Source organism: Stenotrophomonas sp. NRRL B-14846 (assembly GCF_050473585.1).
Taxonomy (GTDB): Bacteria; Pseudomonadota; Gammaproteobacteria; order Xanthomonadales; family Xanthomonadaceae; genus Stenotrophomonas.
Genome location: NZ_JBFLUN010000022.1, coordinates 2208010 through 2265192, shown reverse-complemented (window position 1 = coordinate 2265192; position 57183 = coordinate 2208010). Strand labels below are relative to the sequence as shown.

At 67.6% G+C, this 57183-nt stretch carries 50 protein-coding genes and 2 tRNA genes (1 of these 52 only partly in view); 22 read left to right on the top strand and 30 right to left on the bottom strand.

From position 1 onward, the window contains the following. The 5 genes in view from argC to AB1281_RS12675 are tightly spaced (at most 20 nt apart) and all read left to right on the top strand, a layout consistent with a single transcriptional unit that may run on beyond the window. Positions 1-668: the 3' portion of an N-acetyl-gamma-glutamyl-phosphate reductase gene (argC, locus tag AB1281_RS12695; RefSeq protein WP_430346083.1), read on the top strand. Its footprint begins 286 nt before the window's first position; 668 of the gene's 954 nt are visible here — the last part of the coding sequence; the start codon falls outside the window, past its left edge; the stop codon is at positions 666-668. Positions 669-688: 20 nt separating this feature from the next. Beyond that, positions 689-1984, top strand: coding sequence for an argininosuccinate lyase (argH, locus tag AB1281_RS12690; RefSeq protein ID WP_075677235.1), 1296 nt, complete (start codon positions 689-691; stop codon positions 1982-1984). Continuing rightward, positions 1984-2247, top strand: a complete 264-nt coding sequence (locus AB1281_RS12685; protein WP_049442783.1) for a YciI family protein — start codon at positions 1984-1986, stop codon at positions 2245-2247. Before argH ends, AB1281_RS12685 begins: the two co-directional genes overlap by 1 nt. 11 nt (positions 2248-2258) lie before the next feature. Next, entirely contained in the window at positions 2259-3416 is a 1158-nt protein-coding gene (gene proB / locus AB1281_RS12680; protein WP_430346082.1) for a glutamate 5-kinase, read from the top strand. Further along, the gene (locus tag AB1281_RS12675; protein ID WP_075677239.1) at positions 3413-4684 is read left to right on the top strand and encodes a glutamate-5-semialdehyde dehydrogenase; all 1272 of its coding nucleotides are present in this window, start codon (positions 3413-3415) and stop codon (positions 4682-4684) included. The genes proB and AB1281_RS12675 overlap by 4 nt, the downstream gene beginning before the upstream one ends. A gap of 137 nt (positions 4685-4821) precedes the next feature. Here the strand turns inward: AB1281_RS12675 and pgaD are convergent, their stop codons facing one another. The 10 genes from pgaD to AB1281_RS12625 form a co-directional block, all read right to left on the bottom strand. After that, a complete protein-coding gene (gene pgaD / locus AB1281_RS12670; protein WP_430346081.1) occupies positions 4822-5292 on the bottom strand; it encodes a poly-beta-1,6-N-acetyl-D-glucosamine biosynthesis protein PgaD in 471 nt (156 codons plus the stop codon). Then, positions 5289-6545, bottom strand: a complete 1257-nt coding sequence (gene pgaC / locus AB1281_RS12665; protein ID WP_430346080.1) for a poly-beta-1,6-N-acetyl-D-glucosamine synthase — start codon at positions 6543-6545, stop codon at positions 5289-5291. Before pgaC ends, pgaD begins: the two co-directional genes overlap by 4 nt. Before the next feature lies 1 nt (position 6546). Then, a complete protein-coding gene (gene pgaB / locus AB1281_RS12660) occupies positions 6547-8433 on the bottom strand; it encodes a poly-beta-1,6-N-acetyl-D-glucosamine N-deacetylase PgaB (RefSeq protein ID WP_430346079.1) in 1887 nt (628 codons plus the stop codon). 1 nt (position 8434) lies between these two features. After that, the gene (pgaA, locus tag AB1281_RS12655) at positions 8435-10462 is read right to left on the bottom strand and encodes a poly-beta-1,6 N-acetyl-D-glucosamine export porin PgaA (RefSeq protein ID WP_430346078.1); all 2028 of its coding nucleotides are present in this window, start codon (positions 10460-10462) and stop codon (positions 8435-8437) included. Positions 10463-10803: 341 nt separating this feature from the next. Further along, complete coding sequence (locus AB1281_RS12650; protein ID WP_014037847.1) at positions 10804-12009, bottom strand: CynX/NimT family MFS transporter; 1206 nt, start codon at positions 12007-12009, stop codon at positions 10804-10806. A gap of 221 nt (positions 12010-12230) precedes the next feature. Further along, a tRNA-Pro gene (locus AB1281_RS12645) sits at positions 12231-12307 on the bottom strand. 140 nt (positions 12308-12447) lie between these two features. Then, positions 12448-12524, bottom strand: a tRNA-Pro gene (locus AB1281_RS12640). Positions 12525-12579: 55 nt separating this feature from the next. Continuing rightward, entirely contained in the window at positions 12580-12696 is a 117-nt protein-coding gene (gene cydX, locus AB1281_RS12635; RefSeq protein ID WP_005410354.1) for a cytochrome bd-I oxidase subunit CydX, read from the bottom strand. 58 nt (positions 12697-12754) lie between these two features. Further along, positions 12755-13906: a cytochrome d ubiquinol oxidase subunit II gene (gene cydB / locus AB1281_RS12630; RefSeq protein ID WP_430346077.1), complete on the bottom strand. Its 1152-nt coding sequence runs from the start codon at positions 13904-13906 to the stop codon at positions 12755-12757. A 15-nt stretch (positions 13907-13921) separates the two neighbouring features. After that, positions 13922-15511 (bottom strand): cytochrome ubiquinol oxidase subunit I, encoded by a 1590-nt coding sequence (locus tag AB1281_RS12625; protein WP_312718508.1) that lies wholly within the window; start codon positions 15509-15511, stop codon positions 13922-13924. A gap of 227 nt (positions 15512-15738) precedes the next feature. Here AB1281_RS12625 and cydD point away from each other — a divergent pair, with 227 nt between their 5' ends. Further along, positions 15739-17484, top strand: coding sequence for a thiol reductant ABC exporter subunit CydD (gene cydD / locus AB1281_RS12620; protein ID WP_430346076.1), 1746 nt, complete (start codon positions 15739-15741; stop codon positions 17482-17484). Then, a complete protein-coding gene (gene cydC, locus AB1281_RS12615) occupies positions 17481-19154 on the top strand; it encodes a thiol reductant ABC exporter subunit CydC (protein WP_430346075.1) in 1674 nt (557 codons plus the stop codon). Before cydD ends, cydC begins: the two co-directional genes overlap by 4 nt. Positions 19155-19252: 98 nt before the next feature. Here cydC and AB1281_RS12610 read toward each other — a convergent pair whose 3' ends face one another. The 11 genes from AB1281_RS12610 to ccmA form a co-directional block, all read right to left on the bottom strand. Then, on the bottom strand, positions 19253-19597 hold the full coding sequence (locus AB1281_RS12610; protein WP_430346074.1) for a DUF1294 domain-containing protein: 345 nt from the start codon (positions 19595-19597) through the stop codon (positions 19253-19255). Continuing rightward, positions 19598-20710, bottom strand: coding sequence for a homoserine O-acetyltransferase MetX (gene metX, locus AB1281_RS12605; protein WP_119006534.1), 1113 nt, complete (start codon positions 20708-20710; stop codon positions 19598-19600). It abuts the gene before it with no gap. Between the two features lie 152 nt (positions 20711-20862). After that, entirely contained in the window at positions 20863-21852 is a 990-nt protein-coding gene (locus AB1281_RS12600; protein WP_430346073.1) for a tetratricopeptide repeat protein, read from the bottom strand. Further along, positions 21846-22295 carry a cytochrome c-type biogenesis protein gene (locus AB1281_RS12595; protein ID WP_014037839.1) on the bottom strand — a complete coding sequence of 150 codons (450 nt, stop codon included), beginning with the start codon at positions 22293-22295 and terminating at the stop codon, positions 21846-21848. Before AB1281_RS12595 ends, AB1281_RS12600 begins: the two co-directional genes overlap by 7 nt. Positions 22296-22299: 4 nt before the next feature. Then, the gene (locus tag AB1281_RS12590; protein WP_014037838.1) at positions 22300-22917 is read right to left on the bottom strand and encodes a DsbE family thiol:disulfide interchange protein; all 618 of its coding nucleotides are present in this window, start codon (positions 22915-22917) and stop codon (positions 22300-22302) included. Positions 22918-22925: 8 nt separating this feature from the next. Continuing rightward, positions 22926-24845 carry a heme lyase CcmF/NrfE family subunit gene (locus tag AB1281_RS12585; RefSeq protein WP_075677261.1) on the bottom strand — a complete coding sequence of 640 codons (1920 nt, stop codon included), beginning with the start codon at positions 24843-24845 and terminating at the stop codon, positions 22926-22928. Beyond that, a complete protein-coding gene (gene ccmE / locus AB1281_RS12580; RefSeq protein ID WP_014647764.1) occupies positions 24846-25307 on the bottom strand; it encodes a cytochrome c maturation protein CcmE in 462 nt (153 codons plus the stop codon). Then, positions 25304-25492, bottom strand: coding sequence for a heme exporter protein CcmD (ccmD, locus tag AB1281_RS12575; RefSeq protein WP_075677263.1), 189 nt, complete (start codon positions 25490-25492; stop codon positions 25304-25306). Before ccmD ends, ccmE begins: the two co-directional genes overlap by 4 nt. Then, positions 25489-26259, bottom strand: coding sequence for a heme ABC transporter permease CcmC (gene ccmC, locus AB1281_RS12570; RefSeq protein WP_430344893.1), 771 nt, complete (start codon positions 26257-26259; stop codon positions 25489-25491). The genes ccmD and ccmC overlap by 4 nt, the downstream gene beginning before the upstream one ends. A gap of 43 nt (positions 26260-26302) precedes the next feature. After that, positions 26303-26998 (bottom strand): heme exporter protein CcmB, encoded by a 696-nt coding sequence (ccmB, locus tag AB1281_RS12565; protein ID WP_006456616.1) that lies wholly within the window; start codon positions 26996-26998, stop codon positions 26303-26305. Beyond that, positions 26995-27756, bottom strand: a complete 762-nt coding sequence (gene ccmA, locus AB1281_RS12560) for a heme ABC exporter ATP-binding protein CcmA (RefSeq protein WP_430344892.1) — start codon at positions 27754-27756, stop codon at positions 26995-26997. Before ccmA ends, ccmB begins: the two co-directional genes overlap by 4 nt. Positions 27757-27812: 56 nt before the next feature. Here ccmA and AB1281_RS12555 point away from each other — a divergent pair, with 56 nt between their 5' ends. The 3 genes from AB1281_RS12555 (at position 27813) to AB1281_RS12545 (ending at position 30320) form a co-directional block, all read left to right on the top strand. Next, entirely contained in the window at positions 27813-28961 is a 1149-nt protein-coding gene (locus tag AB1281_RS12555) for a pyridoxal phosphate-dependent aminotransferase (RefSeq protein WP_197588090.1), read from the top strand. Positions 28962-28975: 14 nt separating this feature from the next. Beyond that, a complete protein-coding gene (locus AB1281_RS12550) occupies positions 28976-29782 on the top strand; it encodes an amidohydrolase (protein WP_430346072.1) in 807 nt (268 codons plus the stop codon). A 103-nt stretch (positions 29783-29885) separates the two neighbouring features. Further along, entirely contained in the window at positions 29886-30320 is a 435-nt protein-coding gene (locus AB1281_RS12545) for a hypothetical protein (RefSeq protein ID WP_014037831.1), read from the top strand. Here the strand turns inward: AB1281_RS12545 and AB1281_RS12540 are convergent. Further along, positions 30307-30600: a hypothetical protein gene (locus AB1281_RS12540; protein ID WP_014037830.1), complete on the bottom strand. Its 294-nt coding sequence runs from the start codon at positions 30598-30600 to the stop codon at positions 30307-30309. The genes AB1281_RS12545 and AB1281_RS12540 overlap by 14 nt on opposite strands. Before the next feature lie 95 nt (positions 30601-30695). Beyond that, a complete protein-coding gene (locus AB1281_RS12535) occupies positions 30696-31823 on the bottom strand; it encodes an MFS transporter (protein WP_430346071.1) in 1128 nt (375 codons plus the stop codon). 90 nt (positions 31824-31913) lie between these two features. Between AB1281_RS12535 and AB1281_RS12530 the strand changes: the two genes are divergently transcribed. Continuing rightward, positions 31914-32702 (top strand): AraC family transcriptional regulator, encoded by a 789-nt coding sequence (locus AB1281_RS12530; protein WP_430346070.1) that lies wholly within the window; start codon positions 31914-31916, stop codon positions 32700-32702. 116 nt (positions 32703-32818) lie between these two features. On the opposite strand, the gene AB1281_RS12525 is transcribed toward AB1281_RS12530, so the two are convergent. The 3 genes from AB1281_RS12525 to AB1281_RS12515 are packed head-to-tail and all read right to left on the bottom strand — an operon-like array spanning position 32819 to position 36240. Next, positions 32819-34453: a pseudouridine synthase gene (locus AB1281_RS12525; RefSeq protein WP_014037827.1), complete on the bottom strand. Its 1635-nt coding sequence runs from the start codon at positions 34451-34453 to the stop codon at positions 32819-32821. After that, positions 34446-35321: an SMC-Scp complex subunit ScpB gene (scpB, locus tag AB1281_RS12520; protein ID WP_430346069.1), complete on the bottom strand. Its 876-nt coding sequence runs from the start codon at positions 35319-35321 to the stop codon at positions 34446-34448. Before scpB ends, AB1281_RS12525 begins: the two co-directional genes overlap by 8 nt. 13 nt (positions 35322-35334) lie before the next feature. Further along, a complete protein-coding gene (locus AB1281_RS12515) occupies positions 35335-36240 on the bottom strand; it encodes a segregation and condensation protein A (RefSeq protein ID WP_006456456.1) in 906 nt (301 codons plus the stop codon). Positions 36241-36616: 376 nt separating this feature from the next. Here AB1281_RS12515 and AB1281_RS12510 point away from each other — a divergent pair, with 376 nt between their 5' ends. The 10 genes from AB1281_RS12510 to AB1281_RS12465 all read left to right on the top strand — a co-directional run bounded on the left by AB1281_RS12510 (position 36617) and on the right by AB1281_RS12465 (position 50479). Beyond that, positions 36617-36916 (top strand): YciI family protein, encoded by a 300-nt coding sequence (locus AB1281_RS12510; protein ID WP_014037825.1) that lies wholly within the window; start codon positions 36617-36619, stop codon positions 36914-36916. Next, a complete protein-coding gene (locus AB1281_RS12505; RefSeq protein ID WP_014647753.1) occupies positions 36913-37188 on the top strand; it encodes a BolA family protein in 276 nt (91 codons plus the stop codon). Before AB1281_RS12510 ends, AB1281_RS12505 begins: the two co-directional genes overlap by 4 nt. Before the next feature lie 148 nt (positions 37189-37336). Continuing rightward, the gene (locus AB1281_RS12500) at positions 37337-38374 is read left to right on the top strand and encodes a LacI family DNA-binding transcriptional regulator (protein ID WP_042358849.1); all 1038 of its coding nucleotides are present in this window, start codon (positions 37337-37339) and stop codon (positions 38372-38374) included. Between the two features lie 76 nt (positions 38375-38450). Next, positions 38451-41507, top strand: a complete 3057-nt coding sequence (locus AB1281_RS12495; RefSeq protein ID WP_014037822.1) for a TonB-dependent receptor — start codon at positions 38451-38453, stop codon at positions 41505-41507. A gap of 248 nt (positions 41508-41755) precedes the next feature. Next, a complete protein-coding gene (locus tag AB1281_RS12490) occupies positions 41756-43360 on the top strand; it encodes a glucoamylase family protein (RefSeq protein WP_049442664.1) in 1605 nt (534 codons plus the stop codon). A gap of 4 nt (positions 43361-43364) precedes the next feature. Next, positions 43365-44714, top strand: a complete 1350-nt coding sequence (locus AB1281_RS12485; protein ID WP_430346068.1) for a sugar ABC transporter substrate-binding protein — start codon at positions 43365-43367, stop codon at positions 44712-44714. Then, on the top strand, positions 44711-45592 hold the full coding sequence (locus tag AB1281_RS12480) for a carbohydrate ABC transporter permease (protein WP_005410323.1): 882 nt from the start codon (positions 44711-44713) through the stop codon (positions 45590-45592). The genes AB1281_RS12485 and AB1281_RS12480 overlap by 4 nt, the downstream gene beginning before the upstream one ends. Next, a complete protein-coding gene (locus AB1281_RS12475; protein WP_006456347.1) occupies positions 45589-46425 on the top strand; it encodes a carbohydrate ABC transporter permease in 837 nt (278 codons plus the stop codon). Before AB1281_RS12480 ends, AB1281_RS12475 begins: the two co-directional genes overlap by 4 nt. Further along, complete coding sequence (locus tag AB1281_RS12470) at positions 46422-49589, top strand: discoidin domain-containing protein (protein ID WP_430346067.1); 3168 nt, start codon at positions 46422-46424, stop codon at positions 49587-49589. The genes AB1281_RS12475 and AB1281_RS12470 overlap by 4 nt, the downstream gene beginning before the upstream one ends. Before the next feature lie 2 nt (positions 49590-49591). Further along, complete coding sequence (locus AB1281_RS12465; protein WP_430346066.1) at positions 49592-50479, top strand: endonuclease/exonuclease/phosphatase family protein; 888 nt, start codon at positions 49592-49594, stop codon at positions 50477-50479. Between the two features lie 186 nt (positions 50480-50665). On the opposite strand, the gene AB1281_RS12460 is transcribed toward AB1281_RS12465, so the two are convergent. After that, entirely contained in the window at positions 50666-53947 is a 3282-nt protein-coding gene (locus AB1281_RS12460) for an Rne/Rng family ribonuclease (protein ID WP_430346065.1), read from the bottom strand. A gap of 407 nt (positions 53948-54354) precedes the next feature. Between AB1281_RS12460 and AB1281_RS12455 the strand changes: the two genes are divergently transcribed. After that, positions 54355-55329 (top strand): RluA family pseudouridine synthase, encoded by a 975-nt coding sequence (locus AB1281_RS12455; protein WP_049401092.1) that lies wholly within the window; start codon positions 54355-54357, stop codon positions 55327-55329. 127 nt (positions 55330-55456) lie between these two features. On the opposite strand, the gene zupT is transcribed toward AB1281_RS12455, so the two are convergent. The 3 genes from zupT to AB1281_RS12440 form a co-directional block, all read right to left on the bottom strand. Beyond that, positions 55457-56266, bottom strand: a complete 810-nt coding sequence (zupT, locus tag AB1281_RS12450) for a zinc transporter ZupT (protein WP_014037815.1) — start codon at positions 56264-56266, stop codon at positions 55457-55459. A gap of 98 nt (positions 56267-56364) precedes the next feature. Continuing rightward, complete coding sequence (locus AB1281_RS12445; RefSeq protein ID WP_014037814.1) at positions 56365-56781, bottom strand: energy transducer TonB; 417 nt, start codon at positions 56779-56781, stop codon at positions 56365-56367. Next, entirely contained in the window at positions 56778-57128 is a 351-nt protein-coding gene (locus AB1281_RS12440) for a 4a-hydroxytetrahydrobiopterin dehydratase (RefSeq protein ID WP_006456031.1), read from the bottom strand. The genes AB1281_RS12445 and AB1281_RS12440 overlap by 4 nt, the downstream gene beginning before the upstream one ends. Positions 57129-57183 lie beyond the last annotated feature (55 nt).

Genomic DNA, 57183 nt, shown 5'->3' with positions numbered 1-57183 from the left:
CGGACACTGTCATCGTCGACCTGTCGGCCGACTACCGTTTCGACAACAGTTGGTACTACGGCCTGCCGGAGCTGACCCGCGGCCGCTACAGCGGCCAGAAGCACATCAGCAATCCGGGCTGCTATGCCACGGCGATGCAGCTGGCGGTGCATCCGCTGCTGGACCTGCTGGCCGGCCCGCCGCAGTGCTTCGGTGTGTCCGGCTACTCCGGTGCCGGCACCACGCCGTCGGACAAGAACAACATCGAACTGCTGGCCGACAACCTGATGCCGTATGCGCTGACCAACCACGTGCACGAGCGCGAGGTGTCGGTGCAGCTGGGCGTGGCGGTCGAGTTCATGCCGCACGTCGCGCCGCATTTCCGTGGCATCACGCTCACCGCCAACCTGTGGCTGAACCGCGTGCAGACCCGCGAGCAGATCATCGAGCGCTTCCAGCAGGCCTATGCCGGCGAACCGCTGATCGAGGTGGTGGATGAAGCACCGTGGGTCAGCCGCATCGCCGGCCGCCACGGTGCCCAGGTCGGCGGCTTCACCCTGGCCCCAGGCGGCAAGCGGGTGGTGGTGGTGGCGACCCTGGACAACCTGCTCAAGGGCGCGGCCACCCAGGCCATGCAGAACCTCAACCTCGCGCTGGGCATCGACGAACTGACGTCGATCCCGCACTGAACACGCATTCCGGAGCCCCCATGGCAGACCTTCTTTGGCAGAAGCCCGGCGTCGCTGTCGACGCCCAGATCCAGACCTTCCTCGCCGGCGACGACGTGATCCTCGACCGCGAGTTCTTCCTGCATGACATCGCCGCCAGCGCCGCGCATGCGCAGGGCCTGCAGCACATCGGCATCCTCAGCGCCGACGAGCTGGCCGGCCTGCTGCGCGAGCTCGACGTGCTGGCGCAGGACTTCCGCGAAGGCCGCTTCGTGCTGGATACGCAGTACGAAGACGGTCACTCGGCAATCGAAGCACGTTTGACCGAACGCCTCGGTGATGCCGGCCGCAAGATCCACACCGGCCGCAGCCGCAATGACCAGATCCTGGTCGCCACCCGCCTGTGGCTGAAGGAGAAGCTGCTGCGCGTGGCCCAGCTCAGCGCCGACGTGGCCAAGGTCGCGCTGGACCGTGCGCAGGCCGAGAAGGACCTGCCGATTCCCGGCTACACCCACATCCAGCGCGCCGTGGTCTCCTCGGCCGGCATGTGGTGGGCCGGTTGGGCCGAGGCTTTCATCGACAACGCCATCCGTGCCCGCGACACCCATGCACTGGTCGATGCCAATCCGCTCGGCACCGCCGCTGGTTACGGCGTGAACCTGCCGCTGGACCGGGAGCACACCACGGCGGCGCTGGGCTTCGCGCGCATGCAGGTCTCGCCGATCTACGCGCAGCTGTCGCGCGGCAAGTTCGAGCTGGCCGCGCTGGAAGCGCTGGGAGGCGCCACGCTGGACCTGCGCCGCATCGCGTGGGACCTGTCGCTGTTCACCAGCGCCGAATTTGGTTTCGTGGCATTGCCGGCGCAGTACACCACCGGCAGCTCGATCATGCCCAACAAGCGCAACCCAGACGTGATCGAACTGATGCGTGCGACCCACGCCAGCGTCGCCGCCGCACGCACCGAGATCGAGCAGCTGCTGTCGCTGCCGTCCGGCTATCACCGTGACCTGCAGTCGTCCAAGGGTGCCATCTTCCACGGCTTCGGCCGTGGCCTGGCCGCGCTGGAGCTGCTGCCGGCGCTGCTGGCCAACCTGGAATGGCGCGACGACAGGCTGCGTGCGGCGATCGATTCGGGCATGTATGCCACCGACGTGGCCGTGGAAGCGGCCGTGGCCGGCGTGCCGTTCCGCGAGGCCTACAAGGCCGCCGCGGCGGGCGCCGACAGCGCAGGGCAGGGACGCACGCCGGAAGGCAGCCTGGCCGCACGCGTGTCGCCGGGTTCGGCCGCTGATCTGCGCCTGGATGAACTGCGTGCACGCTGGCAGGCGTTGTCCTGATGGCGGCCACGGTGTATCTGGTGCTGGCGATGCGCCGCCCCGACTTCAACGCCGCGGCGGTGCAGCCGCACCGTGATTTCCTCGATGCGTTGCAGGCACAGGGCAAGCTGCAGCTGACCGGTGGTTTCGCCGATGGCAGCGGTGGTGCCTATGTGCTGTGCAACGTCGAGAGCCTGGAACAGGCGCAGGCCATCGTCGCTACCGATCCGCTGGTGACGATGCACGCTTCCGAGCTGACCGTGCACGAATGGAATACCCGCTGAGGCCCTGACCGATGACCCTGCACGCCGCCAACGTCGCCTCGCCGTTCCCGCAACAGGCGCTGCCGCCGTGGCGGCGTGCAGTGCTGAAGGTCGGCAGCAGCCTGCTGGCGGCCGATGGTGGCGGCCTGTCGCCACGCCACGCGCTGGGCCTGGCCCAGTTTGTTTCCGCCAACGTACTGGCCGGGCGCGAGGTGGTGATCGTCTCCTCCGGTGCGGTTGCGGCGGGGCGCGCGATCCTGCCGCGGGCCGATGAACCCGGTGCGGCGATGGCGGCGCGGCAGGCCCTGGCCGCGCTCGGCCAGGCGCAGCTGATCGGGCTCTGGCAGCGCTTCTTCGAGCGCCCGGTGGCGCAAGTGCTGCTGACCCACGACGACCTGCGCAACCGCCGCCGCTACCTCAATGCACGCGCCACGCTGAGCGAACTGCTGCGCCTGGGTGCGCTGCCGGTGGTCAACGAGAACGACACCGTGTCGGTGGACGAACTCAAGCTCGGCGACAACGACAATCTGGCCGCGACCGTGGCCGCGCTGGTCGATGCCGATGCGCTGTTCATCGCCACCGACATCGACGGCCTGTACAGCGCCGACCCGCGCACCGTGGCCGACGCGCGGCCCCTGCACGACGTACCGGAACTGAGTGACGATGTGCTGGCGATGGCCGGTGGCGCTGGCTCGCGCGCCGGTACCGGCGGCATGCGGACCAAGCTGGAGGCGGCGGCCAAGGCGGGCCGTCTTGGCATCGAGACCTACCTGTTCAACGGCCGCAGCAGCGACGTGGTGCGCGCGCTGGCGCAGGACCGCCTGTTCGGCACCCGCATCCATGCCGCACGCAGCCGCGAGGCCGCCCGCAAGCACTGGTTGCGGCACGCGCCGCTGGCCGAGGGCGCGATCATCATCGATGCCGGTGCGGCACAGGCGATGCGCGAGAAGGGCGCCTCGCTGCTGCCCGGTGGCATCACCGCTGCGGAGGGCGCGTTCCGCCGCGGTGACATGGTGCAGGTGTGCTGGATCGCGCCGCAGGGGCGTGTCTGTGTCGCCCGCGGCGTCAGCCAGTACGCCGCCGATGACGTGCGCCGGATCGCCGGCCACCATTCGCGCGACATCCAGGCCGTGCTCGGCTACAACTACGGCGGCAGCGTCGTCCATCGCGACGACCTGGTGCTGCCATGAACGGTTTGAAGGACACCCCGATGAGCGAAATCGAAGCGCAGGTGCGCGCCTGCCGCGATGCGGCGCAGATCGTTGCCGGCCTCGACAGCGCGGCGCGGCGCACGCTGCTGCTGGCGATGGCGCAGGCACTGGAAGTGAATGCAGGGCTGATCCTGGCCGGCAACGCGCGGGACCTCGCCGCCGCTCGCGACAAGGGCGTTGGCAGTGCCATGCTCGATCGCCTGGCGTTGGACCCGGCACGTCTGTTCGCGATGGCCGAAGCGGTGCGCGAAGTGGCGGCACTGCCCGACCCGGTCGGCCAGGTCACCCGCGACGACGTACGTCCGAACGGCATCCGCGTGCAGAAGGTACGCGTTCCGCTGGGGGTGATCGCGATGATCTACGAGGCGCGCCCGAACGTGACCGCCGAAGCGGCCGCGCTGTGCCTGAAGGCGGGCAATGGCGTGATCCTGCGCGGTGGTTCCGAAGCGATCCATTCCAACACGGCCATCGCCCAGGCGCTGGCCGGTGCATTGAAGGCCAACGGCGTACCGCCGGCGGCGGTGACCGTGCTGACCGACCTGCGCCGCGAAGCGATGCTGGAACTGCTGCAGCTGCATGAGCTGATCGACCTGGCGATTCCGCGTGGCGGCGAAGGCCTGATCCGCTTCGTCGCCGAACACGCGCGCGTGCCGGTGATCAAGCATTACAAGGGCGTCTGCCACCTGTTCGTGGATGCCAGTGCCGACCTGGGCAAGGCCATCGACCTGCTGGTGGATGGCAAGTGCAGCCGTCCTGCGGCCTGCAATTCACTGGAGACGCTGCTGGTGCACCGCGACCTGGCCGAAGCGTTCCTGCCGCGCGTGGCGCAGGCGCTGGGTGAGCGCGGGGTGCAGCTGCGCGCCGATGCGCAGGCGCAGCCGTTGCTGCCGGGCAGCACGGCGGCCACCGAAGAGGACTATGCCGCCGAATTCCTCGATCTGGTACTGGCGGTGCGCGTGGTCGATGATCTTGATGCGGCCATCGCGCACATCCGCGCCTATACCTCCGACCACACCGAAGTGATCGCCACCGAGGACGCCGGCCACGCCGAGCGCTTCGTCAGCGCACTGCGCTCGGCGGTGGTGATGGTCAACGCTTCGTCGCGTTTCTCCGATGGTGGCCAGCTCGGCCTGGGCAGTGAGATCGGCATTTCCACCACGCGCCTGCACGCCTACGGCCCGATGGGCCTGGAAGCGCTCACCGTCGAGCGATTTGTCGTGCGCGGGGAAGGGCAGACGCGCAAGTAGATCCACGCCATGCGTGGATGTTCTTCGCGGTAGACCCCGGTGCCGACCAAGGTTGGCAGCCACCGGAGAGAACGCCGACCAAGGTCGGCATCTACCAAAGCACGTGCCGACCAAGGTCGGCACCCAGGGCAATCGAGTTACACCACCTCGCGGCGGATGCCGATCGGCCGCGCATGTTCATCCATGTGCAGCGTGGCGGCCTTGCAGCCCATCAGGCGTTCGGCCAGCCCGGTGCTGGCGCCCAGATCGGCGGCCACCTCGTTGAGGCTGGCCAGGGGCCGCGGCAGGCGGCGCTCGCGGCCACGGAAGCGGGCGCGGTTGTACTCGGCCCAGCCGATCAGCAGCACGCTGGCGCACAGCAGCATCAATGGCAGCGCGACCAGCACGTACGGGTCGAACTGGTTCTGCCGTTCGTAAAGTTGCCGCCAGGCCAGCTGGCCACCGATCAGCCACGAAAGCAGGGTCACCAGGGGTGCCCACAGGTAGAAGTAGAAGCCCCAGAACGCCAGGGTGACGAAACCCCAGGCGGTGCGCTGGAAGCGTGGCTGGCGATGCGGCTTGCGGATCATCCGCGAGTCGAAGCGGTTGGACGGGCGTTGCGCGTTCATCGGATCCCCCGGTCAGGGCTGGTCCAGGTGGCGCGCTTGCTGCGACGGCGCAGCAGCGTCTTCGGCAGCGCCACCAGGGTGGTGGAAAGGCTGATCAGCCAGTACGCCATCGGGTACCAGATGACCCAGAAGTAATTGCGTCCAATCTGTGTTTCGTAACGCCGGTCGATGATCAGGCTGCTGGCGAACTGCAGCAGGCAGACCAGCGCCAGGATCACGCCATGCCACTCCGGCAGCAGGCTGGCGATATGCAGCTGCGGCGGCAGCTCGATGAACTTGCCCAGTGCCCACAGCAGCACGATGAACAGCATGGTGTAGGCCCAGGCCACGCTCAGCACGTATTCCAGCAACACGCCCCACATGCGCCGTTCCTTCCAGTGCAGCAGCGAGCGCGCGTGGCGCAGCATCACTTCCACGCCGCCCTGGGCCCAGCGCAGGCGCTGCCGCCACAGCCCCTTCAGCGTTTCCGGCATCAGGATGAAGCACAGCGCGTTGGGTTCGTAGCGGATATCCCAGTGCGCGCGCTGCAGGCGCCAGCTGATGTCGATGTCCTCGGTCACCATGTCATCCGACCACCAGCCGACCTGATGCAGGGCGGTGCGGCGGAAACCGGCGATCACGCCGGAGATGGTGAAGATGCGGCCATACACGCGCTGCGCCCGCTTGATCATGCCGATGATCGAGGAGAACTCCGCCACCTGCAGGCGTCCGAGCAGGGTGGAGCGGTTGCGGATGCGCGGGTTGCCGGTGACCGCGCCGACCCGGTTGCCACTGACCAGGTGCCAGATCATCCAGTGCAGCGCGTGTTCTTCCAGCATTGCATCGCCGTCGATGCACACAAGATATTCCGAGCGTGCCGCCAGCGCGCCCATGCGCAGGGCGTTGGCCTTGCCCAGGTTGCGATCCAGGTGCAGCACGCGCAGCCGCGGGTACTTCGCGGCCAGCGCATCCAGGCGGGCACCGGTGTCGTCGCTGCTGCCATCGTCGATGGCGATCACTTCGTAGTCGGCGGGGTAGCGCTGGGCCAGCGCCGCAGTGAGCGTGTCGTCCAGGTTATCCGCTTCGTTGTGGCAGGGCACCAGCAAGGTCGCGAACGGAGGATCGATCATCAAGGGCGGATCGTTGCGCGCACGCGAGTGGCGCTCGCGCCGGAAGTAGTAGTACAGGCCACCGGACATCCAGAAGAACGCCATCACCATCGGGTAGTAGAAGGCGAACTGGAACAGGACCTGCAGCAGCGGATGCATGTCCATGTCACTTCTCCGGGTACGGGAAGTTGCCGGCGGACATCGCCGCGCGGGCATCGCGGGTGGAGGGCTGGTCGGCGATGAAGTCATCCGGGTACCAGGCGAAGTGGTGCACGCCCTGCGCCTGCAGCTGGCGGATCTGCGCACGCAGGCGCTCGGCGGGAATCGGCTGCCCGCTGCGCCAATCGACGGTCTGCAGCTCGAACAGCGTGTGCTGAAGCTGCGGGTCGTGTGTGCGTACCGCGGCCAGCAACTGATCGAGCCAGCGCTCGGGGTGCTTGCTGCCTTCCATCCACGGCATCGCCATCAGCGCCGTCTGGTCGTAGGCCTTGTTGAACAGGTCCAGGCGCTGCGCGAACCAGGCTTCGCTCTGCGGGCGGAGTACCGGCTCGGCATACAGGTTGCGCACCGTTGCCAGTTTCGGCCGCCAGCGCTGCGCGCTGTCGCGCAGGGCCAGGGTGAAGTCGATCAGTGCCTGGGTACGTGCGCTGCCATCCTCGCCGGCCGCCAGCGCGGGCAGCTCGGTGTCACGCAGGTAACCGTCGTCATGGAACAGCAGGCCTTCGAAGTAGGAATTGACCGCCAGATCCTCGTAGACGTCGAGCATGATCTGCCTGGCCTTCGGGTTGGTGAAATCCAACCGGTACATGCCGTCGGCATCACCATTTCGGATCGCCAGCGCCTTGCGCTGCACCGGGTCGGGCAGCTCGAAGCCGAGCACCGGCAGCCACGCGTAGACCTTCACGCCGGCGCGGGATTTCAGCTGCCAGGCGACGCGGCTGAACAGGTCCGCCCGCATCGGCATGTGCCGGTTCGGGAAATACAGCGCATCGGCGGTGTTGTTGCCGTCCGGGTCGGCGAAGGCCTGCAGATAGACATGGGTCGGCGCGATGCGCTTGACCCGCTCGATCAATGCATCGAGATTGCGTGCCTGCTGCGCCGGATCCGGGTCATATACATCGTCCAGGTCGATCTGCAGGGCGCGGATGCCATCGAGCGCGATATCACGGCGCAGCTCATAGGCCAGGCCTTCCACCGTCGGGTTGTCGCTCACCAGCAGCCGCGCCAGCCCGTGCAGGTCGCTGGCCACCGGGGTGCTGCGGCCTTCCAGGTCGAACGAGACCGGCATGCCCAGCTGCTCGGCGATGTCGTTGCTCAACTGGTTGTAGGCCGCGTACGGCCAGACGATCGCGCGCGGACGTACGCCGAGATGCTGTTCGATGCGCTGCGCGCTGCGTGTGAGGTCGGTGCGCAGGCGCTGCTCATACTGCGCCTCGCTTTCGTAGCTGTGCGTGGCGGGGGTGTAGATGCGGGTGACCACGGCGGGTGTGGAATTGCCCTGTGGATTGGCGAGCACGCCGTGGTGCAGGTCGTCGGTATGGCTGGCCACTTCGATCAGGCCGCTGTCGTGCATCTGCTTCAGCTGCGCCCAGGTGACGAAATCATCGTGGCCGAACGGGCGGTAGCCGTAGTCGATGGTGCGGCCCGGTGCCATGTCCACGTAGTCGGTGATCACCGCCACCAGGGCCGGGTAGTGGTAGGCCTGCAGCAGCGGGAAGGCCTTGTCGTAGACGCTGCGCAGGCCATCGTCGAAGGTCAGCAGCACCGGTTTCGGCGGCAGCGTGGCACGGCCCTGCGAGGCTTCGATCACCTGCGACAGCGAGACCGGGTGATAGCCATGCGCGCCCAGCCAGTCCAGGTGCGCGGCGAAGTTCTGCGTGCTCACCGCATAGGTATCGGCATCGCCCTTGGCGGCCACCTGGTCGCGGATGTCGTGGTAGCTGAGGATCAGCAGGCCGTTGTCGATCGCATCAAGATGCAGGGGTTGCTGCGCGAACGCCGGCGGCACGCTGGCCAGCAGCAGGAGCACGATCAGTCGCAGGATGCGGGCCATGTCAGTCTCCCCAGCGCAATGCGGCTTCGAAGCCGATATGGCGTTCGCGATGGCCGTCGTAGACCGGCCGTGACCAGCGCACGCCGTACTCGAACACGCGGCCGGGGCCCAGCTGCCACTCATGCATGTAGGACACCGACGGCACCAGTGCGCTGCCGAAGCCGTCCTGCCAGTAGTCGCCCAGCGAGACGGTCAGCCGGTGCCGGAAGTGGCGCTCGTAATGCCGCCACAGCTGCTGGTCGATGCGCAGGCCGATCTCGACCATGCGGTCGCGTTTCGGGTTGAAGTAGGGCGCATCGTCGCGGCTGCCGCGACTGGTGTAGGCGCTGGCCAGGCCATCGATCAGCCAGCGGGGGCGCGTCAGCAGGCGCTGTTCCAGGCGGGTGCTGAACAGCTCGCGATGGTTGCCATCGTCATAGCGGAAGCGGCTGGCGCCGAACATCCAGTGAGTGAGCTCGCTGCGCCGGTAGTCCACCTGTGCGCTCACGCTGTCGGCGGTGATGCCGGCAGCGCGCGCCTGCATCGAGGCGTCCGGATCATTGCGCGCGGCCACCACGCCGGCATGCCAGTAATCGTTGAACTGCCAGCCGACACCGGCGCGCAGGCCGGTATCGCCGATGTGGTCGTTGGCGCGCAGTACGGCTGCTTCTGCGTCCAGCCGCCCGAAGCGGTAACGCACGCCCGCGCCCAGCCACAACGGATCGATGCGCTGGTCCTGGAAGTCGGTCGAACGCCGGTCGGCGAGGGCGAACAACCGCCAGCGGTCATCAAGGATCGGCGTCTCCACTTCCACGCCGTAGTGGCGATCGTTGTTGCCCAGTGGCGAGGTGCCACCGCCCCCGGAGCTGTGGCCGATGTCGGTCCATGCCTTCAGCTGCCAGCCGCGATGCGCACGCCAGGCCTGGTCCATGCGTTCGACCGCCGGCTGGGTGGGATAGCGCGCGACCAGGTCATCGTGCAGCGGTCGCGCCAGGTCGTCGCGCTGCAGGGCGACGTAGGCTTCTTCCATGCCCAGGCGCGGTTCGACGTCACGCGGGTCCAGCGCGTGTGCCATCTGCTGGCGCTGCAGCGCCCTGCGTGGCCAGCCGCGCATCATGTAGACGCTGCCCAGTGCACTCTGCAGCCCGCCGTTGCCGGGTGCGATCTCGACCATCGACTCCAGGTCGTGCTGCGCGGTGTGCAGGTCACCGCTGTAGGCGCGCACCATCGCCAGGTTGAGGTCGGCCTCGTAGCGCGACCAGTTCGCGTAGGGCGACTTGCCGTTGCTCCAGCGCCAGGCCGGCTCCTTGTCACGCCATGCCTGCAGCAGGTCGATGGCCTTTTCCTGCTGCTCGCTTTCCAGGTAGGCGTAAGCCAGTTCCGAATGCGAGGCGTCGCGTGTCGGGTCGCCGGCCACGGCGGCCTGCAGCACCGGAATGGCTTCCTCCGGGTGCAGGGTGCCCATCAACGAATCGCCCACTGCGGGCAGCACGTAGTCGGGCAGGGTGTGGCCTTCGGCCTGCAGTGCCCGGGCTTCCTCGCGGACCTGTGCATGGCGGCCCAGCCGGTTGAGCAGGATCAGGCGGTCCATGCGGATCCGCAGCGGTGCCTGCGCGGGCGGCGTGCCTTCGCCGCCAAGGTAGCGCTGCATGCGGGCCAGGGTCGATTCGGCCTCTTCCAGGCGGCTGTCCTCGCTGCTGCTGTAGGCCAGGCTCCAGACCACCAGCTTGGCCAGGTAGTCGCCTTCCAGGCGCTGCTTCTGCGCATCGTCGAAGAGTTGCGGGCGCTGCTGGTACAGCTCCCACGCGCGCCAGGCGTTGCCGATGTCACCCAGCGTCAATACGCGCAGTTTGAACAGCAGGTCGTCGTTGGGTTGCTGCTGGCTGGCGCGCTCGATCGCGCCCAGGGCGTCCAGCCAACGCGCCTGGTCTCGATAGCGGCCGATCTCGGCCAACGCCGCGTCGCGGTCGGGCGGGGCAGCGCTGCTGGCCCAGGCCAGGGCGGTGCAGGCAAGGCCGACGCAGAGCGCCAGCCGGCGGTGGACAACCATTGGGGACCCCCTTGGCTTCCGAACCAGACAACCTGTGAAAATGTGACGCACATCACATGCCAGATTCTGGGATGGCCGTGGCCTGCGTCACTCCCTTCGTGCATGCCGCCCAGCAAGGGCGGGTACAACCCGGACAGCGACCTGCAATGTCTTGTCTGAAACGAAAGTCCCCCGCACACCGAGTGGTGGCCTGGGCGGCGCCGCCGCCCCCATGCCCGATGCCGGCACGCGGCAAGGAAGGGCATTCGTGGGCACTATCCGCCCGGAATTGTCAGCCCGGCGTCAAAATGCGCAAACGGGCTGACGAGCGGTAGGCGTGGCCGTCTGATGGCCCCGGCCGGTTACCAGAGATCTTCCAGTTTGCGCGGCTTGCAGGCGACCCACGAAGCGCACAGCATCAGGGTGGCGCAGCCGAACAGGAAGCTGAACGGGAGGGTCCAGCCGTCGCTGACTGTGTGCAGCCAGCCGACCAGGAACGGGCCCAGGCAGCTGAAGCTGTAGCCCACGCCCTGCATGAAGCCCGACAGCGCGGCCGAGCCGGTGGGAGTGCGGGTGCGCAGGTTGATCAGGGTCAGCGCCAGCGGGAAGGTGGACGGACCGACGCCGAGCAGGCAGGCCCACAGCAGCGGCGCCTTCATGGGGGCCAGCAGCAGGCCGGTGAAGGCGATCACGAACGAGAAGAAGCCGATCAGCACCAGCGGGAACGGGTTCTGCAGTCGTACCGCCATCGACGGAATGACCAATGACGGCAGCAGGCCCAGCGCCGAGAACACCGCCACCATCACGCCACCGAACGCAGGCGTGCCACCGGCCTCGACCACGATGCGCGGCAGCCAGGTGAACATCGAATAGGTCATCAACGAGGTCATGCCGAACATCAGCGTCATGCTCCAGCCCAGCGACGTGCGCCAGACCTTGCCGTGCGGCTGCGCGGTCGGATCGGACGCGTCGGTCTGCGGCTTCGGCGCGCGCGTGGCCAGCACCAGCCACGGCAGTGCGGCAGCCAGCGCCAGCAGCGCCCACATGCCCAGCGAGACGCGCCAGCCTGCGGCGTTGGCCACCGGTACCGCCAGCAGCGCCGGCAGCATCGTGCCCAGCTGCAGCACGCTGATGTAGAGCGTGCTCATGGTGCCGACCTTGTTGGCGAAATAGCGCTTCACCAGCGGCGGCACCACCACGTTGCCGATGCCCATGCCGGCCAGTGCCACCACCGAACCCAACAGCAGCGTGCCGACGTTGCCGGCGCTGGAGCGCAGCAGCAGGCCGGCCATTGCCATCACCATCGCCAGCAGCGTGGTGCGCTCCAGCCCGAGGCGCCGCGCCAGCGCCGGCGTGGCGACGCCGAACAGCGCGAACGAGGCGGTCGGCAGCATGCCCAGCACGCCGGTCATGGTGGTGCCGAAGCCGAACTGCTGGCCGAGCACGTCCAGCAGCGGGGTGATCGAGGTGACCGCGGTGCGCAGGTTGATCGCTGCCAGCAGGATCGCGGCGAACGCGAGGACGCGCCCGTGCAGCAGCGACGGCGAATCGGAAGTGGAGGAACTCATCGGTGGTCCTTGCAGGTGTCGCACGCCGGGGCAATGGCATGCAGCGCCGGCATCGGTCTACGCCGAAGCGGCAGGTGGGGGAGGGGCTGCTGGCGGGCCGGCAGCGCGGCCATTGTACGTGCGGGCTCCGGCAAGGTCCCGTCATGCGGGCGGCCGGGTGCCTGATACAAAAAAACCCGGAGGACAGTGATGTCTTCCAGGCTTCTTGGTGACCACCGAAGTGGTCGGGGAGACAGGATTCGAACCTGCGACCTCTACGTCCCGAACGTAGCGCTCTACCAGACTGAGCTACACCCCGAAGGGAGCCGCCTATTCTAGCGATTTACCCCGATGGCGGCAAGGGGTAAATGCCGTTTTCTTCACACTACCGAAGCAGTGCCACTTCAGGGAACAAAAAAGCCTGGACGACTTCACCAGGCTTCAATGCGACCACCGAAGTGGTCGGGGAGACAGGATTCGAACCTGCGACCTCTACGTCCCGAACGTAGCGCTCTACCAGACTGAGCTACACCCCGAAGGAGCCGCCTAAGATACCGTGTGAAGGCCAAGGCGGCAAGGTTTTTTTACAGCTCAGCGACGATTTTCTTTCTCGATGCGGTTCTGCTCGCGGGCTTCGAACCACATGCCGTTGAGGATGGCCACCGTCGAGGCGAGGCCGGCGCCGAGAATCCAGGCGAAATACCACATGATCAGTCTCCTTCATTCCGGGTAGGTGCCGACCGTTGGTCGGCACACGTGCAGGCGATCAATACGCGTTCGGGTTGTTGCCCATCTCTTCGGTGGTGGTCTTGCCCTTCAGCACGCGGTACACCCAGGTGGTGTAACCGATGATGATCGGCAGGAACACCGCCGTGGCCAGCAGCATGATCCACAGGGTCAGGTGGCTGGACGAGGCATCCCACACGGTCAGGCTGGAGGTGGGCTGGCTCGAGGACGGCAGCAGGAACGGGAAGATGGCGAAGCCGACGGTCAGGATGATGCCGGCGATGGCCGCGCCGGAGGCGATGAAGGCCAGGCCGCCGCGACGGGCACGCAGCAGCACCGCACTGGCCAGCAGGCCGGCCAGGCCGAGCAGCGGGGCCAGGATCGTGGCCGGCATCGTGCTGTAGTTGCGCATCCAGCCACCGGCGGCGCCGAGTTCGGCGGTCTTCAGCAGCGGATTGGTGGCGCCATCGGTGACCACCTGCGAGGTGATCTGGTAACCCGGCAGGCCGAAGGCCACCCAGGCGCCACCGGCGGCGAACAGCACGAAGGCGATGATCGCGGCGATGCTGCCGAAGCGGGCCGCACGCTCGGCCACCGGGCCATCGGTCTTCAGCACCAGCATGGCGGCACCGTGGGCGACCAGCATCGACACGCTGAGCAGACCGGCCAGCAGCGCGAAGGGCATCAGCAGGCCGAAGAACGAGCCGGTGTAGAAGATGCGCATGCTGTCATCGAAGTGGAACGGCACGCCCAGCACCACGTTGCCCACTGCCACGCCCATGATCAGCGCCGGGATGAAGCCACCGATGAACAGCGCCCAGTCCCAGGTGTTGCGCCAGCGTTCGCTGGGCATCTTGCTGCGGAACTTGAAGCCGACCGGACGCAGGATCAGGGCGAACAGGATCACGAACATCGCCAGGTAGAACCCGGAGAAGCTGACCGCATACAGCGGCGGCCAGGCGGCGAAGATCGCACCGCCACCGAGCACCAGCCATACCTGGTTGCCTTCCCAGACCGGGCCGATGGTGTTGATCACCAGCCGGCGCTCGGCATCGTTGCGGGCGACGAAGGGCAGCAGGGTGCCTACGCCCAGGTCGAAACCATCCATCACGGCGAAACCGATCAGCAGGATGCCGAGCAGCAGCCACCAGATCACGCGCAGCGTGGTGTAGTCCAGAAGAATGAAATCCATCTTGGTTCTCCTGCCTCAGGCCTGGCCGGCGGCCGGCGCCGAGGCATTGTGGGAAGCATGCGGCTGGGGAGACTGCAGCGACGGCAGCACCTCGTCCGGACCCTTGCGGATCGCCTTGAGCATCAGCTTGATCTCGACCACGATCAGCGCGGTGTAGATCGCGGTGAAGCCGGCCAGGGTCAGCACGATTTCATGCAGGGCCAGGCCCGATGCCGCATAGAAGGTCGGCAGCACGCCGTCGACCGCCCACGGCTGGCGACCGTATTCGGCCACGAACCAGCCACATTCGATCGCGATCCACGGTGCCGGCAGCGTCCACAGGGCCAGCTTGAGGAACCAGCGCTTGTCCTGGAAGTTATTGCGGCAGGAGTAGTAGAAGGCCAGCGCGAAGAAGGCGATCAGGTAGAAGCCCAGGCCGGCCATCACGCGGAAGGTCCAGAACAGCGGCATCACGCGCGGCACGGTGTCCATCGCCGCCTGCGAGATTTCCTGCGGGGTGGCGTTGAGGATGTCATCGCGGTAGCGCTTGAGCAGCAGGCCATGGCCCAGGTCCTGCCAATGGCGGTCGAACATCTCGCGCGCCTCAACGTCGTTCTTGTTCGCGCGCAGGCGTTCCAGCGCACCGTAGGCCAGCTGGCCGCCGCGCACGCGGTGTTCGGCGCGCTCGACCAGTTCCAGGATGCCCGGAATCGGCTGGTTCAACGAACGGGTGGCGATCAGGCCCATCAGGTACGGGATCTTCACCGCGTAGTCGTTCTGGTGGGTTTCCTGGTTCGGGATGCCGAAGGCGGTGAAGTCGGCCGGTGCACGCTCGGTCTCCCACATCGCTTCGATCGCGGCCAGCTTCATCTTCTGGTGTTCGCTGGCGGCGTAACCGCTCTCGTCACCCAGCACCACCACCGACAGCGACGACAGCAGGCCGAAGGCTGCGGCTACGGCGAACGAACGGCGGGCCAGGTCCTTGTGCTTGTTGCGCAGCAGGAACAGGGCGCTGATCGCCATCACGAACACCGCACCGGTCACGTAACCGGCGCTGACGGTGTGCACGAACTTGGCCTGCGCCACCGGGTTGAACACCACGGCCATGAAGTCGACGACTTCCATGCGCATGGTTTCCGGGTTGAACACCGCACCGGTCGGGTTCTGCATCCAGCCGTTGGCGATCAGGATCCAGATCGCCGACAGGTTGGTGCCCAGCGCCATCAGCCAGGTCACCATCAGGTGCTTGACCTTGCTCAGGCGGTTCCAGCCGAAGAAGAACAGGCCGACGAAGGTGGCTTCCAGGAAGAACGCCATCAGGCCTTCGATGGCCAGCGGCGCACCGAAGATGTCACCCACGTAGTGGCTGTAATAGGACCAGTTCATGCCGAACTGGAATTCCATGACGATGCCGGTGGCGACGCCCATGGCGAAGTTGATGCCGAACAGGACGCCCCAGAACAGGGTCATCCTGCGCCAGATCTCCTTGCCGGTCATCACGTACACGCTCTCCATGATGGCCACCATGAAGGACAGGCCGAGGGTGAGCGGTACGAATAGGAAGTGGTACATCGCGGTCAGCGCGAATTGCAGCCGCGACAGTTCTACGACTGTCTGATCAATCATGGCCTGGCTACCTCGTGGATAGTGCCGTTGCAGGTGGCGGGAAGGGTGGTCTACGACGTGAATGATGTGACCGACTACTTCAAACAGCCTTGATCCAGATCAATGTATGAACAGGTGCCCCGGTTGATCGTATGCCAACCTGATGAAGACTGCGACCGCCGGCCGCAGGGGCGGGCTATTGCCTGCGCCTACAATGCCGTGTCTCCCCCGTTGCCCGTGAAGACCTCTTGAGCGCTGCCGAAACGACCCCTGACGGCCTGTCCCCGGAAGCTGAAACCGCCCGCCAGCGGCGTGTGCGCACGGCCTGGCTGGCTGATCTGGCACGCTCGGCCCGCGGCCGCCAGCGTCTGGCCGCGCTGTGCATCAGCCTGTCCGGCGCGCTGTTGATCGGCCAGGCCGCCGCCATCGCCTGGCTGGTGCAGCAGGTGCTGGTGGAGCGCGCGCCGCTGTCCTCGGGGCTGCCGGTGCTGGCGGGACTGGCGGTGATCCTGGTGCTGCGGACCTTGCTGGGCAGCGCCACCCAGGCCGCTGCCGGTGACGTGGCCGATGCCGCGCGCCTGGCACTGCGCGAACGCGTGTTCGCGCGCCTGCTGGGCCATGGCCCGCTGTGGCTGCGGCAGCGCCGCACCGGTGAACTGGGCGAACTGATGCTGCATCACGGTGATGCGATCGAGAGTTATTACAGCGGCTTCCTGCCGGTGCGCACCGAAGTGGTGGTGGTGCCGCTGCTGATCCTGGCCGCTGTCGCCTGGGTGGACTGGGTGGTGGCGCTGATCCTGCTGTTCACCGCGCCGCTGGTGCCGTTCTTCATGATGCTGGTGGGCTGGGGCGCCGAAGCCGCCGGGCGCGCGCAGCTGGGTGAACTGGCGCGCATGAGCGGCCATTTCGCCGACCGGATCAAGGGCCTGGGCCTGCTGCGCCTGTATGGACGCGGTGACGCCGAGCTGGAGGGCATCGAGGCCGCCGCCGAAGGCGTGCGCATGCGCACGCTGAAGGTGCTGCGCATCGCGTTCCTGTCGTCCACGGTGCTGGAGTTCTTCGCCTCGGTCAGCGTGGCGATGGTCGCGCTGTACCTGGGCCTGAGCTACCTGGGCATGATGTCGCTGCATGCAGCGGTACCGACGCTGGGTGCGGGCCTGTTCTGCCTGCTGCTGGCGCCGGAGTTCTATGCGCCGCTGCGACGGCTGGCCGCGCACTACCACGATCGTGCCAATGCACTGGCCGCCGCCGCCGAAGTGGAGCGCCTGCTGCAATCGCTGCCGGACGAGCAGGGCCTGATCGAGAACGAGGTTGCACCGCTGGCGGTGGAGCCGGCCGAGGCCGCCCTGCCGCCGCTGCAGGCACAGGGGCTGGTGCTGCGCCCGCTGGGTGCGCCGCAGGACGTGCTGCAGGATCTGGACCTGCTGCTGGAGCCGGGCCAGCGCCTGGCCCTGGTCGGTCCCAGCGGGTCCGGCAAAAGCACGCTGCTGGAGGCGCTGGCCGGCTGGTTGCCGCCGCGTGCCGGCAAGCTGCAGCTGCGGCCCGGCGTGCAGGTGGCCTATGCCAGCCAGCGACCGTACCTGTTCCACGGCAGCATCGCCGACAACCTGCGCCTGGCCGATCCCGGTGCCAGCGATGCGCGGCTGCGCGCGGTGGCCGAGGCCTCGCAGGTCCTGCAGTTTGCCCAGCGCCTGCCGCAGGGGCTGGACACGGTGATCGGCGAGCGCGGCTTCGGCCTGTCCGGTGGCGAAGCCCGCCGCATCGGCCTGGCCCGCCTGTTGCTGCGTGATCCGCAGGTGCTGCTGCTGGACGAGCCCACCGCATTCCTCGATGCCGATACCGAAGCGGCCCTGCTGCGCAGCCTGGCCGCGTATGCACGCGGGCGCAGCGTGGTGGTCGCCACCCACAGCCCGGCGGTGATCGCGTGGGCTGACCGTTGCCTGCTGTTGCCGGAAGGCCGCCTGGTGGAACCGGAACAGGCGGTGCGCGCATGAGCCGTTCGCCTGATTCGCTGCGCGCGGTGTTCCTGCGCCACCGGCCGCGCCTGTTGCTGACCATGCTGCTGCTGTGGACCACGATGCTGGCCGGCACGGCGCTGCTCGGCCTGTCCGGTGGCTTCCTGACCGCTGCCGCGCTGGCCGGTGCGGCCGGCCTGGGACAGGGCTTCAATTTCTTCTCGCCGTCGGCGGGTATCCGCGGCTTGACCATGGCGCGCATCGTGTCGCGTTACTTCGAAAAGCTGGTCGGCCACGATGCCACCCTGCGCATCGCCCGCGACCTGCGCGTGTGGTTCTTCCGCCGCGCGCTGCCATTGGCACCGGCGCGGTTGGGGGCCACGCGTACCGGCGAGCTGCTGGCGCGGCTGCTGGGGGACATCGGCGAAGTGGATGGACTGCTGGTGCGTGCGATCGGGCCGCTGGTGGCGCTGGGTGCGCTGTCACTGGTGGCGGTCGCCTCGGCAGCGCTGATCCTGCCCTCGGCAGCGGTGCTGCTGGCGGTGCTGGCGCTGCTGATCGCCTTCGGCGTGCCGTGGCTGGGCGTGCGTGGCCACGACGATGAAGAGGCGGATCGCGCCGCGCATCGCGCCGCATTGCGTACCGCCGCGTTTGAAGGGCTGGAAGGGGCCGGTGATCTGGCTGCGTTGCATGCCGATGCGGCGTGGCAGCTGAAGGTGCGTGTGGCCGCCAAGCAGCTGGCCTCGCGTGATCGTCGTCGGCGTTGGCGCCTGATCGCGGCCTCGACCCTGCACGGCCTGGTCGCCGGGCTGGGGCTGGTGGCGATGCTGGCGTTGGCGCTGCACGCCGCCGAACAACAGCGCATCGCGCCGGAGATGGCCGCGGGCCTCGTGTTCCTGACCGTGGCGCTGATCGAGCTGTGGGCGGGCATGGGCCTGGCTTGGCAGTCGCTGCAGTCCGGGCGCATTGCGGCCGATCGCCTGCAGGCCATCGTCGAACAACCGCCGACGGTGCAGGATCCGCAGGCGCCGCAGCCGGTGCCGCAGGCGGCGCGCGTGCATTGGGATGACGTGCATTTCCAGTGGCCGGGTGCCGCGCGGCCGGTGCTGTCCGGCCTGCAGCTGACCCTGGCGCCGGGCGAACGCATCGCGATTCGCGGCGACAGCGGCAGTGGCAAGACCACGCTGTCCAGCCTGCTGTTGCGGCTGTGGGATCCGCAGCAGGGGCGAATCACCTATGGTGGCCGCGACCTGCGCGACGTCGCCCAGGCCGAGTGGCACCGCCAGCTGGCCTGGCTGCCGCAGAACGCACCGGTGTTTGCCGGCACGGTGGCCGAGAACCTGCGGCTGGGTGATCCCGACGCCAGCGACGCCGCGTTGTGGGCGGTGCTGCGCCGCGTTCGCCTGGGTGACTGGGCCGAGCACAACGGTGGCCTGCAGGCCTGGGTCGGCGAGAACGGCGCGACGATGTCGGCCGGCCAGGCGCGACGGCTGGCGCTGGCGCGCGCGCTGTTGCGCGATGCGCCGATCCTGCTGCTGGACGAACCGACCGAAGGCCTGGACGTGGATACCGCACGCGCGCTGCTGCAGGACCTTTCCGGATTGCTGGACGGGCGCAGCCTGCTGATGATCACCCACGACGACCTGCCCGACGGCGTGGTCGATGCGCAGTACCGGTTGCGTGATGGGGTGTTGGAGCGCGAAGCGTGAAAACATCCCGGTAGTGCCGGCCGCTGGCCGGCAACCTCATGGCGTTTCACGCGGATACCTGATTGCCGGCAAGCGGCCGGCACTACCGATTGCGAGGGTTACCGCGAAAACTCGCGCAGCATCACCGCGATCGAGGCGACGTTGGCCAGCACGCACAGCCAGAACACCCACTGGAACTCGGCTTTGCGGTGCTTGTGGCGGAACAGCGCCTGGCCCAGCAGCGCGCCGGGCCAACCGCCGGCGAAGGCCAGCAGCTGCAGGGTGCGCTCGGGAATCCGCCATTGCTTTCGCTGTGCCGCGCGCTTGTCGTGGCCATACAGCCCGAACGACACCGCGCTGGCCAGCAGGCACCAGCCACCCAGCCACAGCGGCAGCACACCGCTGATCATCAAGGCGGCCAGCGCGCCGAATGCGGCCACCGCGAGATTACGCCGCCATGCCACTTACAGCGCGTCGAGGAAGCCGCGCACGGCCGGGCCGAAACGCTCGAAATCGACGAGGAAGGCGTCATGGCCCTGCGGCGATTCCAGTCCGACGAAGCGCGCATCGGCACCGCCGGCACGCAGGCCGTCGGCGACCTGTTGCTGCTGCTGCACCGGGAACAGGATGTCGGTGTTGGCGCCGATCGCCAGTGCCTTCTCCACCCGGATCTTCGCCAGCCCGGCCAGCACGTCGCCGTCGGCGTACTCGGCCAGGTCGAACCAGTCCATCGAGCGGCTCAGGTACAGGTAGCAGTTCGGATCGAAGAAGCGCACGAAGCGCCGTGCGTGGCCTTCCAGATAGCTTTCCACCTGGAATTCGAGGCCGAACGGATCGTCGTCGGCCTGGTCCGAATCCAGCCGCACGCGGCCGAAACGGCCATCCCATTCCAGTGCCGAGCGGTAGGTGATCACGCCCAGCTTGCGCGCCATGCGCATGCCGGACTCGGGGTATTCCGCATCGTCGTAGCGACCGCCATTCCAGCGCGGATCGAGGCGGATCGCCTCGCGCTGCAGCGAGCGGATCGCGATCGAGAACGGCAGTGCCTGCGCACTGCCGGAAATGTTGACGTGGCTGCGCGCGATGCCCGGGTGCAGCATCAGTACCGCCAGTGCGGTCATGCCGCCCATTGAATTGCCGACCACGCAGGCCAGCTGTTCGATGCGCAGTGCACGCACGACTTCGATCGCGGCGCGTGCGCCGTCTTCGATCGACAGCTCGGGGAAGTCCAGGCGATAGGGCTCACCGCTCGCCGGGTTGAGCGAAGCGGGGCCGGTCGAGCCCTTGCAGCTGCCCAGCGAGTTCACGCACACCACGAACCAGCGATCGGTATCGATCGGCTTGCCGGGGCCGACCATGCCTTCCCACCAGCCCGGTGCCGGGTTGGCCTCGTTGGCCGCTGCATGCGCGTCCGGCGACAGGCCGGTCACGATCAGGATCGCATTGCTGGCGTCCGCCGCCAGCGTTCCCCAGGTTTCATAGGCCACGCGTGCGCCATGCAGGGCGCCACCGCGCTTGAACGGGAAGGGCGAGGGCAGGGCGTGGAAGCGGGTGCCGGGCGGGATGAATTCGGTCATGCAGTCATTCTAGCGGGGCCGCATGTGGAGCTGGCGACACGCTGGTTTCCATCGGCGATGCACCCGGTAGTGCCGGCCGCTGGCCGGCAACCTCATGAACCGTGATGCGCCCGCGTGGCTGCCGGCCAGCGACCGGCACTACCTGCGGAGCGTCAGGGGAACCGCAGTTCCACCACGCCTTCATGCGGCAGGCTCACCTTCACCGGAACGCTCTGCAGGTCATCTTCGCTGCGGTTGGCGCTTCCGCTGCGCGAGATGCGTGCCAGCACCTCCACTTCGCGATGGGCCGACAGCGGTGCGGTCGGCATCGGGCTGTCACCGTCGCCCAGCCCGACCGTGGCCGGGAAACCGGCCAGGGGCAGCTTGCGTGCGGCCACCGGCATCGGCGGTCCGCCCACGGCGCGGGCCAGTACGAACACCTGGGTGCTGGCGGGCCACTCGGCGTTCTTCAGCGCAGGCAGCTGCACACGCACCTGCAGCAGCGCTGGTGGCGCTGCAGCGGTAGCATCGGGCGCCTGGCCGGCGGCCTCGCGGGCGATGGCGATCTGTGCCTGCAGCGCCTGCGCGGCACCCGGTTCCAGTCGTGGCAACAGGCCGCTCCACACATCCGCGGCCTCGGCATTCTTTCCGCGCTGGCGCAGCGCGATGCCCAGCAGCCAGCTGGCGCGCTCGGCATCGGGTGCCTGCGCACGGGCCTGCTGCAACCAGGCCATCGCGGTGTCATCGAACTGCTTGCCGGCATCGGCCTGCGCGCGCGCCTGCGCGGCTTCCACCAGCACGCCCGGATCGTCCGGTGCCAATGCGGCGGCCCTCGCGAAGGCGTCTGCCGCGGCCGAGACATTGCCCAGTTCGGCCTGCGACCGGCCCAGCAGCGCCCAGCCATCAGCCCGCTGCGGGTCGCGCTTCAGTGCATCCTGCAGGGCCTGCACGCCATCGCGCAGGGTGGCTACCGATGGCGTCGGTTGTACCTGTGCTGCACGCGGATCACCGACCAGCAGATACAGGCAGGCACCGGCCACGCCCAGCGCGAGCACGCCCACCACGAAACTGCGGCGCCCATGCTGGCGCAGTGGCCACAGCACCAGCGCCGCCATCAGCGCGGCCACCAGCCCAGCCAGCATCGGCAGCCAATGGCTCACCATCCGTCTCCCTCATCGGCCTTGCTGGCCGGCACGGCGGCGACCGCGCGGCCACGGCGGCGGACAATGCCCAGTACCACCAGTGCGCCCGCGCCGAGCACCAGCAGCGGGCCGCCCCACAGCAGCCAGGTACCCGGCTGCAACGGCGGCTGGTAGAGCACGAACTCACCGTAGCGGGCGACCAGGAACTGCTTGATCTGCGCGTCGTCGTGGCCCTGCTGCATCAGCTGCAGCACCTCGCGACGCAGGTCCTGGGCGATCTGCGCGTTGGAATCGGCCAGTGACTGGTTCTGGCACTGCACGCAGCGCAGCTGCGCGGCCAGGTCATGGAAGCGACGCTCTTCGGCGCCATCGCGGAACTGCAGGGGCTGCGGATCGTGCAGCGGCTGCTGGGCCAGCACGGCCAGCGGCAGCATCAGGAGCAGCAGCGCCAGCAGCCAGCGCATGGGCTCAGGGCGCCGTATGCAGGGTGTTGCCGGCACTGGCCTGGGCCTTCTCGATCTTCTGCAGCGCCGGGATCAGCTTCTCGTCCACCACGCGCTGGGTCATCGCACCGCTGTACTTCCAGCGCACGATGCCGCTGCCATCGACCAGGAAGGTCTCCGGTGCGGCGGTCACACCCCAGTCGATCGCGGTGCGGCCCTCGACGTCGCTGAGCACCACCATGAACGGGTTGCCCAGCTGTTCCAGCCAGTGCAGCGCGTCGGTCGGGTCGTCCTTCCAGTTGTAGCCGATCACGCGCACGCGCTTGCTCTCGGCGAACCGGGTCAGCACCGGGTGTTCTTCGCGGCAGGCCGCGCACCAGCTGCCCCACACGTTCAGCAGGTAGGGCGCGCCGCGCAGGTCGTCGCTGTGCACGATCATTTCCGGGTCGTGCAGCACCGGCAGCGCGAACGCCGGCGCCGGCTTGTCGATCAGCGCCGACGGCAGCACGTCGCGCTGCGGATCACCCGATTTCATCACCCCGTAGATCATCAGCCCGAGCAGGCCGAAGAAGAACAGCACGCCGATCACGATGGCTACCGGCGGCAGCGGGCGGGAGGGGCGCGGGGCGGGGGACTCGGACATGGGAACTCCTACGGACGACGGAAACGGCGGTCGGCGGCGGTGATGAATCCGCCCAGGGCCATCAGCAGCGCGCCCAGCCAGATCCAGCGCACGAACGGCTTGATGTGCACCCGGACCGCCCATGCATTGTTGCCCAGCGGCTCGCCCAATGCCACGTAGACATCACCATCGAAGCGTGCATCGATGCCGGCCTCGGTCATCACCTGGCCACCGCTGGCGTACTGGCGCTTCTCCGGATGCAGCAGCGCCAGCTCGCGGCCGTTGCGGAACACGCGCAGGTGCCCACGGTCGGCGATGAAATTCGGCCCTTCGCGATGGTCCACGCCCTCGAAGCGCACTTCATGGCGGCCGATCACCAGCTGCTGGCCCGGTGCCAGTGCCACCTCGCGCTGCACGTTCAACGCTTCAACCAGCAGCGCCCCAGCCAGGAACACGGCGATGCCGGCATGGGCGACGATCATGCCGAGCATCTCGGCGGTGAAGCGGCCATTGCCGCGCAGGCGCTGCCAGACGAAGCGCGCGGTACCCAGCCCGACCCAGGCCGCAGCGGCTACGCCGATGCCGGCCTTCCAGCCGTTCTGCGGCGCCTGCCACCACGCCAGCGCGCCCAGCAGCAGCGCCAGCCCCAGCCACGGTGCCAGCAGCGCGAACGCGCGCGAAGGCTGGTCGCGCTGCCACTTCACCAGCGGGCCGAACGGCAGCAGCAGGATCATCGGCGCCATCAGCAGCAGGAACAGGCTGCCGAAGTAGGGCGGTCCGACCGAGATCTTGCCCAGCGACAGCGCATCGGCCAGCAGCGGGTACAGCGTGCCGAGCAGCACCATCGCGCAGGCGGTGGCCAGCAGCAGGTTGTTGGCCAGCAGCAGGGTCTCGCGCGAGGTGGCGGTGAAGCCACGGCGCGGATCGTCGGCGTCCACGCTCAGCTGGCTGGCACGCAACGCGTAAAGCAGCAGGCTGCCGCCCACCAGCACCGACAGGAACACCAGGATGAACAGGCCGCGCGAGGGATCGGCGGCGAACGAATGCACGCTGGTCAGCACGCCGGAGCGCACCAGGAACGTGCCCAGCAGCGACAGCGCGAAGGCGGCGATCGCCAGCAGCAGGGTCCAGCTGCCGAAGGTGCCACGCTTTTCGGTGACGGCCTGCGAATGGATCAGCGCGGCGCCGACCAGCCAGGGCATGAAGCTGGCGTTCTCCACCGGGTCCCAGAACCACCAGCCGCCCCAGCCCAGCTCGTAATAGGCCCACCAGCTGCCCAGCGCGATGCCCAGGGTCAGGAACCCCCAGGCGACGTTGGTCCACGGCCGCGTCCAGCGCAGCCAGCGTGCGTCGACGCGGCCTTCCAGCAGTGCGGCAACCGCGAATGCGAACGGCACCGCGAAGCCGACATAGCCCAGGTACAGCATCGGCGGATGGATGATCAGCCCCGGGTCCTGCAGCAGCGGATTGAGGTCGCGGCCTTCCAGCGGTGCCGGGTTCAGGCGCAGGAACGGGTTGGAGGTGAAGATCAGGAAGGCGAGGAAGCCGACGCTGACCACGCCCATCACCGCCAGTACGCGCGCCTGCACCGGCGCCGGCAGGTGCCGCGAGAACAGCGCCACCGCGCCGGTCCACAGCGCCAGCACCAGCGCCCACATCAGCAGCGAGCCCTCGTGCGCGCCCCAGACCGCCGAGTAGCGGTAGACCATCGGCAGCAGCGAATTGGAGTTCTCGGCCACGTAGCGCACCGAGAAGTCCTGCTGCACGAACGCGGCGGTCAACACCGCGAACGCGCCGGCGACCAGCAGCAGCTGCGCGAACGCGGCTGGTCGTGCCACCGCCATCCACGCGGTGTTGTTGCGCTGCGCGCCGACCAGCGGCAGGCCGGCCTGCAGCAGCGAGGCCAGCAACGCGCACAGCAGCAGGATCTGACCCAGTTCGGGCAACACTCAGCGTACCTCGGGTGCCGTCACCGGCACGTCGTGCTTGCGATGGGCGTCGCCCATCTTGTCGGCCACTTCCTTCGGCACGTACTTCTCATCGTGCTTCGCAAGCACCTCGTCGGCGACGAAGGTGCCGTCCTGCAGTCGGCCACTGGCGACCACCGCCGTGCCCTCGGCGAACATGTCCGGCAGGATCCGCGACGTGGTCACCGCCAGTTGCGCGTCGCCGTCGGTCACTTCAAAGCGTGCCTCCAGCGAGCCGACCGGTCGGTTGAAGGAGCCTTTCACCACCATGCCGCCGAGGCGGAAGCGCGATTGCGCATCGACATCGCCGCGCAGCACTTCCGAAGGCGTGTACAGGTAGGCGATGTTGCGCTCCAGTGCCATCGCCACCAGCGCGGTGGCCAGGCCGGAGGCGAGCAGGGCCAGCAGCACCCACACCAGGCGGCGACGCTGTACCGGGGTCATCGTTCCAGCTCCGTCGACAACGGCGCCGTTGCGTCCTGCCTGCCGGCGCGGGTCTGCTGCCGTTGCTGCCGGGCCAGTGCCAGCCGACGCGCCACGCGCAGGCGCAGCCACGAACCGATGGCATCGGCGCTGAGCACCAGCACGAACACGGCGTAGGCGCCGATCACATAGGGCAGGTGGGTCATGGCTGGGCCTCCCGGGCCGGGCGTTCGGCATCGACGCGACCACCGACCCAGGCCTTGCCGGCCTCGCGGTCGAGATTGTCGGCGCGGGCCTTGGCCAGCACCGAACCGGCGAACCAGAACTTGGTGCCGATCACCATCCACCACAGCGGCGCGATCATCGTGCTGCTGATCGCCGATTCACCGAACACGCTGATCGACTGGCGCTGGTGCAGGCCGCCCCACCAGTCCACCGAGTAGCGGATCACCGGCAGCAGGCTGACGCCGACGATGGCCAGCAGGCCCGCCGCGCGCGCGGCGCTGCGGCGGTCCTCGATGGCGTGGTACAGGCCGATCACGCCCAGGTACAGGAACAGCAGCACCAGCTCGCTGGTCATGCGCGGGTCCCAGTCCCACCAGGTGCCCCAGGTGCCCTTGCCCCAGATGCTGCCGGTCAACAGGGTGATCAGGGTGAAGCCGGCGCCCATCGGCGCACAGGCCATGGCCAGGATCTCGCAGACCTTGATCCGCCAGATCAGCGCGATGGCCGCATACAGCGCCATCAGCGCGAACACGAACAGGCTCATCCAGGCACTGGGCACGTGGATGTAGAGGATGCGGAAGCTGTCCAGCTGCTTGGCTTCCGGCGGCACCACCAGCAGCGCCTGCCACATGCCGACCAGCAGCACCGGCACCGCCGCGAGGTAGAACACCCGCGACCAGCGGGCAGCGAAACGGTCGAACGTGGGGGGCGAACCGAGTTGGTGGAACCAGCGGACAATCGGATTCATGCGTGGCGGCTATCCAGCAGGGGTGGATTGGCTCTCAGCTCGGTCAACTCAGAGAAATACGTATTGCAGCGGCAGTGGCCAGCGGCGCCAGCACCAGCGCGACCAGCAGGCCGGCGCCCAGCATCAGCAGCGCACCGACCGGATCCTGCCCGCGTCCGGCTGCCGCCAGGCTGCCTGCACCGAACACCAGCACCGGCACGTACAGCGGCAACGACAGCAGCGCCACGAGAATACCAGAGCGTCGGATGCCTACGGTCAGCGCGGCGACCACGCCACCGATCAGGCTCAGCAATGGTGTTCCCAGCAGCAACGATGCCAGCAACATCGGCAGCTGGTCATGCGGCAGATGCAGCATTTCGGCCAGCAGCGGGCTGACCACGATCAGCGGCAGCGCAGTGGTGGCCCAATGCAGCAGCACGCGCACCAGCACCAGCCAGGCCAGTGGCACCGGCGCCAGCAGCCATTGTTCCAGCGAGCCGTCCTCGGCGTCGGAACGGAACAGCGAATCCAGCGACAGCTGCCCCGCCAGCAGCACGGCCAGCCACAGCACCGCGCCGGCGGTGGCGGCCAGCAGCTGTGGTTCGCGGCCCTGGGCCAACGCGAACAGCACCACCACCAGCACCGCGAACAGCAGCGGCTGCAGCGCATCGCCGCGGCGGCGCCAGAGCAGGCGCAGGTCGCGCTTGAGCAGGGCGCCCGCGGTCTGCCACAGGCCCGGTTCCGTACCCGGCGCGATCATGCGGCACCGCCGAGGTCGAGCTGGCGGGTGCGCACCGGCGGTGCGGCATAGGCGCCATGGGTGGTGACCAACGCAGCGCCTCCGGCGCGCAGGTGCGCCGAAATCATCCGGTTGACCAGGGTGATGCCATCCAGGTCGAGGTTGGCGTAGGGCTCGTCCAGCAGCCACAGCGGTGCCGGCGACAGCCAGATGCGCGCCAGTGCCAGCCGCCGCTTCTGTCCAGCCGACAGATGCCGTACCAGGGTGTCCTCATAACCGGCCAGGCCGACGATGGCCAGCGCGTTGCCGGGCATCTGCCGCGCACGCCGTCCGTGCAGGCCACACAGGAAATGCAGGTTTTCCAGCGTGCCGAGGTCCGGTTTCAGCGCCGGCAGGTGGCTGAGGTAGGCGACATACCGCGCGCGCTCGGCATTGCTGGCCGGCTTGCCGTCGATCCGCACCTGGCCAGCACCGGGCCGGGCCAGGCCGGCCAGCACGCGCAGCAGGGTGGTCTTGCCGGCGCCATTGCCGCCCTGCACCAGCAGGGCTTCGCCGGCATCCACATGGAAGTCCAGCGGGCCGAACACCGGCTCGTCATTGCGGGAGAAGCTCAGGCCGCTGGCGGCCAGCAATGCAGGGGTGTTCAAGGGGCAAAGGTCTTCATGCCGGAGTGCGGCGGCAATTGTAGCGGTGAATGCCTGCGGTAGTGCCGGCCGCTGGCCGGCAATTCCCCAGGGTGCCAGTCGCGTGGGCCGAGGTAGCCGGCCAGCGGCCGGCACTACCGTCGCGCGGATTGCGTAAACTCGGATCCCTTGTTCCCCCACAGCCCAGGCCGATGCAACCCACCACCAAGCTGCCCAAGGTCGGTACCACGATCTTCACCGTGATGTCCCAGCTCGCCGCCGAACACGGCGCGGTCAACCTGGGCCAGGGTTTCCCGGACTTTTCGGCGCCGCAGCGCCTGATCGACGAGACCGCCAGGGCGATGGCCGCCGGGCTGAACCAGTACCCGCCGATGACCGGTGTGGCGCCGCTGCGCCAGGCCATCGCACAGAAGGCGCTGGACTGCTACGGCGCGCAGGTCGATGCGGACAGCGAGATCACCGTCACCAGCGGCGGCACGGAGGCCATCTTCAACGCCATCCACGCCGTGGTGCGTGCCGGCGAGGAAGTGATCGTGCTCGACCCGGCGTATGACTGCTACGAACCGGCGATCGACCTGGCCGGCGCCAGGGCCGTGCATGTGTCGCTCGATCCGCAGACGTTCGCGGTCGACTGGGACCGCGTGCGCGCAGCGATCACCCCGCGCACCCGCATGCTGATCGTCAATACCCCGCACAACCCGTCCGGCGCGATGCTGTCGGCGCAGGACATGCAGGCGCTGGCTGAGCTGCTGCGCGGTACGCAGATCTACCTGATCTCCGATGAGGTGTACGAGCACATCATCTACGACGGCCGTCGCCACGAATCGGCGCTGCGCTACCCGGAACTGCGCGAGCGCGCGTTCGTCATCTCCAGCTTCGGCAAGACCTACCACTGCACCGGCTGGAAGATCGGTTATGCGATCGCCCCGCCGGCGCTGACTGCCGAGTTCCGCAAGGTGCACCAGTACAACACCTTCACCAGCTTCGGCCCCGCACAGTACGGCTTCGCCGCGATGATCCGTGACGAGCCCGAGCATCACCTGGAGCTGGGCGCGTTCTACCAGGCCAAGCGCGACCGCTTCCGCGAGCAGCTGGCCGGCACCCGGCTGAAAGCGCTGCCGGTGCCAGGCGGCTACTTCCAGCTGGTCGACTACTCGGCCATCAGTGACCTGCCGGATCACGAGTTCGTGAAGTGGCTGACCATCGAGAAGGGCGTCACCGCCATCCCGCTGTCGCCGTTCTACGAGAACCCGCCGGCTGGCCAGCGCCTGGTGCGGCTGTGCTTTGCCAAGAACGAAGCGACCATGGACGCGGCGATCGAACGCCTGCGCCTGCTGTGAGCGGAGGCACGGACATGCAGGACCTGCGCATTTCCCTCGTCCAGGGTGACACCCGCTGGCATGACCCGGCGGGCAACCGCGCCTACTACGGTGCGTTGCTGGCGCCGCTGGCCGGCACCACCGACCTGGTGATCCTGCCGGAGACCTTCACCAGTGGCTTCTCCAACGACGCCATCGCCCAGGCCGAAGGCATGGACGGTCCGACCGTGGCCTGGGTGCGTGAACAGGCCAGGGCCTTGAACGCAGCGGTGATCGGCAGCGTGCAGCTGCGCGAGGGCGAGGGCGTCTACAACCGCCTGCTGTTCGCCACGCCCGATGGCGACCTGCAGTACTACGACAAGCGCCACCTGTTCCGCTACGGCGGTGAACACGAACGCTATGCCGCCGGCCGTGAGCGCCTGAGCGTGGAATGGAAAGGCTGGCGGATCAATCCGCAGGTCTGCTACGACCTGCGTTTCCCGGTGTTCTGCCGCAACCGCTTCAATGTGGAGCGTCCGCAGCAGCTGGATTTCGACCTGCAGATCTTCGTCGCCAACTGGCCGTCGGCGCGCGCCTATGCGTGGAAGACCCTGCTGCGTGCGCGGGCGATCGAGAACCTGTGCTTCGTGGCGGCGGTGAACCGCGTCGGCGTGGACGGCAACCAGCTGCATTACGCCGGCGACAGCGCGGTGATCGACTTCCTCGGCCAGCCGCAGGTGGAGATCCGCGAACGCGAACAGGTGGTCACCACCACCATCTCGGCCGAGGCGCTGGCCGCGCACCGCGCGCGCTTCCCGGCGATGCTCGATGCCGATGCCTTCCACCTGGACGAACAGGCCTGAGCAACGGCCTGAACGCCGTTGCACCAGCGCGCGCGCGTGCATCCAACGTGCACGCGCGCGCTGCTAGATTCGCCGGCAGTCCGACCGAACTGGAAGTCCTGCCATGAACAAGCCCTTCGCCCTGCTGCTGGCCCTGTCCGCTGCAACGCTGGCCCCGGCCGCGCACGCTGCCGGCAACCTCGATTGCCAGCTGCGCTACAACCTGTCCGGTTGGTCACTGATCTACAAGACCGCCTCCGGCAATGGCACGGTCAGCTGCAGCAACGGCACCAGCCTGCCGGTGCGCATCGAAGTGAAGGGCGGCGGCCTGACCGTGGGCAAGTCGAAGATCACCAATGGCCGTGGCAGCTTCACTGGTGCCGTGAGCGTCAACGAGCTGCTGGGCACGTACGCCTCGGTGGGCGCGCATGCGGGCGCCGTGAAGTCCAGCAATGCGCAGGTGATGACCAAGGGCGACATCTCGCTGGCCCTGTCCGGCACCGGCAAGGGCTGGGACCTGGGCGTGGACGGCGCCGCCTTCACCATCAGCCGGCGTTGAGTGGGGCCGGCTGGGTCCCTTCCCAGCTGATGCGGATGTAATGCTGCTCGGCGTCGCTGGGCAGTTGTTTGACCTCGAAGCCATTGTTCAGCAACTGCGCGACGACGCCCTCGACGAGCCGCTCGCTGGCCAGTGCCTGGCTGAAGCCGAACACGATGTAGCGGCGACCATTCTCCGAGCCGGCCCGGATCGACGTGTCGAGATCGCGGTAGTACTGGTCGATGGGACGCGTAGCGGCATCGGCGTTGGCGCGCGCCTGTTCGGCGGTAATGGTGACCATGGGCATCTGCCTCGTTGGGGAGAACGCGCACGATAGCCAGCGCAGTGGCGTTGATTCCGGAAGCAGCGCACAGTGCGCGGTCTTTGCAGCAATTCCTAGACCGTAACCGGGCGCGGCCGCTGCAACCACAATGCAAGCAGGCTGCACACGATGAGTGTCGGTGCCAGCAGTTGCAGTGCACCGACCACCGCCATCGCCACGCCTATCAAGAGGTAGTAGAGCAGTCCGAACAGGGCGCCCGCGCTGCCCAGGCAGTGCGGATATCCGCGCAGGGCCTGGCCCAGCACATTGGGGATGGCTAGGCCAAACCCGGCCACCACCGGTACCATCGCCGCGACCAGTGCCGGTTGATTGCGCAGCAAAGCAGCCAACAGCCCGCCGGCCAGCACCAGTCCTGCGGCGAGCCGGATGCGCGTGGCGGAGGCAATGCCTGCGCGCAGCAGGCGACCATTGCCCCATGCGCCCAGCGCCGAACCCAACGCCAGCACCGCGCCGCTTGCGCCGAACCAGGCCAGCGGCCAGTGCAGGCGTTCGAACACGAACGGGCCCAGCGCGTACCAGCTGTACATGGCCACGTTGAACGCCATCACCAACAGCGCTTGTGACCAGATCCAGCGATCACGCAGCAGTTGTCGCAGCAGTGGCAGCAGGGGCGTGTGCGCGACTTCGGCAGGGCGGCTCTCCTGCAGGCCGGATGCGCATCCGAGCATCAGCAGGATGACAATCAGCAGCAGGCCGGCCTGCACGCCGGCATAGCCGTGGTTGGCAACCAGCAATGCCCCCAGTGCCAGCCCGATCGCCGGGCTCAGGGCCAACGCCATGCCGATCCACGAGAACGCCTGCGCCAACGCGGGTCCCTTCAGGTGGTCGCGCAGTACGGTCTGGGTGACCACCGAGGCCGTCGCCGCACCCAGCGCGGCCAGTGCCTGGGCCAGCAGGACCTGGCCGAACGTGCTGGCCAGCAGTCCGCCGCAGGCCGCCAGTGCGAACACGGCCAGACCGCAGAGCAGGGCAGGGCGACGGCCGATATGGTCGGCCATCCGCCCCCATAGCAGGACACCGGCGGCGAAACCGAACAGGTACAGGCTCATGGCCTGGCTGGCGGCGCCGGGGGGCAATGCGAAGCGCCCGGCCAGATCGGCCAGGGCAGGGCTGTAAAGGGTCTGCGCAAGCTGGGGGAACATCAGCAGCGCGATGGTGAGCAACAACAGGCGGCGCGACATGCGGGCGCTCCAGGAACAGGGCTGCGCATTGTGGTCGTGTCCGCGATGGCGCACCCTATCTATCCTGTCATTGAATGGATGAAATCAGACATGGCCTGGTTGCAGCCGGATGCGCACTTCGATGCCGATGCCTGGAGCGCGCCGGTGCTGGGCATCGCGGCCTCACTGGCGGATCACGACTCGGGTTGGCACCAGCATGCACGCGCGCAGTTGCTGTATACCCGGCAAGGCTGTACGCGCCTGACCTACGGCGACCGCATCAGCCTGCTGCCGCCCGCGCGCGCGGCGTGGATTCCGGGTGGGCTGCGCCATCGCGCGCAGATGCGCCTAGCGGTCGACTACCGTTCGTTGTACTTCGAGGCCACCCTGTCGGCCCAGTTGCCACAGCAGCCAGCGATCATCGGCGTGGGTCCGCTGCTGCAGGCATTGCTGGAGCCGATCGCGCAGGCGCCGTTCGACCATGACTGGCGGGCGCCGCGTGCGCACCACCAACTGGCGTTGTGCATGCTGGAGATCGCCGCCGCCCCGGTGGCCCCGATGGACCTGCCGCTACCACGCGACCCACGGATCGCGCGCTGCCTGCCAGTGGCCGAGCAGTTGCCGCCCGAACTGGGCGAGCTGGCCGCGCGTGCGGGCTTGAGCGTGCGCACCGTTGGCCGGTTGATGCAGCGTGATACCGGCATGGGCTACCAGGCTTGGCGCCAGCAATGGCGACTGATGCGGGCCATGGAGTTGCTGCTGCTGGGCCATCGCGTCGCGCATGTGGCGCAGGACACCGGCTTTTCCGCCGAGAGCCCGTTCATCGCATTCTTCCGCAGCATGACCGGTACCACGCCCGCCGCCTTCCAGCGCCACGCAAAAGGGGACGGAGGGGATTAAGTCGCTTTCTCCCCTTCGACACACAGCGCGGCAAAAGCGACTTAATCCCCTCCGTCCCCTTTTCAAAGAAAAACCCCGGCCGGAGCCGGGGTTTTTCATTTCAGTGGGGCCGGTGATCAGCCGCCGCGCGGGCCGCTGCGGCGCGGGCCGCCCGGACCGCGGTTGCCGCCGGGGCCGCCCGGGCCACGGTTGCCACCCGGACCGCCGGGGCCGCGATTGCCGCCCGGGCCACGGTTGCCGCCGCCCGGACCGCGACCGCCCGGACGGGCGCCCTGTGCCGGCTTCGGGCTGCCATACGGGTTGAAGCCCGGCGTGGCGTGGTCGGACGGGAAGCTCGGGGCGTTGCCCGGATGACCGTACGGGTGCTTGTTGCCCTGGCCCTGCGAGCGGTTGCCGGCACCGGCCGGACGACCCTGGCCGCCTGCGCCGCCACGGCCTTCACCACCGAAACCGCCACGGCCCTGGCCGCCACCGGCGCCAGCGCCCGGACCCTTCGGCTTGCCGTACGGACGGCCCTGGCCGCCTGCACCCGGACCACGGGCACCGGGGCCGCGTGCGCCCGGACCGGCGTTGCGATGGCCGCTCGGGCCGGTGCTCACGCCATCCGGCACGTACCAGGTGCGGAACGCCGCAGGATTGCCTTCCGGCAGCGAACGATCGTTCTTCTGGGCGCGCTGCTTGAACGGCTTCTGCGACTGCTTGGCTGCCGCTTCACCGCTGACCGTCAGGCCGCCCTTGAAGCCGCCACCCTTGCCGCCGCGACCACGGCCGCGGTCTTCGCGGACGTTGTCGAAACGACGCAGCTCGCGGCCTTCGTCAGCGGTGTTGTGGCCGTTGACGTAGGCGTTGCCACGGCCACCTTCGCGCACGCGCACGGTGGTCTTGGCGGCGCGGCGCTGGCCGATCACCGGCTGCAGCGTCAGTGCCGACGGTGCGCCTTCTTCCAGCTTCAGCTGCGCGCGCAGGGCTTCAACCTGCGCGGTGCCCAGTTCCACCGAATGGCCGCGGGCCAGTTCGCGCGGCAGGCTCACCTTGCCATAGCGGGTGCGCTTCAGGCGGCTGACCTGGCAGCCCTGCGATTCCCACAGGCGGCGCACTTCGCGGTTGCGGCCTTCCTTCACCACGACGCGGAACCAGTCGTGCGAATCGGTGCCGCCGATGCGTTCGATCTCATCGAACTTGGCCGGGCCGTCTTCCAGCGCGACGCCACGGGTGAGGCGGTCGACGATGGCGTCGGAGACCTTTTCCTCGCCTTCCGGCGCACGCACGCGCACCACGTACTCGCGCTCGACCTCGAACGACGGGTGCATCATGGCGTTGGCCAGCTCACCGTCGGTGGTGGCCAGCAGCAGGCCGGTGGTGTTGATGTCCAGGCGGCCGATGGCGATCCAGCGCGCGCCCTTCAGCGGCGGCAGCGACTCGAACACGGTCGGGCGGCCTTCCGGATCATCGCGGGTGGTCACTTCGCCTTCCGGCTTGTTGTAGACCAGCACGCGCGACGGCTCGGCCAGGGCGGTGGCGACGAAGCCGCGGCCATCCAGTTCGATCTTGTCGCCGCTCTTGACCGACATGCCGGTCTGCGCGACTTCACCGTTGACCTTGACCAGGCCTTCGGCGATGCGCTGTTCCAGCGCGCGGCGCGAGCCGAGGCCGGCCTGGGCCAGCACCTTGTGCAGGCGCTCTTCCAGCTTGAACTGTTCGGAGGTGGCTTCGCGCTTCAGCGAGAGCTTGTTACGGGGGGTGTCACTCATCAGTTTTGCTCCGGCCGACGGTTTCGAGGTCGGCCTCTGGTTCGGAATCGGCTTGGTCAACAGCCACGGTCGTCATCGCGACGGCGTTGTCTTCGCGTTCGTTCACTGGCACCGCGCGCTCGCCCGGCGCGGAATCGGGGTGCCCATCATCGAGGGGCGAAGGTGCTTGCTCATCGGTGGCCGACGCAGGGGCTGCATCGGCGGAATCAGGGGTGTCACTGCCGGCCAGGCCGGTGTCATCGTTCGCGGCAGCGCCATCGGCGCCGGCCGAGATGTCCGGGCCCTCGGCACCGGCGACGGCAGGTGCATCGCGGTCCAGGGACAGCTGCGGTTCCAGCTCGCCCAGGTCCTTCAGTTCCGACAGTGGCGGCAGTTCGTCCAGCCGCTTCAGGCCGAAATAATCCAGGAAGCCCTTGGTGGTGCCGAACAGGGCAGGCTTGCCCGGCACGTCGCGGTGGCCGACCACGCGGATCCATTCGCGTTCTTCCAGCGCCTGGATGATGTTGCTGCTGACCGCCACGCCGCGCACCTGTTCGATCTCGCCGCGGGTGATCGGTTGCCGGTAGGCGATCAGCGCCAGGGTTTCCAGGGTGGCACGGGTGTAGCGGGTCTTGCGCTCGGTCCACAGCCGGCTGATCCAGCCATGCACTTCGCCGGTGACCTGGTAGCGGAAGCCGGAGGCGACCTCGACCAGTTCCACGCCGCGGCCTTCGCAGGCTTCGCGCAGGCGTTCCAGCGCGCGTTCGATGCTGCCCGGCGGTGCCGGTTCCTCTTCCGGGAACAGGTCCTTCAGCTGGGCCAGGGTGAGCGGCTGGCTGGAAGCCAGCAGGGCACCCTCGACAATGCGGTTGATCAGCGATTGATCCATCGGCAGTCAGCGCTCACTCGTCTGCATTGGCGGCGTCGTTGTCATCGAACTCGCTGCTGAACTGCAGCGGGGCGTTGGTGTTGCCGGCCGCCAGCGACTTCACGTAGATCGGCGCCAGCGGTTCTTCCTGGACGATGTCCAGCAGTTGTTCCTTGGCCAGTTCCAGCACAGCCAGGAACGTGACCAGCACGCCCAGCTTGCCTTCTTCAGCGGTGAACAGCCCTTCAAAACGATAGAACTTGCCGTCTTCCAGGCGTCCCAGCACTTCGCCCATGCGTTGCCGCACACTCAGTGCCTCACGCTTGATGGCGTGGCCGCTGAACAGCTCGGCGCGCTTGAGCACGTCGTGCAGGGCCAGCAGCATTTCCTTCAGGTCCACCGGCGGCGGCAGCTTCACCGTGGCGCGTTCGGGCATGAAGGCGTGTGCCAGGCTGGTGTCGCGGTCCTGGCGGGGCAGGGCGTCGATGTCCTCGGCGGCCTGCTTGAAACGTTCGTACTCCTGCAGCCGGCGCACCAGCTCGGCGCGCGGGTCGGCCTCGTCGCCTTCCTCGCTGACCGGGCGCGGCAGCAGCATCCGCGACTTCACCTCGGCCAGGATCGCGGCCATCACCAGGTACTCGGCCGCCAGCTCGAAGCGCAGCTCACGCATCACGGTGATGTATTCCACGTACTGCCGGGTGATCTCGGCGACGGGAATGTCCAGTACATCCAGGTTCTGGCGGCGGATCAGGTACAGCAGCAGGTCCAGCGGGCCTTCGAAGGCATCCAGGATGACTTCCAGCGCGTCCGGCGGAATGTACAGGTCCTGCGGAATCTGCAGGACCGGTTGCCCATGCACCACGGCCAGCGGCATTTCCTGCTGCTGGGGGGCGGGCGGCCGGGTTGGCGGGTTCGCGTCGAGCGCGAGTTCGGAAGTCATCTAATGGAGATCAGGATTGCAACGGACCAGTCGCGGCACCGGGTTCGCCGGGCCAACGCCACGGAGCCCCAGGGCACCAGACACGCCGGGATCGGCGCGATTCCACACATATCAAACAGCAGGACGCGCCGCAGTAAACGGCAGCGACAGAACTACGGGGAGGTCGTCTACGTGGCCCGGCCGGGTGGTCCGGTTTGAAGCAGCGGGACGGTCGTCGGGGGCTGCGTTGGCCGCAAAAACCGACGGGCTGCTGCATCCAGCCACGTGCAATGGAGTCTAGGGTAAGCCTTTGCCGCGCCAGTGTCCAGCCGGGGCCGGGACAGGGCCGGCATTGGCTAGAATCTGCGGACCCGACAACGCAAGCGAGGAAATGCCGGTGTGGTATGTGATCGAAGGGTATGACGGCCAGGATGTGCTGGCGCAGCGGCTGCAGGCGCGGCCGGAACACCTGGCGCGGCTGCACGCGCTGCGCGACGAGGGACGCCTGCTGCTGGCCGGGCCGTGCCCGGCGGTGGACAGTGAAGACCCGGGCCCGGCCGGTTTCAGCGGCTCGGTGGTGATCGCGCAGTTCGAGTCGCTGCCGCAGGCCCAGGCCTGGGCGGATGCCGACCCGTACGTGGCTGCCGGCGTCTACACCCGCGTGCAGGTACGCCCGTTCCGCAAGGTCCTGCCGTGAACGCGGAACGGATCGAACGGATCCGTGATGCGCTGCAGCAGGCGCTGGCGCCCAGCGTGCTCGAGATCGAGGATGACAGCCATCGCCATGCCGGCCATGCCGGTGCCCGCGACGGGCGCGGCCATTTCAACGTGCATGTGGTGAGTGAACGCTTCGCCGGATTGGCTCCGCTGGCCCGGCATCGCGCGGTCTATGCCGCGCTGGGGTCGATGATGGACACCGATATCCACGCGCTGTCCATCCGCGCACATACCCCGTCAGAACAGGGCTGAGCCCTTGTCCCGCACTGTCCTGGCCGGTCCCTGCGGGCCTCGCCACGGACAGATTTTCATGTCCATTTCGGGACATTCGCCTAACGGACTGTTTACAAGCCCAGATGGAAACGCTTACATTCCGCGCCAATGCTGGTAGGTCCAAGCCGTGGAGGGCGGCTTCGTGAACAAGGCAGCTATCACAATCAAAGACGTCGCACGCGAAGCCCGGGTCTCCGTGGCCACGGTTTCCCGCGCGCTCAACGGGCATGAAAATGTCGCCGAACCGGTCCGCCAGCTCGTGCTGGAGGTGGCCGCACGGCTGCGTTACACCCCGCACGCCGCCGCCCGCAGCCTGAGCAGCCGCCGCACCAATACGGTGGGCGTGGTGCTGCCTGACCTGTACGGCGAATTCTTCTCCGAACTGATGCGCGGCATTGACGGCGTGGCCCGCAACCGCCGCCAGCACCTGCTGGTGTCCAGCTACCACGGTGACCAGGAACAGCAGGGCGCGGCCCTGCGTGCCATGCGCGGCCGCGTCGACGGCCTGCTGGTGCTTTCGCCCTATGCCGAGAGCCCGGGCTTCCTGACCGACAACCTGCCGCAGTCGTTGCCGACGGTGTTGATCAACACCTATCTGCCCGGGCAGGACCATCCGGTGCTGAGCATCGACGACCACGCCGGCGCGATGGCGATGACCCGCCACCTGCTGGACGCCGGCCACCGCCGCATTGCCTTCATTTCTGGCCCGGACCTCAACTTCGACGCGCGCGAGCGCCTGCGCGGCTTCCGTGACGCGCTGGTGGCTTTTGGCAGTGGCGCCGAGGGCATCGAGCTGCCCGGTGATTTCGACGAAGCTTCCGGCCATCGTGCCGGTCAGGAGTTGCTGGCAGCCGGAGCGCTGCCCGATGCCGTGTTCGCCGCCAACGACATGATGGCCCTGGGCTGCCTGTATGCGTTCACGCAGGCAGGGGTCCGTGTCCCGGCCGATGTGGCCCTGGCGGGTTTCGATGACATTCCACTGGCGCGTTTCGTCCACCCGTCGCTGACCACCATGCAGGTCAGCATCGCCGAGCTCGGCGACCGGGCCATGACGCGCCTGCTGCAGTTGATGGACGGCACCTCCACGGATGGGACAGGGGACAAGCAGACCCTGGTTCCCCGCTTGATAGTTCGCGATTCCACCACTCCGCCATCGGGCCGTTGAAGCCAGAGGCGTTCCTTCTTTTTTGATTGATCGCAGGGACCGCGCAAGCGGTTACCGCCACCCGGAGATTGAGTTGATGATGCATACCACCTTCCGCACGCCGGCACGCCGGCTGCTGAGCACCGCGCTGGTCAGCTGCCTGATGCTGGCTGCTGCTCCGAACGTCATGGCGCAGTCGGCCAATGCCAGCCTTCGCGGCCAGGTTGCCGGCGCGCAGGCAGGCACCGAAGTCACCGCCACCAACGTGGCCACCGGCACCGTCCGTCGCGGCACCATCCGCGCCGACGGCAGCTATTCGCTGATGGGCCTGGACCCGGGCACCTACGACGTGGTCGCCAATGGCCAGACCCAGAAGGTCACCGTCACCGTGGCATCGACCGCCACCCTGAACTTCGCCGGCGCGGCCAGCAGCACCCCGGGTTCGACCGCGGCCACCAACCTCGACACCGTCAACGTCGTCGCGCCGACCCTGCTGCAGGAAGTGCGTACCTCCGAAGTCGGCAAGACCGTCAGCCTGCAGCAGATCCAGACCACCCCGCAGGTCTCGCGCAACTTCCTGGAGTTCGCCGACGCGGTGCCGGGCCTGATCTTCACCCGCGATGCCAAGGGCAACACCTCGCTGCGCGGCGGTGCCACCAACTCCGATGGCACCAATGTGTACATCGACGGCGTGGGCCAGAAGAGCTACGTCAAGGGCGGCGGCGTCGCCGGCCAGTCCGGCAGCGCCGGCAACCCTTTCCCGCAGCTGGCCATCGGCGAGTACAAGGTCATCAGCGGCAACTACAAGGCCGAGTACGGCCAGGTGTCCAGTGCTGCCGTCACCGCCGCGACCAAGTCCGGTACCAACGAGTTCAAGGGTGAAGCGTTCTACCGCTACACCAATGACAGCATGCGCGCGATGACCCCGGCCGAGCGCCAGCCGAACAAAGGCAAGGAGGATTCGGCCGAGAAGGAATACGGCTTCGCGCTGGGTGGCCCGATCATCCAGGACAAGGCCCACTTCTTCGTGACCTATGAAGCCAAGCGCTTCGACCTGCCGGTCACCATCGCGCCGGACGGTGCGGTCACCGGTGCTGCCGGTCTGCTGCCGCCTGCCGGCGCCGCCGGCCTCGGCCCGGCCAGCCAGCCGTTCCAGCAGGACCTGATCTTCGGCAAGATCGACTTCGAGCCGACCGACAATGATCGCATCGAGCTGACCTTCCAGGACCGCGACGAAACCCAGTCGCAGTTCAGTGGCCAGACCTCGCCGGAAGCCGGCCGTGAAGTGGTCAACACCGACCGTCGTTACGCCCTGCGCTGGAACCACAGCGGTGAGCGCTACTACAACGAGTTGATGCTCACCCACGAAGATTCGTTCAACAACCCGACCCCGCTGACGCTGGCCAACGGCATCACCTACACCGCGCCGGACGGTCCGGAAGACCGCACCGTGGTGAAGATCGGTGGCGCCTCGGCTCTGGACTCGCAGGTGAAGGGCCAGAAGGGCTGGTCGATCGAAGACAACCTGACCCTGGATGGCATCCAGTGGGCCGGCGATCACACCATCAAGATGGGCGTGAAGTACAAGGCGATTGATCTGTACGCGTCCGATGCGGCGCAGATCAATCCGACCTTTACCTATTCGCTGGGCGATCCGGACTTCCCGGATTCGATTCCGTACAAGGCGCAGTTCGTCAAGCCGGTGACCGGCGTGTCGGGCGTGTCCGGTGAAGTGCGTTCGAAGTCCAAGCAGTACGGCGTGTTCATCCAGGACGACTGGCAGGTCAACGACCACCTGCAGCTCAACATCGGCCTGCGCTGGGACTACGAAAAGACCCCGTCCTACCTGGACTTCGTGACCCCGCAGCAGGTGGTCGACGCCATCTATTCGCAGGACCCGCGCGCGCCCGCCGGCCAGACCTACGCCGATTCGCTGGCGCTGGGCGGCCTGGACATCGGCGACTACATCAGCAACGGTCACAACCGCAAGGCGTTCAAGGATGCCTGGCAGCCGCGCCTGGGCTTCTCGTATGACATCAACGCCGACGAGCAGCACGTGATCCACGGTGGTGCCGGCCGTTCCTACGACCGTGACCTGTTCGACAACCTGCAGCTGGAAACCACCAAGCTGGCCCTGCCGCAGCCGACCATCTACTTCCGCAACCCGGCCACCGGCGCCTGCATCAACGGCCAGGCCGCCTGCTACGACTGGAACCCGAACCTGCTCAACGGCATCGGCAACCTGCAGTCGCTGGTCGGTGCGACCAGCAATGCCGGCCTGGAAGTGGACCTGCTGAACAACAAGCTGAAGGCTCCGTATTCGGACCAGTTCAGCCTGGGCATGAGCAACCAGATCGGCGACTGGCTGACCGACGCCACCATCGCCCGCACCCTGAGCTACGACGGTTTCGCCTTCACCCTGGGCAACCGTTACCCGACCGGCCAGTTCTTCGATGATCCGCGCCTGTGCGGCGGCACCGACCCGGGCCTGAGCCAGGCCTGGAGCTGCAACGTGCCGGGCTTCGGCAGCCTGATCATTGGCCAGCAGGGCATCAAGACCCGGGCCACCCAGGTCCTGCTGTCGGCGCAGAAGCCGTTCACCAAGGAAAGCGGCTGGGGCACCTCGATCGCCTACACCTGGACGACCGCGCGCCACAACCGTGACATCAACGAGAAGTACGCCTTTGACCGCGGCCTGATCGGCGACTACCCGACCATCCGTTCCAACGGCGCGCCGCGTCACCGCCTGGTGGTGACCGGTTCGTACGCGGGCTTCTGGGGCATCACCTTCGGCGGCAAGATCACCCTGGCAACGCCGACGGCCGTCAACGACTGGTACCCGGTGATGCAGGCCAGCGGCTACACCCTGCCGACCCCGCAGGCCGCCGTGCCCAATGCCACCGGCAAGTTCCTGGTGGGTGGCAAGATCTTCGGCTACCGTTCGGTCGACCTGCAGGCGACGAAGACGTTCAAGATGCCGGGCGATACCGAGCTGTACGCGCGTATCGACATCATCAACGTGTTCAACTTCGACAACTTCTCCACCTACAACTACGTCAAGACCAACGGCAAGCTGCAGGCCAGCTACAACGAGACCGGCGAAATCATCGGTACGCCGCGTCAGGTCAAGGCCGAAGTGGGTTTCCGCTTCTAAGCCCGGATGTAGATGTACGACCCGATGCCGCCGCTCCGCCGGCGGCATCGGGCGCGTGAAAACGGCAATGGCCGGCCCCGCGCCGGTCCATTGCCCACGCCGCTGCCGGGCAGGGGGCAGCGGCGTGGGTAATGATCGCGGTGTCAAACCACGTTTTTCGTGGTTTTTTCAGGACGCACCTTGTAAACGATTTCAGATCATTGGACGTTATGCTTTCCCATCGATCAGACCACCGGAGGAATCGCGCCATGCAGGCACGCCATCTGTTGTCCGCCGCGGCGTTGAGCCTGGCCGTTGCTGCCTGCCAGCCGGCCCAGCAGGAGCCTGCCAAGCCGCGGCCGCCGGTGATCCTGATCGAGGCCGACGCACCGCCGCGGCCGATGAAGCCGGAGCTGCCGCCGCTGTTCGATGACATCGAGCGCCGCACCTTCCAGTTCTTCTGGGATACCACCAACGAGATCAACGGCCTGACCCCGGACCGCTACCCGTCGCGGCCGTTCGCCAGCATCGCCTCGGTCGGCTTCGCGCTGACCGCCTATCCCATCGGCATCGAGAACGGCTGGGTCAGCCGCAACCAGGCGATCGACCGCACGCTGACCACGCTGAAGTTCTTCCGCGACGTGCCGATGGGCCCGCAGCGCACCGGCAAGGCCGGTTACAAGGGCTTCTACTACCACTTCCTGGACATGCAGGAAGGCCGTCGCTACGACAGCTGGGTCGAGCTGTCCTCGGTGGATACCGCGTTGCTGATGATGGGCGTGCTGTTCGCGCAGTCTTACTACGACGGTGACGATCCGCGCGAGAAGGAAATCCGCCAGATCGCCGATACGTTGTACAAGAAGGTCGACTGGCCGTGGCTGCAGCAGCGTGCACCGCTGATCTCGATGGGCTGGTTCCCGGAGAGCGGTTTCATCGACCACGACTGGATGGGCTACAACGAGGCGATGATGGTCTACATCCTCGCCCTGGGCTCGCCGACGCACCCGGTCAGCCCGGACGCGTGGACGGTGTGGACGCGTACCTACGACAACGACTGGGGCGTCTACCAGGGGCAGGAATACCTGTCCTTCGGCCCGCTGTTCGGCCATCAGTACAGCCACGTCTGGATCGACTTCCGCGACATCCAGGACGCGTACATGCGCGAGCGTGGCAGCACCTACTTCCTCAACAGCCGCTCGGCCGCGCTGGCCCAGCGCGAATACGCCATCGCCAACCCGATGCAGTGGAAGGAGTATGGCGAGAACGTGTGGGGCCTGACCGCCAGCGATGGTCCGCAGAACACCACGCAGGACTACCGTGGCGAGCAGCGCCAGTTCCGCCACTACTCTTCGCGCGGCGCCGGCCTGCGCGAGAACTTCGATGACGGCACGATCGCCCCGACCGCCGCGATCGCCTCGGTGGTGTTCGCCCCCGAGCAGGTGATCCCGGCCACGCTGGAGATGCACAAGCGCTTTGGCGATTACATCTATTCCAGCTACGGCTTCCTGGATTCGTTCAACCCCAGCTTCAACTACGACATCCCGATCAAGACCGGCCGCCTGGTTCCGGATCGCGGCTGGGTCGCCAGCGACTACATCGCCATCGACCAGGGCCCGATCCTGACCATGATCGCCAACTACCGCGATGACTTCGTCTGGGAAGTGATGAAGAAGAACCCGTACATCCGCAAGGGCCTGGAGCGGGCCGGGTTCAGCGGTGGCTGGCTGGCGCCGGAAGGCTCGTTCCAGCCGCTGGAACTGCAGAAGGACGAAAAGGCCGCGGCGGCACGCGCGGTGGGTATCGCCGAATCACGCGCGGCTGCCGCGCAGGAACAGAAGAACAATGCCAACCGCACCACAGGCCAGGGCAAGTAACCCGATGCCGAACTGGATCGACCGCCTGCGCCGCTGGGCGCTGCCTGCCCTGGCCGCCCTGGCCGCCCTGGCCGTGGCCGGCTGCGCCCGCACCGAACCGGGCACCACCACTGTGCGCTTCTGGGCGATGGGCCGCGAAGCCGAGGTGGTCAGCGAGCTGATCCACGAATTCGAGGCCGAAAACCCCGGCATCAAGGTGGATGTGCAGAACATCCCGTGGACCGCCGCGCATGAGAAGCTGCTGACCGCGTTCGCCGCCGACGGCCTGCCGGACGTGTGCCAGCTGGGCAACACCTGGGTGCCGGAATTCGCCGAACTCGACGCGCTGACCCCGCTGCAGCCGTTCGTGCAGCGCTCAACCGTGGTCGACCCGAAGGACTACTTCCAGGGCATCTGGGATACCAACGTGATCCACGGCGAGCTGGTCGGTGTGCCGTGGTACGTCGATACGCGCCTGATCTACTACCGCAAGGACCTGCTGGCCAAGGCCGGCTACGACCACCCGCCGCGTACGTGGCAGGAATGGGAGGAGCAGATGGCGGCGATCAAGCGCATGCAGGGCCCTAACCGCTATGCGGTGCTGATGCCGATCAACGAATTCGAGCAGCAGCTGTCGCTGGCCCTGCAGCAGCCCGACCCGCTGCTGCGCGACGACGACACCCGCGGCAATTTCGCCAGCCCGGGGTTCCGCCGCACGCTGGCCTTCTACGCCAACATGTTCGAGCAGGGCTGGGCGCCGAAGATGTCCGAAACGCAGATCTCCAACGTCTGGGACGAATTCTTCCGCGGCTTCAACGTGTTCTACATCTCCGGCCCCTGGAACATCCGCGAGTTCAAGAAACTGCAGCCGAAGGAACTGGAAGGGCAGTGGGGCACCGCCGCGCTGCCGGGGCCGGACGGCCCGGGCGCGGGCATCGCCGGTGGTACCAGCCTGGTGATCTTCCGCAAGTCGCAGCAGAAGGAGGCGTCCTGGAAGCTGATCGAGTTCCTGTCGCGGCCGGAGATCCAGGCGCGCTTCCATTCCATCATCGGCGACCTGCCGCCGCGCCGCAGTGCCTGGAACGCGCCGTCGCTGGCCAATGATCCGCTGGCAGCCGCGTTCCGCGATCAGCTGGAGCGGGTCAAGCCGACGCCGAAGGTGCTCGAATGGGAGCGCATCGTGCAGGAAATGCGCATCGTCACCGAGAAGGTGGTGCGTGGAGGCCTGGCGCAGGACAAGGCCGTGGAAGAGCTGGACCAGCGCGTGGACAAGGTGCTGGCCAAGCGCCGCTGGATGCATGAACAACAACGCCTGCAGGAGCGCGCACCGTCGCCGCAATCAAGCAGCGCCGTGGCCGCCGGGAGCGCGCAATGAAACGTACTTCGCTGGCCGGCTGGATCTTCGCCGGCCCCTCGCTGATCGTGCTGGGCGTGTTCTTCGGCCTGCCGGTCGCTTCGGCGCTCGCGCTGAGCGTGACCGACTTCGACCTCTATGCGCTGGCCGACAGCAGCAACCTGCGCTTCGTCGGCCTGGGCAACTACATCGACCTGCTGCAGACGCCGATGTTCTGGAAGTCGCTGTGGAACACCACCTACTTCGTGCTGATCGGCGTGCCGTTGTCGATCGGCGTGTCGCTGGGCGCGGCGATGCTGCTCAATGCGCCGGCCGCGCGCTTCAAGGCCCTGTTCCGCACGGCGCTGTTCGCGCCGGTGGTGACCACGCTGGTGGCGGTGGCGGTGATCTGGCGCTACCTGTTCCATACCAGCTATGGCCTGGTGAACTACGGCCTGGGCCATCTAGGCATCAGCCCGATCGACTGGCTGGGTGATCCCAACTGGGCGATGCCGACCATCATGCTGTTCGCGGTGTGGAAGAACTTCGGCTACAACATGGTGATCTTCCTGGCCGGCCTGCAGGCGATCCCGCATGACCTGTACGAGGCGGCGCGCATCGACGGCGCCTCGCGCTGGAAGCAGTTCCTGCACATCACCCTGCCGATGCTCGGCCCGGTGCTGCTGGTGGTCGGCGTGATTACCGTGTCCGGCTATTTCCAGCTGTTCGCCGAACCCTACGTGATGACCCGCGGCGACCCGCTGCAGAGCACCGTCAGCGTGCTGTATTTCATGTTCGAGGAAGGCTTCAAGTGGTGGAACCTGGGACGCGCCTCCGCCGTGGCGTTCCTGCTGTTCCTGATCATCCTGGCGGTGACCACCGTGATGCTGCGTTTCGGCCGCAAGAGGCAGTTGGTATGAGTCGTGAAATCGGCCAGTCGCGCTGGTACCCGTGGATGATCAATGGTGCGTTGCTGGTGCTGGCCCTGGTCAGCCTGGCACCGCTGCTGTGGATGGTCTCGGTCTCGTTCATGCCGCAGGGCGAGGCCAGTCATTTCCCGCCGCCATTGCTGCCGTCGAGCATCACTACGCACAACTACCATGAGCTGTTCGCGCGTACCGGCATGGGCGGCAACTTCGCCAACAGCCTGCTGGTGTCGCTGGGAATCACGATCGGGTCGTTGCTGCTCAACACCATGGCTGGTTACGCCTTTGCCAAGCTCAATTTCGTCGGCCGCGAGCGCCTGTTCCAGGTACTGATGGCGGCGCTGGTGATTCCGGCGCAGGTGGCGATGCTGCCGCTGTTCCTGCTGATGAAGCAGCTGGGGCTGGTCAACAGCTTCGGCGGCGTGATCGTGCCGGCGCTGGCCAGCGTGTTCGGCATCTTCCTGGTACGCCAGTACGCGCGTTCGATCCCGGACGAGCTGCTTGAAGCGGCGCGCATCGACGGGGCAGGGGAGCTGCGCATCTTCTTCCAGATCGTGCTGCCGATGCTCAAGCCGGTGCTGGTGACCCTGGCGATCTTCACCTTCATGGGCGCATGGAACGATTTCATGTGGCCGCTGATCGTGTTGACCGACCAGGAGCACTACACTTTGCCGGTGGCGCTGGCCACCCTCTCGCGCGAACACATCATGGACGTGGAAATGATGATGGCCGGCGCGGTGGTCACCGTGGTTCCGGTGCTGGCGCTGTTCCTGGTGCTGCAGCGGTACTACATCCAAGGTCTGTTGCTGGGGAGCGTCAAGGGATGAAGCGAGCGATCGCCGTTGGACTGGGACTGTTGTGGACCTCCCTGGCGATCGCCGCACCACCGGCACTGCCGGCACCGAAGGTGCTGGACGATCTCGACGATATCGGCGCCTGGAAACTGGTGCTGTCCGACCAGGTCAGTGGTTCGCTGCGGCCGGTCAGCGGCGCCGGCGGTGGCCGCGCGCTGTGCCTGGACTACGATTTCCACAAGGTCTCCGGCTACGTCGGCATCCGCCGCGCGCTGAACATCGAGTACCCGGTCAACTACCGTTTCGGCTTCCAGCTGCGCGGTGATTCGCCGGCCAACGACCTGCAGTTCAAGCTGATCGACGCCAGCGGCGACAACGTCTGGTGGGTCAACCGCCCGGGCTACAGCTTCCCCAAGGCGTGGACGCCGGTCGAATACCGGCGCCGCCAGATCGACAAGGCGTGGGGGCCGTCGCCCGAGAAGGAGATGGCACGCAGCGCCGCGGTCGAGTTCACGATCTACAGCAAGGTTGGTGGCCGCGGCACGGTCTGCTTCGACAAGCTGACCCTGCAGGGCCTGCCGCCGCAGGATGATTCGGCGCTGGTGCCATCGGTGATCGCCGACACCGCCACCGCGCTGCAGGACCGCATGATCGACGGCAAGGGCGACACGTTCTGGATCAGTGGCGGGGTCAAGCAGCAGACCATCAGCCTGGATCTGCACAAGAGCCGCGAGATCGGTGGTGCGGTGATCGACTGGCTGCCGAACCTGGAAGCCAACCGTTACACCGTGCGGACCTCCGAGGATGGCCGGGACTGGCGCACTGTGCGCGAGGTGACCGGCGGCGCGGGAGGCCGCGACTGGCTGGCGCTGCCGGACACCGACGCGCGCTACGTGCGCTTCGATCTGCTCGATGGCCCGAACTGGCGCTATGGCATCCGTGACATCACGCTCAAGCCGCTGGCCTTCGCCGCCACGCCGAACGCGTTCCTGTCCTCGGTGGCGGCCGACCTGCCGCGTGGGTCGTTGCCGCGTGCGTACGTGGGCGAACAGCCGTACTGGACCCTGCTCGGCCTCGATGGCGGCCAGGAACAGGCGCTGATCAGCGAGGACGGTGCGCTGGAGCCGGCCAAGGGCAGCTTCAGCATCGAGCCGTTCATCCGTCTCGACGGCAAGCTGCTGGACTGGTCGAAGGTGGCCATCACCCAGTCGCTGCAGGATCACTACCTGCCGATCGCCAACGTCGACTGGGTGCACGAGAAGGCCGGCCTGGCGGTGACCAGCTTCGTGCAGGGCACGCCGGAGCGCGCGCAGTTGATCGGCCGCTACCGGCTGAGCAATCCGGACAAGGTGGCGCACGAATACACCCTGGCGCTGGCGATCCGCCCGTGGCAGGTCAACCCGCCGACCCAGTTCCTCAACACCGTTGGCGGCTTCAGCCGCATCGATGCGCTGGATGTGGGTGAACAGCTGGTGCGCATCAACGGTGAGCCGCGCATCTACCCGCTGCAGGTGCCGGATGCCCGCTTCGCCAGCACGTTCGATGGCAAGCTCGATGCGATGCATCTGGCGTCCGGAAAGTACCCGGCCAGCACGGCGGTGAAGGACAGCACCGGCATGGCGTCCGGCGCGCTGCTGTATACGATCAAGCTGGAACCCGGCCAGAGCCGCGAAGTGGCGGTGGTGCTGCCGCAGACCGGCGGCTGGGCGCCACAGGCGCTGGACGTGGCCAAGGCGCAGGCGCAGGTGGCCGAGCAGTGGCGGCAGAAGCTGGGCGTGGTCTCGTTGCAGGTACCGGCGGCGGGCCAGGCACTGGTCGACACCCTGCGCACCGCAGTGGCGCACATGCTGATCTCGCGGGTTGGCCCACGCCTGCAGCCGGGCACGCGCTCGTACGCGCGCAGCTGGATCCGCGATGGCGCGATGATTTCCGAGGGCCTGCTGCGCATGGGGCGCAGCGATGCCGTGCGTGACTACATCAACTGGTATGCGCCGTATCAGTTCGAGAACGGCAAGGTGCCGTGCTGTGTCGATGCACGTGGCAGCGACCCGGTGCCGGAGAACGACAGCCATGGCGAGCTGATCTACAGCATTGCCGAATATGGGCGTTACACCGGTGACAGCACTTTCGCCGAGCTGATGTGGCCGCATGTGCAGGGCGCCTACAGCTACATGGAGCAGCTGCGCGCCAGCGAGCGCACGGACGAGAATCGTGCGCGCAATCCGGCGTTCTACGGGATGATGCCGGCCTCGATCAGCCACGAAGGCTATTCGGCCAAGCCGATGCATTCGTACTGGGATAATTTCTGGGCGTTGCGCGGCTACAAGGACGCGGCATCGCTGGCGGCCCAGCTGGGCAAGGTCGAGGCGATGCAGATCGCCGAATCGCGTGATCAGTTCCGTGATGACCTGCAGGCTTCGCTGCTGTCGGCGATGCAGCAGCACAACATCGATTACCTGCCGGGTTCGGCCGAGCTTGGCGATTTCGATGCGACCTCGACTACCATCGCGCTGGCCCCGGGCGGTGAGCAGGGGCGCCTCCCGCAGCAGGCGTTGGACGCAACCTTCGAGCGCTATTGGAAGGAATTCGTGGCGCGTCGCGATGGCAAGCGCGAGTGGAAGGACTACACGCCCTATGAGTGGCGCAACGTAGCTGCCTTCGTCCGCCTGGGCTGGCGTGATCGCGCCTGGCAGGCGACCGAGTTCTTCTTCAAGGACCGTGCGCCGCAGGCCTGGAACCAGTGGGCCGAAGTGGTTTCGCGCACGCCACGCAAGCCGTTCTTCGTCGGTGACCTGCCGCATGCCTGGGTGGCCTCGGACTTCGTGCGCTCGGCCTTGGACATGTTCGCCTACAGCCGTGACATGGACGATGCACTGGTGCTTGCCGCCGGCATTCCGACCGCCTGGCTGCAGGGCGAGGGCATCGCCGTGCAGGGACTGCGCACGCCGCAGGGCCAGCTCAACTACCGCCTGCAGCGCAGCGACAAGCAGCTGGTGCTGGAGGTGCAGCCGGGCCTGGTGCCACCGGTCGGTGGCGTGGTGCTGCCGTGGCCGTATGCGGGCGATCCGGGCGAGGCGACCATCAACGGCGAAGCGGCCGAGTGGGTCAACAAGGAACTGCACGTGCACCAGCTGCCGGCGCGGGTCGAGATCGACGTACCGAGCGCGGTGCGCCGCGCCGAACGCAAGGGGCAGTAACGATGAAGCAACAGGGGGCAGGGGTGCGCGCGACGGTGCGCGCCCTGGGGCTGGCCATTGCATTGGCATTGCCGGGCGTGATGATGGCGGCCGAACCGGCTGCCACGACCGCGGCGTCCGACGTTGCCAGCGCGCCGGGCATGAGCATGGTCACCTTCAACCTGCATCATGACCGCGAAGACTGGCCGAGCCGGCGCCGCACCATCCTGGCCGAGCTCAAGCGCCTGCAGCCGGATGCGGTTGCCCTGCAGGAGGTGATCCAGCGCCGTAACGTGCGCAACCAGGCGCAATGGCTGGCCAGCCAGCTCGGCTACAAGTATGTGTTCGTGTCCACCGATCCGGTGGGCGCACCGAAGCGCTACGGCAATGCGTTGCTGACCCGGCGGCCGATCCTCGCCCAGGGGGATCATCTGCTGCTGCCGTTGGACGACTACCGCACGGTGGCTCACCTGCGCATCGACGTCGAAGGCACGCCGGTGAACGTCTACGCCACGCATCTCAACGAGCGCAACGACGAGAGTGGCCAGCGCATCCGTCGTACCCAGGTCGAGGACCTGCTGCGCTTCATCACCGCTACCTCGGCCGGCGCGCCGGTGGTGATCGCCGGCGACTTCAATGCGCTGGTGGACGCAGGCGACCTGAGCGAGCTGCGCAGCCATTACGGCGACAGCTATGGCAGCGTGCACGTCAACACCGACCTGACCGGCGTCAGTACGTTGAACCGGCACTATTACCAGGCGCCCTCGCGCATCGACCACATCTTCTTCCAGCAGGACCGGATGGTCGCGCGCGAGGCCAAACTCCTGTTCGACCAGCCCGATGACAGCGGTCGCTGGGCGTCGGATCATTACGGGGTCTGGACCCGCCTGCAGTTCGCCCCGGCGCGCTGACGCCGCGGGGCGTCATGCTCTGGTAGGTGCCAACCCTGGTTGGCACCGGCGTGTCCGCGTGCATTGAATCAACGGCGCCAACCAAGGTTGGCCTCTACCAGAGCGCTGCACGCGCCCGACGCACAAACAAAAACGGCGGGGATCATCGATCCCCGCCGTTTCGTTTTCTACGCGATCACAGCGCGATCAGTTTGCCGGCGGCGTGCGCTTGGCGGCGTCCTCGTCTTCTTCCTCGGCCTTGGCTTCGGCGGCCTGCGCGGCGGCGTCGGCGTGGCCATCGGCGACCGGATCGATCGACGGCGTCACCACCGCATCGGCGACCGGGGCCGCAGCTTCCACCGGCGCAGCTTCGACCGCCACCGGAGCGACCGGCTGTTCGGCGACCGGCGCAGTCTCGACGATCGGCTTGGCTTCAACCGCGGGAGCGGCCTCCACCACCGGGGCAGCCTCAACCGCCAGCGGCTGGATTTCAACCACCGGGGCCGCTTCAACAACCTGCGGCTTCGATTCCACGATCGGTGCAGCCTCGGCGACGACCGGCTTCACTTCGGCCACCGGAGTGGCTTCAGCGACCGGGGCAACCTCAACCACCACCGGCTTCGCTTCGACCGCCGGGGCTGTCGCTACCGCCGGCTGGGCCGGGGTCGCAGCGTCGATGGCATCGAGCATGCTGGTCTGCACCGGCGACGACGCCGGTTCGGCCTTGGCCACGGTTTCGACCGGAGCCTGTACCTCGGCCACGACCGGCGCAGGGGCATCGACCACCGCGCTGCTCACCACCGCGACCGGTGCGGCGACAACAGCGGCGGCGGCGCGGACCGGCTTCTCGGCTTCGGCAGCGGTCGGTTCGGCTTCGTCATCGAAATCGAATTCCGGCTGCGAACGGGCCGGCTGCGCAGCGGCGACCGGAGTGGCCCCGGCAGCGTTGTCGTTGCTTGGCTCGGCGACATCAGCAACATCGGTGTCATCACTGTCGTCCGCGTCGTCCTGGTCATCGCCCAGGCCGTCGTTGCCGGCAGCGTTCTCGGCGCCACCACGGCGACGGCGACGGCCACCACGACGGCCACGGCGGCGGCGGGTCGCGCCTTCACCGGCCTGCTCGCCGTTGGCGTCGAGGGCAGCCTCTTCACCGGTCACGGCATTCGCCTCGGCCTCGTTGCCGGCGTTGGCAGTGGTGTCGGCCGGTGCGGCGGCCTCCGGCGAAGCGGCAGCCATCGGTGCAACCGGCGCCACCGGCGCGGTCGCTTCCTGAGCGGTCACCACGTTGGCGGCGACCGCCGTGGCGGCCACGGCGGCAGCCGCGGTCACGGCCTCGGCCGGTGCCTCGGCGGCGCTGCGCTGCGGCTTCTCGGCCGGCTTGTCACCGTCCTGCTGCTGGCGCGGCTGCTTGGGCTGCTTCAGCTTCGGCTGCTGCTGGTTCTGGTTCTGGCCCTGCTGCTCGTTGCGCGGCTTGTTCTGCTGCTGCGGCTGCTGGCCGTCCTTCTGCTGCGGCTCCTTCTGCTTGCCCTGCTGCGGCTGCTGCTGGGCATTGCCGTTGTTGCCGTTGCGGCCGTCCTTGCGCTGCTCACCACGGTCCTTGCGGTTGCCGCCGTCCTTCTGCTGCTGCGCATTGCCGTTGCCGCCGTTGCCACGGCTGTCGTCGCGGCGCTCCTTGCGGTCCTTGTTGCGATCCTTGTTGCGGTCCTTGCGGCCGCCGTCCTGCTGCTGGCGGGCGACAGGGGCCGCCGGTGCCGGTGCCGGCGCCGGTTCGCCACCGAACACGCGCTTGAGCCAACCGATCACGCCGCCGCTCGGGGCCGCTGCAACCGGCGCTGCCACGACCGGGGCCGGGGCCGCTGCGGCCGGCTCCACTTCCTCGCGCACCGGGGCGGGGGAGGTGTGCTTGACCTGGGTCACCGCCGGCGGCGGGATGTTCAGCTGGCCCTTGGTCAGGGCGTGCACCGGCAGCTTGCGCGGGGTGCCGCGCTGGTAGCTGGGCTTGTTGCTCTCTTCACCCAGCTCGTTCTCGCGCAGGCGGGTGACGGTGTAGTGCGGGGTGTGCAGCTGCTCGTCGGCGACGATCACGATCGGCGCCTCGTGGCGCTGTTCGATCTCGCGCAGGGCGCTGCGCTTTTCGTTCAGCAGGTAATTGGCGATCTCCACCGGGGCCTGCACCAGCACCTGCCCGGTGTTCTCCTTCATCGCGTGCTCTTCGGCAACGCGGATGATCGACAGCGACAGCGACTCGACGCTGCGCATGCGGCCGTGGCCGTCGCAGCGCGGGCAGACGATCTGGCTGGATTCACCCAGGCTCGGGCGCAGGCGCTGGCGGCTCATTTCCAGCAGGCCGAAGCGCGAGATGCGGCCGACCTGAACGCGGGCACGGTCGTACTTCAGCGCGTTGGCGAGGCGGTTCTCGACTTCGCGCTGGTGCTTGTTGGAGGCCATGTCGATGAAGTCGATCACCACCAGGCCGCCCAGGTCGCGCAGGCGCAGCTGGCGGGCCACTTCCTCGGCCGCTTCCAGGTTGGTCTGGAATGCGGTGTCCTCGATGTCGCTGCCCTTGGTGGCGCGCGAGGAGTTCACGTCGACCGCGGTCAGCGCTTCGGTCTGGTCGACCACGATCGAGCCGCCCGACGGCAGGCGCACGTTGCGCTCGTAGGCACCTTCGATCTGCGATTCGATCTGGAAGCGGTTGAACAGCGGGATGTCGTCCTTGTAGTGCTTGAGCTTGCGCAGGGTCTGCGGCATCACCTGCTGCATGAACTCGCGGGCGTGCTCGTACATCTCCTCGGTGTCCACCAGGATCTCGCCGATGTCGGCGCGCAGGTAGTCACGCAGGGCGCGCACGATCAGGCGCGATTCCTGGTAGATCAGGAACGGGGCCGGCTTGCTCAACGCGGCTTCGGCGATGGCGCGCCAGACGTTGAGCAGGTAGTCCAGGTCCCACTGCAGCTCTTCCGCATCGCGGCCGACGCCGGCGGTACGGATGATCACGCCCATGTCGTCGGGGATGTTCAGCTTGTCCAGGGCGTCCTTCAGTGCGGCCCGGTCTTCACCCTCGATGCGGCGGGAGACACCGCCGGCGCTGGGCGAGTTCGGCATCAGCACCATGTAGCGGCCGGCCAGCGAGATGAACGTGGTCAGGGCGGCGCCCTTGTTGCCACGCTCTTCCTTGTCCACCTGGACGACGATCTCCTGGCCTTCCTTCAGCAGCTCGCGGATGCCGGCCTTGTTGTGGTCGACACCGGCCTGGAAGTAGTCGCGGGAGATTTCCTTCAGCGGCAGGAAGCCATGGCGGCCACCGCCGTACTCGACGAAGGCGGCTTCCAGCGAGGGCTCGATGCGGAAGATCCGGCCCTTGTAGATGTTGGACTTCTTCTGTTCCTTCGACGGCTGTTCGATGTCGATGTCATACAACGACTGGCCATCCACGATGGCAACACGCAGCTCTTCAGCCTGCGTGGCGTTGATCAGCATTCGCTTCATTGTTGCGTTCCTCGCAAGCGGCTACCGCGCGGAACGCCATGGGGTTTCGCCTCTGGACACGGTTCGCCGCCCATTCGCGCAAGCGCGGGGAGGGCGGCTTGGGTTTCCAGCGCTACGACACCACGGCAGGCCGCGGGAGCGCTTCACTCTTATGGGTTTTGGGGTGTTACAGGCCGCAGGCAGCTGTCAGCCAGGCTGGAGCGCCACGCGGGACATGTTCAGCACGGTTGCGTGTCAGGCATCCGGCGATGGCCGGGAAGGCCGGTGAGCCGCTAACATGGCCGCCCCGCGGGCGGTGGTCGCGCACTGTGCCGGATTCGTCGGAAGCTGGGCTTCTGGCCCTGAGTAACTTCCAACGAAATCAATCCCTTATCTCGCCCCCCGAGTGTAACAGAATAAACAGCCTGATGACTGCCCAAGACCCCACCAAACCCGCTGGCGACAAGCCTTCCGTGCGCATGATCACCGTTCCCGCCGACCGCGCCGGCCAGCGCCTGGACAACTTCCTGCTCGGCCAGCTGAAGGGTGCCCCGCGCAGCCTGGTCTACAAGCTGGTGCGCAGCGGCCAGGTACGGGTGAATGGTGGCCGCGCCAAGGCCGAACGCAAGCTCGAGGCCGGAGACGAGGTGCGTGTGCCGCCAGTTCGTCTCACCGAAGAGGGAGACAAGGCCGGTCCGCCGGAGGCGTTCATGCGCCGCCTGGAGCAGGCCATCGTCTTCGAGGATGCCCGCCTGCTGGCCCTGAACAAGCCCACCGGCGTGGCCAGCCACGGCGGCAGCGGCATCAGCTTCGGCGCCATCGAGACCCTGCGCGCCCTGCGCCCGGGCCAGACCCTGGAGCTGGTCCATCGGCTGGATCGCGACACCTCGGGCCTTCTGATCGTCGCCAAGAAGCGTTCGGCGTTGAGCGAGCTGCAGGCGCTGTTGCGTGAAGACCACGGCGCCGGCATCCGCAAGCGCTACCTGACCCTGCTGGCCGGGCGCATGCCCGACGGCGTGATGACGGTCGATGCGCCGCTGCACGTGGGCCTGCGCCAGGGCGGCGAGCGCCATGTGCAGGTCAATGCGATCGGCAAGGAATCGATCAGCCACTTCCGTGTGCTGGAACGCCGCGGGGGCCATTCCTACTGCGAGGTGCGCATCGAGACCGGTCGTACCCACCAGATCCGCGTGCATGCCCAGCATCTGGGGCATCCGGTGGCTGGTGACGATAAATACGGCGATCCTGCGGTCAACAAGCGGCTTCGTGAGCAGATCGGGCTGAAGCGCCTGTTCCTGCACGCAGCCTCGCTGGAGTTCGCACTGGACGACGGCAAGAGCCCCTACGTGCTGAACGCGCCGCTGGCCGACGAGCTGGTCGAGGCGCTGGACCGGCTGCGCTGAAGCTGGCGCCGGGCCGTGCCCGGCGCTCCCGTTGTAGAGTCGAGCCATGCTCGACTGCGCTTCGGTCGGGTCGTGCGGAAAGCCAGTCGAGCATGGCTCGACTCTACAGGGCGGGTCGTAAACCCCCTCACCACTTGAACAGCACCAGGCTGATCGCCAGCGTGCCCATGCCTGCCACCAGCCCGTAAACCGTCTCGTGGCCCTTCGCATAGCGCTTGGCCGCCGGCAGTAGTTCATCCAGCGCCAGGAACACCATCACGCCGGCGATCAGCCCGAACACCCAGCCGAACGTGGCGTGCGACAGCGATCCGGACAGCAGCCAGTAGCCGAGCGCCGCGCCCACCGGTTCGGCCAGGCCCGACAGCAGGCTGGCGCTGAACGCGTAGAACTTGTTCTGGGTGGCGAAGTACACCGGCACCGCAATGGCGATGCCCTCGGGGATGTTGTGGATGGCGATGGCGAAGGCCAGCGGCATGCCCACCGACGGGCTCTCCAGCGTCGCGAAGAAGGTTGCGAGCCCTTCCGGGAAATTGTGCGCGGTGATCGCGATCGAGGTCAGCAGAGCGACGCGCTTCAGGTACTCGCGGCTGTTCTCGCGGAACGCCGGGTCCTGCTTGTCCAGGCTGTCATGCGGGTTCGGAATGAAGTGGTCGATCAGCACGATCACGATCACGCCCAGCAGAAAGGCCAGGGTGCCGTAGGTGAAGCCGGTGCGCTCGCCATAGGCCAGGGCGAACGACGCAATGGACTTGTTGAGGATCTCCGACAGCGACACATAGACCATCGCGCCACCGGCGAAGGCCAGGCCGAAGGCCAGCAGGCGCGGATTCGGCCGGCGCGAGAACAGCACCAGCAGGCTGCCGATCGCGGTGGCGAGGCCGGCCGCAAGGGTGACCGCCAGCGCGATCCAGATGTTCTCGGGGGGAATCTGCAGCATCTACCGACGCGGTCCTGGTCAACAGACAACCGCCCCGGGCAGTGCCGGGGCGGCGAGGGCGAGGCGGGCGTCGGCTGGCCTCGTCGGGGTGCGCGCGATCAGCCGCCGCGGCGCAGGCGTTCTTCGATGGCGAAGCACTGGTCCGGCTTCGGCTGCGGCGGGTTGAAGCTGACCGGCACCTGGATGGTGGCCGGCACCGGCTGGCCGTTGCGGGTGGCGGCATTGAACTGCCAGCCCTGCACGGCGGTCTTGGCCAGTTCGTCCAGCTGCGGGTTGCCGGCGCCTGTGAGCAGCGCCACTTCGCTCGGCTTGCCGTCGGTGCCGATGGTCACCTTGAAGGTGCTGGTGCCACCCACGCCCATGCAGGCCAGTTCCAGCGGGTACTGCGGCGGCGGCGTCTTCACCGCGGCCACTTCGGTCGGCGGCGGCGGTGGCGGTGCCGGCGGTTCGGACGTGCCACAGCCGGCCAGGCCGGTCGCAGCGATCAGGGACAGGCTCAGCAAACGTACGTTCATGGCAGTTGCTCCGTCAGGGCCGAAGTCTTTGCCGCGCAGATGAAGTCGTTCTCGCTCAGGCCGCCCACATCGTGGGTGGAGAAGCGCACGACCGCGCGGTCGTAGTGCACGCCCAGGTCCGGATGGTGGTCCTCGCGGTGGGCAATCCAGGCCAGCGCGTTCACGAAGGCCATGGTGGCGTAGTAATCCTTGAAGCGGAAGGTGCGCGACAGGGCCTGACCACCCTCGCTCAGCTCCCAGCCGGGAATCTGCGGCAGCAGTTCGGCCAGGCGGGCTTCGCCGAGCTTGTGGTCGCTGCCTTTGCGTGGCACGCAACGGGCCTGGGCCAGTGGAATCAGGTCGGCCATGGGAATCTCCACCTCGTGTTGACTGAACAATGCGCCGGACGGTGTATAAACCGAA

Coding starts and splice junctions, on each gene's coding strand:
- AB1281_RS12465 (WP_430346066.1), top strand. CDS start 49,592: ATGAAGCAACAGGGGGCAGGGGTGCGCGCGACGGTGCGCGCCCTGGGG.
- cydX (WP_005410354.1), bottom strand. CDS start 12,696: ATGTGGTATTTCGCCTGGATTCTCGGCGCCGGCCTCGCCTCGACGGTG.
- AB1281_RS12460 (WP_430346065.1), bottom strand. CDS start 53,947: ATGAAGCGAATGCTGATCAACGCCACGCAGGCTGAAGAGCTGCGTGTT.
- AB1281_RS12540 (WP_014037830.1), bottom strand. CDS start 30,600: ATGGTCACCATTACCGCCGAACAGGCGCGCGCCAACGCCGATGCCGCT.
- AB1281_RS12595 (WP_014037839.1), bottom strand. CDS start 22,295: ATGCGCTGGCTGCTGGCGCTGCTGCTCCTGATGCTGCCGCTGGCCGTG.
- AB1281_RS12590 (WP_014037838.1), bottom strand. CDS start 22,917: ATGTCCGAGTCCCCCGCCCCGCGCCCCTCCCGCCCGCTGCCGCCGGTA.
- AB1281_RS12480 (WP_005410323.1), top strand. CDS start 44,711: ATGAAACGTACTTCGCTGGCCGGCTGGATCTTCGCCGGCCCCTCGCTG.
- AB1281_RS12470 (WP_430346067.1), top strand. CDS start 46,422: ATGAAGCGAGCGATCGCCGTTGGACTGGGACTGTTGTGGACCTCCCTG.
- pgaC (WP_430346080.1), bottom strand. CDS start 6,545: ATGGACATGCATCCGCTGCTGCAGGTCCTGTTCCAGTTCGCCTTCTAC.
- AB1281_RS12440 (WP_006456031.1), bottom strand. CDS start 57,128: ATGGCCGACCTGATTCCACTGGCCCAGGCCCGTTGCGTGCCACGCAAA.
- ccmD (WP_075677263.1), bottom strand. CDS start 25,492: ATGACCCACCTGCCCTATGTGATCGGCGCCTACGCCGTGTTCGTGCTG.
- AB1281_RS12515 (WP_006456456.1), bottom strand. CDS start 36,240: ATGACTTCCGAACTCGCGCTCGACGCGAACCCGCCAACCCGGCCGCCC.
- AB1281_RS12550 (WP_430346072.1), top strand. CDS start 28,976: ATGCAGGACCTGCGCATTTCCCTCGTCCAGGGTGACACCCGCTGGCAT.
- AB1281_RS12530 (WP_430346070.1), top strand. CDS start 31,914: ATGGCCTGGTTGCAGCCGGATGCGCACTTCGATGCCGATGCCTGGAGC.
- AB1281_RS12495 (WP_014037822.1), top strand. CDS start 38,451: ATGATGCATACCACCTTCCGCACGCCGGCACGCCGGCTGCTGAGCACC.
- scpB (WP_430346069.1), bottom strand. CDS start 35,321: ATGGATCAATCGCTGATCAACCGCATTGTCGAGGGTGCCCTGCTGGCT.
- argH (WP_075677235.1), top strand. CDS start 689: ATGGCAGACCTTCTTTGGCAGAAGCCCGGCGTCGCTGTCGACGCCCAG.
- AB1281_RS12535 (WP_430346071.1), bottom strand. CDS start 31,823: ATGTCGCGCCGCCTGTTGTTGCTCACCATCGCGCTGCTGATGTTCCCC.
- cydB (WP_430346077.1), bottom strand. CDS start 13,906: ATGGATTTCATTCTTCTGGACTACACCACGCTGCGCGTGATCTGGTGG.
- metX (WP_119006534.1), bottom strand. CDS start 20,710: ATGACCGAATTCATCCCGCCCGGCACCCGCTTCCACGCCCTGCCCTCG.
- proB (WP_430346082.1), top strand. CDS start 2,259: ATGACCCTGCACGCCGCCAACGTCGCCTCGCCGTTCCCGCAACAGGCG.
- pgaA (WP_430346078.1), bottom strand. CDS start 10,462: ATGGTTGTCCACCGCCGGCTGGCGCTCTGCGTCGGCCTTGCCTGCACC.
- zupT (WP_014037815.1), bottom strand. CDS start 56,266: ATGCTGCAGATTCCCCCCGAGAACATCTGGATCGCGCTGGCGGTCACC.
- AB1281_RS12475 (WP_006456347.1), top strand. CDS start 45,589: ATGAGTCGTGAAATCGGCCAGTCGCGCTGGTACCCGTGGATGATCAAT.
- AB1281_RS12455 (WP_049401092.1), top strand. CDS start 54,355: ATGACTGCCCAAGACCCCACCAAACCCGCTGGCGACAAGCCTTCCGTG.
- AB1281_RS12545 (WP_014037831.1), top strand. CDS start 29,886: ATGAACAAGCCCTTCGCCCTGCTGCTGGCCCTGTCCGCTGCAACGCTG.
- cydC (WP_430346075.1), top strand. CDS start 17,481: ATGAGCCGTTCGCCTGATTCGCTGCGCGCGGTGTTCCTGCGCCACCGG.
- pgaB (WP_430346079.1), bottom strand. CDS start 8,433: ATGGCCCGCATCCTGCGACTGATCGTGCTCCTGCTGCTGGCCAGCGTG.
- pgaD (WP_430346081.1), bottom strand. CDS start 5,292: ATGAACGCGCAACGCCCGTCCAACCGCTTCGACTCGCGGATGATCCGC.
- AB1281_RS12555 (WP_197588090.1), top strand. CDS start 27,813: ATGCAACCCACCACCAAGCTGCCCAAGGTCGGTACCACGATCTTCACC.
- AB1281_RS12650 (WP_014037847.1), bottom strand. CDS start 12,009: ATGAGTTCCTCCACTTCCGATTCGCCGTCGCTGCTGCACGGGCGCGTC.
- AB1281_RS12490 (WP_049442664.1), top strand. CDS start 41,756: ATGCAGGCACGCCATCTGTTGTCCGCCGCGGCGTTGAGCCTGGCCGTT.
- AB1281_RS12445 (WP_014037814.1), bottom strand. CDS start 56,781: ATGAACGTACGTTTGCTGAGCCTGTCCCTGATCGCTGCGACCGGCCTG.
- AB1281_RS12525 (WP_014037827.1), bottom strand. CDS start 34,453: ATGAGTGACACCCCCCGTAACAAGCTCTCGCTGAAGCGCGAAGCCACC.
- AB1281_RS12485 (WP_430346068.1), top strand. CDS start 43,365: ATGCCGAACTGGATCGACCGCCTGCGCCGCTGGGCGCTGCCTGCCCTG.
- AB1281_RS12675 (WP_075677239.1), top strand. CDS start 3,413: ATGAACGGTTTGAAGGACACCCCGATGAGCGAAATCGAAGCGCAGGTG.
- AB1281_RS12625 (WP_312718508.1), bottom strand. CDS start 15,511: ATGATTGATCAGACAGTCGTAGAACTGTCGCGGCTGCAATTCGCGCTG.
- ccmB (WP_006456616.1), bottom strand. CDS start 26,998: ATGATCGCGCCGGGTACGGAACCGGGCCTGTGGCAGACCGCGGGCGCC.
- AB1281_RS12600 (WP_430346073.1), bottom strand. CDS start 21,852: ATGGTGAGCCATTGGCTGCCGATGCTGGCTGGGCTGGTGGCCGCGCTG.
- AB1281_RS12685 (WP_049442783.1), top strand. CDS start 1,984: ATGGCGGCCACGGTGTATCTGGTGCTGGCGATGCGCCGCCCCGACTTC.
- ccmC (WP_430344893.1), bottom strand. CDS start 26,259: ATGAATCCGATTGTCCGCTGGTTCCACCAACTCGGTTCGCCCCCCACG.
- ccmE (WP_014647764.1), bottom strand. CDS start 25,307: ATGACCCCGGTACAGCGTCGCCGCCTGGTGTGGGTGCTGCTGGCCCTG.